Origin of the sequence: Paenibacillus cellulosilyticus (assembly GCF_003182255.1) — a bacterium.
GTDB classification, from domain to species: domain Bacteria; phylum Bacillota; class Bacilli; order Paenibacillales; family Paenibacillaceae; genus Paenibacillus_T; species Paenibacillus_T cellulosilyticus.
Map to the genome: position 1 here is coordinate 115,343 of NZ_QGTQ01000005.1, position 56,143 is coordinate 171,485.

60 protein-coding genes (2 of these 60 cut by a window edge) are annotated in these 56,143 nt (G+C 51.6%); 44 read left to right on the plus strand and 16 right to left on the minus strand.

The annotated features are described in order from the left end of the window. Window positions 1–847: the 3' portion of a sigma-70 family RNA polymerase sigma factor gene (locus DFQ01_RS09565; protein WP_174812923.1), read on the plus strand. It extends 149 nt beyond the left edge of the window; 847 of the gene's 996 nt are visible here — the last part of the coding sequence; its start codon lies beyond the left edge, outside the window; it ends in the stop codon at window positions 845–847. Window positions 848–859: 12 nt separating this feature from the next. Here the strand turns inward: DFQ01_RS09565 and DFQ01_RS09570 are convergent, their stop codons facing one another. The 3 genes from DFQ01_RS09570 to DFQ01_RS09580 form a co-directional block, all read right to left on the minus strand. Further along, window positions 860–1,588, minus strand: a complete 729-nt coding sequence (locus DFQ01_RS09570; protein ID WP_245946597.1) for a DUF4386 domain-containing protein — start codon at window positions 1,586–1,588, stop codon at window positions 860–862. A gap of 65 nt (window positions 1,589–1,653) precedes the next feature. Beyond that, window positions 1,654–1,878, minus strand: coding sequence for a helix-turn-helix transcriptional regulator (locus DFQ01_RS09575; RefSeq protein WP_110043669.1), 225 nt, complete (start codon window positions 1,876–1,878; stop codon window positions 1,654–1,656). A 1-nt stretch (window position 1,879) separates the two neighbouring features. Beyond that, window positions 1,880–2,326 carry a hypothetical protein gene (locus DFQ01_RS09580; RefSeq protein ID WP_110043670.1) on the minus strand — a complete coding sequence of 149 codons (447 nt, stop codon included), beginning with the start codon at window positions 2,324–2,326 and terminating at the stop codon, window positions 1,880–1,882. A 315-nt stretch (window positions 2,327–2,641) separates the two neighbouring features. Between DFQ01_RS09580 and DFQ01_RS09585 the strand changes: the two genes are divergently transcribed. Continuing rightward, entirely contained in the window at window positions 2,642–3,826 is a 1,185-nt protein-coding gene (locus tag DFQ01_RS09585; RefSeq protein WP_174812924.1) for a GGDEF domain-containing protein, read from the plus strand. Between the two features lie 107 nt (window positions 3,827–3,933). On the opposite strand, the gene DFQ01_RS31040 is transcribed toward DFQ01_RS09585, so the two are convergent. The 3 genes from DFQ01_RS31040 to DFQ01_RS09610 all read right to left on the minus strand — a co-directional run bounded on the left by DFQ01_RS31040 (window position 3,934) and on the right by DFQ01_RS09610 (window position 7,646). Then, complete coding sequence (locus DFQ01_RS31040; protein ID WP_174812761.1) at window positions 3,934–4,290, minus strand: hypothetical protein; 357 nt, start codon at window positions 4,288–4,290, stop codon at window positions 3,934–3,936. Then, entirely contained in the window at window positions 4,274–6,508 is a 2,235-nt protein-coding gene (locus DFQ01_RS31875) for a DUF7948 domain-containing protein (protein ID WP_281271998.1), read from the minus strand. The genes DFQ01_RS31040 and DFQ01_RS31875 overlap by 17 nt, the downstream gene beginning before the upstream one ends. 124 nt (window positions 6,509–6,632) lie before the next feature. Next, on the minus strand, window positions 6,633–7,646 hold the full coding sequence (locus tag DFQ01_RS09610) for a zinc-dependent alcohol dehydrogenase family protein (RefSeq protein WP_110043672.1): 1,014 nt from the start codon (window positions 7,644–7,646) through the stop codon (window positions 6,633–6,635). A gap of 118 nt (window positions 7,647–7,764) precedes the next feature. Between DFQ01_RS09610 and DFQ01_RS09615 the strand changes: the two genes are divergently transcribed. Beyond that, a complete protein-coding gene (locus DFQ01_RS09615; protein ID WP_110043673.1) occupies window positions 7,765–8,130 on the plus strand; it encodes a winged helix-turn-helix transcriptional regulator in 366 nt (121 codons plus the stop codon). A gap of 185 nt (window positions 8,131–8,315) precedes the next feature. Then, window positions 8,316–8,960, plus strand: coding sequence for a prolyl hydroxylase family protein (locus tag DFQ01_RS09620; RefSeq protein WP_110043674.1), 645 nt, complete (start codon window positions 8,316–8,318; stop codon window positions 8,958–8,960). A gap of 20 nt (window positions 8,961–8,980) precedes the next feature. On the opposite strand, the gene DFQ01_RS09625 is transcribed toward DFQ01_RS09620, so the two are convergent. Then, the gene (locus DFQ01_RS09625; protein WP_174812925.1) at window positions 8,981–10,519 is read right to left on the minus strand and encodes an MFS transporter; all 1,539 of its coding nucleotides are present in this window, start codon (window positions 10,517–10,519) and stop codon (window positions 8,981–8,983) included. 112 nt (window positions 10,520–10,631) lie between these two features. Between DFQ01_RS09625 and DFQ01_RS09630 the strand changes: the two genes are divergently transcribed. Further along, window positions 10,632–11,591 carry a helix-turn-helix transcriptional regulator gene (locus DFQ01_RS09630; RefSeq protein ID WP_110043676.1) on the plus strand — a complete coding sequence of 320 codons (960 nt, stop codon included), beginning with the start codon at window positions 10,632–10,634 and terminating at the stop codon, window positions 11,589–11,591. 41 nt (window positions 11,592–11,632) lie between these two features. Here DFQ01_RS09630 and DFQ01_RS09635 read toward each other — a convergent pair whose 3' ends face one another. Continuing rightward, window positions 11,633–12,151, minus strand: coding sequence for an HPP family protein (locus DFQ01_RS09635; protein ID WP_219993695.1), 519 nt, complete (start codon window positions 12,149–12,151; stop codon window positions 11,633–11,635). A 118-nt stretch (window positions 12,152–12,269) separates the two neighbouring features. On the opposite strand from DFQ01_RS09635, the gene DFQ01_RS09640 reads away from it, so the two are divergent. From DFQ01_RS09640 to DFQ01_RS09690, 11 genes are all read left to right on the plus strand, one after another. Beyond that, the gene (locus DFQ01_RS09640) at window positions 12,270–13,139 is read left to right on the plus strand and encodes a LysR family transcriptional regulator (protein WP_174812926.1); all 870 of its coding nucleotides are present in this window, start codon (window positions 12,270–12,272) and stop codon (window positions 13,137–13,139) included. 56 nt (window positions 13,140–13,195) lie between these two features. After that, window positions 13,196–13,660: a DinB family protein gene (locus DFQ01_RS09645; RefSeq protein WP_110043678.1), complete on the plus strand. Its 465-nt coding sequence runs from the start codon at window positions 13,196–13,198 to the stop codon at window positions 13,658–13,660. A 179-nt stretch (window positions 13,661–13,839) separates the two neighbouring features. Beyond that, complete coding sequence (locus DFQ01_RS09650) at window positions 13,840–14,274, plus strand: MarR family winged helix-turn-helix transcriptional regulator (RefSeq protein WP_110043679.1); 435 nt, start codon at window positions 13,840–13,842, stop codon at window positions 14,272–14,274. A 63-nt stretch (window positions 14,275–14,337) separates the two neighbouring features. Further along, window positions 14,338–15,618 carry an MFS transporter gene (locus DFQ01_RS09655; RefSeq protein ID WP_110043680.1) on the plus strand — a complete coding sequence of 427 codons (1,281 nt, stop codon included), beginning with the start codon at window positions 14,338–14,340 and terminating at the stop codon, window positions 15,616–15,618. Between the two features lie 188 nt (window positions 15,619–15,806). Continuing rightward, the gene (locus DFQ01_RS09660) at window positions 15,807–16,331 is read left to right on the plus strand and encodes a hypothetical protein (protein WP_110043681.1); all 525 of its coding nucleotides are present in this window, start codon (window positions 15,807–15,809) and stop codon (window positions 16,329–16,331) included. Then, window positions 16,328–16,975: a phosphate starvation-inducible protein PhoH gene (locus tag DFQ01_RS09665; protein ID WP_245946598.1), complete on the plus strand. Its 648-nt coding sequence runs from the start codon at window positions 16,328–16,330 to the stop codon at window positions 16,973–16,975. The genes DFQ01_RS09660 and DFQ01_RS09665 overlap by 4 nt, the downstream gene beginning before the upstream one ends. Next, window positions 16,972–17,577 (plus strand): hypothetical protein, encoded by a 606-nt coding sequence (locus DFQ01_RS09670; protein WP_110043682.1) that lies wholly within the window; start codon window positions 16,972–16,974, stop codon window positions 17,575–17,577. The genes DFQ01_RS09665 and DFQ01_RS09670 overlap by 4 nt, the downstream gene beginning before the upstream one ends. 53 nt (window positions 17,578–17,630) lie before the next feature. After that, window positions 17,631–19,265: an ABC transporter substrate-binding protein gene (locus DFQ01_RS09675; RefSeq protein WP_110043683.1), complete on the plus strand. Its 1,635-nt coding sequence runs from the start codon at window positions 17,631–17,633 to the stop codon at window positions 19,263–19,265. Then, on the plus strand, window positions 19,252–20,247 hold the full coding sequence (locus tag DFQ01_RS09680; RefSeq protein WP_110043684.1) for an ABC transporter permease: 996 nt from the start codon (window positions 19,252–19,254) through the stop codon (window positions 20,245–20,247). The genes DFQ01_RS09675 and DFQ01_RS09680 overlap by 14 nt, the downstream gene beginning before the upstream one ends. Next, on the plus strand, window positions 20,244–21,842 hold the full coding sequence (locus tag DFQ01_RS09685) for an ATP-binding cassette domain-containing protein (RefSeq protein WP_245946599.1): 1,599 nt from the start codon (window positions 20,244–20,246) through the stop codon (window positions 21,840–21,842). Before DFQ01_RS09680 ends, DFQ01_RS09685 begins: the two co-directional genes overlap by 4 nt. 15 nt (window positions 21,843–21,857) lie before the next feature. Next, a complete protein-coding gene (locus DFQ01_RS09690; protein ID WP_245946600.1) occupies window positions 21,858–22,613 on the plus strand; it encodes an ABC transporter ATP-binding protein in 756 nt (251 codons plus the stop codon). Between the two features lie 59 nt (window positions 22,614–22,672). Here the strand turns inward: DFQ01_RS09690 and DFQ01_RS09695 are convergent, their stop codons facing one another. The 3 genes from DFQ01_RS09695 to DFQ01_RS09705 all read right to left on the minus strand — a co-directional run bounded on the left by DFQ01_RS09695 (window position 22,673) and on the right by DFQ01_RS09705 (window position 26,801). Next, window positions 22,673–23,554, minus strand: coding sequence for a pirin family protein (locus DFQ01_RS09695; RefSeq protein ID WP_110043686.1), 882 nt, complete (start codon window positions 23,552–23,554; stop codon window positions 22,673–22,675). A 185-nt stretch (window positions 23,555–23,739) separates the two neighbouring features. Beyond that, complete coding sequence (locus tag DFQ01_RS09700; protein WP_110043687.1) at window positions 23,740–26,121, minus strand: MMPL family transporter; 2,382 nt, start codon at window positions 26,119–26,121, stop codon at window positions 23,740–23,742. Window positions 26,122–26,177: 56 nt separating this feature from the next. After that, window positions 26,178–26,801 carry a TetR family transcriptional regulator gene (locus tag DFQ01_RS09705; RefSeq protein ID WP_342769985.1) on the minus strand — a complete coding sequence of 208 codons (624 nt, stop codon included), beginning with the start codon at window positions 26,799–26,801 and terminating at the stop codon, window positions 26,178–26,180. Between the two features lie 239 nt (window positions 26,802–27,040). Here DFQ01_RS09705 and DFQ01_RS09710 point away from each other — a divergent pair, with 239 nt between their 5' ends. After that, window positions 27,041–27,454 (plus strand): GNAT family N-acetyltransferase, encoded by a 414-nt coding sequence (locus tag DFQ01_RS09710; protein WP_110043689.1) that lies wholly within the window; start codon window positions 27,041–27,043, stop codon window positions 27,452–27,454. A gap of 18 nt (window positions 27,455–27,472) precedes the next feature. Here the strand turns inward: DFQ01_RS09710 and DFQ01_RS09715 are convergent, their stop codons facing one another. Beyond that, the gene (locus DFQ01_RS09715; protein ID WP_245946602.1) at window positions 27,473–27,901 is read right to left on the minus strand and encodes an Lrp/AsnC family transcriptional regulator; all 429 of its coding nucleotides are present in this window, start codon (window positions 27,899–27,901) and stop codon (window positions 27,473–27,475) included. Between the two features lie 133 nt (window positions 27,902–28,034). Here DFQ01_RS09715 and DFQ01_RS09720 point away from each other — a divergent pair, with 133 nt between their 5' ends. The 7 genes from DFQ01_RS09720 to DFQ01_RS09750 all read left to right on the plus strand — a co-directional run bounded on the left by DFQ01_RS09720 (window position 28,035) and on the right by DFQ01_RS09750 (window position 31,438). Next, a complete protein-coding gene (locus tag DFQ01_RS09720) occupies window positions 28,035–28,790 on the plus strand; it encodes an MBL fold metallo-hydrolase (protein ID WP_110043691.1) in 756 nt (251 codons plus the stop codon). 146 nt (window positions 28,791–28,936) lie between these two features. Beyond that, window positions 28,937–29,896, plus strand: a complete 960-nt coding sequence (locus tag DFQ01_RS09725) for a hypothetical protein (RefSeq protein WP_110043692.1) — start codon at window positions 28,937–28,939, stop codon at window positions 29,894–29,896. Window positions 29,897–29,967: 71 nt separating this feature from the next. Then, window positions 29,968–30,198: an NHLP leader peptide family RiPP precursor gene (locus DFQ01_RS09730; RefSeq protein ID WP_110043693.1), complete on the plus strand. Its 231-nt coding sequence runs from the start codon at window positions 29,968–29,970 to the stop codon at window positions 30,196–30,198. A 39-nt stretch (window positions 30,199–30,237) separates the two neighbouring features. Next, complete coding sequence (locus DFQ01_RS09735) at window positions 30,238–30,468, plus strand: NHLP leader peptide family RiPP precursor (protein WP_110043694.1); 231 nt, start codon at window positions 30,238–30,240, stop codon at window positions 30,466–30,468. Window positions 30,469–30,508: 40 nt separating this feature from the next. Then, window positions 30,509–30,739, plus strand: a complete 231-nt coding sequence (locus tag DFQ01_RS09740) for an NHLP leader peptide family RiPP precursor (protein ID WP_110043695.1) — start codon at window positions 30,509–30,511, stop codon at window positions 30,737–30,739. Between the two features lie 33 nt (window positions 30,740–30,772). Beyond that, window positions 30,773–31,003, plus strand: a complete 231-nt coding sequence (locus DFQ01_RS09745; protein ID WP_110043696.1) for an NHLP leader peptide family RiPP precursor — start codon at window positions 30,773–30,775, stop codon at window positions 31,001–31,003. A 183-nt stretch (window positions 31,004–31,186) separates the two neighbouring features. After that, window positions 31,187–31,438, plus strand: coding sequence for an NHLP leader peptide family RiPP precursor (locus tag DFQ01_RS09750; protein ID WP_110043697.1), 252 nt, complete (start codon window positions 31,187–31,189; stop codon window positions 31,436–31,438). Here the strand turns inward: DFQ01_RS09750 and DFQ01_RS09755 are convergent. Continuing rightward, window positions 31,435–33,339 carry a sensor histidine kinase gene (locus DFQ01_RS09755; RefSeq protein ID WP_146216852.1) on the minus strand — a complete coding sequence of 635 codons (1,905 nt, stop codon included), beginning with the start codon at window positions 33,337–33,339 and terminating at the stop codon, window positions 31,435–31,437. The genes DFQ01_RS09750 and DFQ01_RS09755 overlap by 4 nt on opposite strands. A 270-nt stretch (window positions 33,340–33,609) precedes the next feature. Between DFQ01_RS09755 and DFQ01_RS09760 the strand changes: the two genes are divergently transcribed. From DFQ01_RS09760 to DFQ01_RS09815, 13 genes are all read left to right on the plus strand, one after another. Further along, entirely contained in the window at window positions 33,610–36,324 is a 2,715-nt protein-coding gene (locus DFQ01_RS09760) for a response regulator (RefSeq protein ID WP_110043699.1), read from the plus strand. 11 nt (window positions 36,325–36,335) lie between these two features. Next, the gene (locus tag DFQ01_RS09765) at window positions 36,336–37,175 is read left to right on the plus strand and encodes a CheR family methyltransferase (RefSeq protein ID WP_245946603.1); all 840 of its coding nucleotides are present in this window, start codon (window positions 36,336–36,338) and stop codon (window positions 37,173–37,175) included. Then, the gene (locus tag DFQ01_RS09770; protein ID WP_110043700.1) at window positions 37,147–38,934 is read left to right on the plus strand and encodes a response regulator; all 1,788 of its coding nucleotides are present in this window, start codon (window positions 37,147–37,149) and stop codon (window positions 38,932–38,934) included. The genes DFQ01_RS09765 and DFQ01_RS09770 overlap by 29 nt, the downstream gene beginning before the upstream one ends. A 210-nt stretch (window positions 38,935–39,144) precedes the next feature. Further along, complete coding sequence (locus DFQ01_RS09775; RefSeq protein WP_110043701.1) at window positions 39,145–39,648, plus strand: HugZ family pyridoxamine 5'-phosphate oxidase; 504 nt, start codon at window positions 39,145–39,147, stop codon at window positions 39,646–39,648. Between the two features lie 30 nt (window positions 39,649–39,678). Beyond that, window positions 39,679–40,176 carry a DinB family protein gene (locus DFQ01_RS09780; protein WP_110043702.1) on the plus strand — a complete coding sequence of 166 codons (498 nt, stop codon included), beginning with the start codon at window positions 39,679–39,681 and terminating at the stop codon, window positions 40,174–40,176. Window positions 40,177–40,305: 129 nt separating this feature from the next. Then, window positions 40,306–40,761, plus strand: coding sequence for a GNAT family N-acetyltransferase (locus DFQ01_RS09785; protein WP_110043703.1), 456 nt, complete (start codon window positions 40,306–40,308; stop codon window positions 40,759–40,761). Between the two features lie 10 nt (window positions 40,762–40,771). After that, window positions 40,772–41,455, plus strand: coding sequence for a response regulator transcription factor (locus tag DFQ01_RS09790; RefSeq protein ID WP_110043704.1), 684 nt, complete (start codon window positions 40,772–40,774; stop codon window positions 41,453–41,455). After that, window positions 41,421–42,419 carry a sensor histidine kinase gene (locus DFQ01_RS09795; RefSeq protein ID WP_110043705.1) on the plus strand — a complete coding sequence of 333 codons (999 nt, stop codon included), beginning with the start codon at window positions 41,421–41,423 and terminating at the stop codon, window positions 42,417–42,419. Before DFQ01_RS09790 ends, DFQ01_RS09795 begins: the two co-directional genes overlap by 35 nt. A 65-nt stretch (window positions 42,420–42,484) precedes the next feature. Further along, window positions 42,485–43,246 carry an ABC transporter ATP-binding protein gene (locus tag DFQ01_RS09800; RefSeq protein ID WP_110043706.1) on the plus strand — a complete coding sequence of 254 codons (762 nt, stop codon included), beginning with the start codon at window positions 42,485–42,487 and terminating at the stop codon, window positions 43,244–43,246. Continuing rightward, entirely contained in the window at window positions 43,243–45,345 is a 2,103-nt protein-coding gene (locus DFQ01_RS09805) for an FtsX-like permease family protein (protein WP_217490339.1), read from the plus strand. Before DFQ01_RS09800 ends, DFQ01_RS09805 begins: the two co-directional genes overlap by 4 nt. Window positions 45,346–45,623: 278 nt before the next feature. After that, the gene (locus DFQ01_RS09810) at window positions 45,624–46,460 is read left to right on the plus strand and encodes an RMD1 family protein (protein ID WP_110043707.1); all 837 of its coding nucleotides are present in this window, start codon (window positions 45,624–45,626) and stop codon (window positions 46,458–46,460) included. 31 nt (window positions 46,461–46,491) lie between these two features. Next, window positions 46,492–46,650 (plus strand): hypothetical protein, encoded by a 159-nt coding sequence (locus DFQ01_RS31045; protein WP_174812468.1) that lies wholly within the window; start codon window positions 46,492–46,494, stop codon window positions 46,648–46,650. 27 nt (window positions 46,651–46,677) lie between these two features. Next, window positions 46,678–46,977: a DUF2277 domain-containing protein gene (locus DFQ01_RS09815; RefSeq protein WP_110043708.1), complete on the plus strand. Its 300-nt coding sequence runs from the start codon at window positions 46,678–46,680 to the stop codon at window positions 46,975–46,977. Window positions 46,978–47,052: 75 nt separating this feature from the next. Here DFQ01_RS09815 and DFQ01_RS09820 read toward each other — a convergent pair whose 3' ends face one another. Next, the gene (locus tag DFQ01_RS09820; RefSeq protein WP_110043709.1) at window positions 47,053–48,417 is read right to left on the minus strand and encodes a TrkH family potassium uptake protein; all 1,365 of its coding nucleotides are present in this window, start codon (window positions 48,415–48,417) and stop codon (window positions 47,053–47,055) included. A gap of 184 nt (window positions 48,418–48,601) precedes the next feature. Here DFQ01_RS09820 and DFQ01_RS09825 point away from each other — a divergent pair, with 184 nt between their 5' ends. The 5 genes from DFQ01_RS09825 to DFQ01_RS09840 all read left to right on the plus strand — a co-directional run bounded on the left by DFQ01_RS09825 (window position 48,602) and on the right by DFQ01_RS09840 (window position 52,139). Continuing rightward, window positions 48,602–49,429: an alpha/beta fold hydrolase gene (locus tag DFQ01_RS09825; protein ID WP_110043710.1), complete on the plus strand. Its 828-nt coding sequence runs from the start codon at window positions 48,602–48,604 to the stop codon at window positions 49,427–49,429. A gap of 5 nt (window positions 49,430–49,434) precedes the next feature. Further along, complete coding sequence (locus tag DFQ01_RS31550; protein ID WP_245946615.1) at window positions 49,435–49,608, plus strand: hypothetical protein; 174 nt, start codon at window positions 49,435–49,437, stop codon at window positions 49,606–49,608. Next, the gene (locus DFQ01_RS09830) at window positions 49,565–50,266 is read left to right on the plus strand and encodes a YheC/YheD family protein (protein ID WP_245946612.1); all 702 of its coding nucleotides are present in this window, start codon (window positions 49,565–49,567) and stop codon (window positions 50,264–50,266) included. Before DFQ01_RS31550 ends, DFQ01_RS09830 begins: the two co-directional genes overlap by 44 nt. Before the next feature lie 190 nt (window positions 50,267–50,456). Then, the gene (locus DFQ01_RS09835) at window positions 50,457–51,242 is read left to right on the plus strand and encodes a sporulation protein (RefSeq protein WP_110043712.1); all 786 of its coding nucleotides are present in this window, start codon (window positions 50,457–50,459) and stop codon (window positions 51,240–51,242) included. A 129-nt stretch (window positions 51,243–51,371) separates the two neighbouring features. Next, window positions 51,372–52,139 carry an AAA family ATPase gene (locus DFQ01_RS09840; protein WP_110043713.1) on the plus strand — a complete coding sequence of 256 codons (768 nt, stop codon included), beginning with the start codon at window positions 51,372–51,374 and terminating at the stop codon, window positions 52,137–52,139. Between the two features lie 500 nt (window positions 52,140–52,639). On the opposite strand, the gene DFQ01_RS09845 is transcribed toward DFQ01_RS09840, so the two are convergent. After that, window positions 52,640–53,695 carry an NAD(P)/FAD-dependent oxidoreductase gene (locus DFQ01_RS09845; RefSeq protein ID WP_110043714.1) on the minus strand — a complete coding sequence of 352 codons (1,056 nt, stop codon included), beginning with the start codon at window positions 53,693–53,695 and terminating at the stop codon, window positions 52,640–52,642. 284 nt (window positions 53,696–53,979) lie between these two features. On the opposite strand from DFQ01_RS09845, the gene DFQ01_RS09850 reads away from it, so the two are divergent. Together DFQ01_RS09850 and DFQ01_RS09855 are read left to right on the plus strand one after the other, a co-directional pair. Continuing rightward, the gene (locus tag DFQ01_RS09850; protein ID WP_245946604.1) at window positions 53,980–54,849 is read left to right on the plus strand and encodes an AraC family transcriptional regulator; all 870 of its coding nucleotides are present in this window, start codon (window positions 53,980–53,982) and stop codon (window positions 54,847–54,849) included. A 101-nt stretch (window positions 54,850–54,950) separates the two neighbouring features. Beyond that, on the plus strand, window positions 54,951–55,961 hold the full coding sequence (locus tag DFQ01_RS09855) for an ABC transporter substrate-binding protein (RefSeq protein ID WP_245946605.1): 1,011 nt from the start codon (window positions 54,951–54,953) through the stop codon (window positions 55,959–55,961). A gap of 175 nt (window positions 55,962–56,136) precedes the next feature. On the opposite strand, the gene DFQ01_RS09860 is transcribed toward DFQ01_RS09855, so the two are convergent. Next, a protein-coding gene (locus DFQ01_RS09860; RefSeq protein ID WP_174812469.1) for a 5' nucleotidase, NT5C type crosses the window boundary here: on the minus strand, window positions 56,137–56,143 show its 3' portion. The gene runs 551 nt beyond the window's last position; only the last 7 of its 558 coding nucleotides appear in the window; its start codon lies off the right edge, out of view — the gene reads right to left on this strand; the stop codon is at window positions 56,137–56,139.

Below are 56,143 nucleotides of genomic sequence, written 5' to 3' on the forward strand. Positions count from 1 at the left end.
ACAAGAAACATTCGTCAAAGCATGGTTCAAGCTCGACCAGCTGCAGGAGCACGACAAGTTCGGGAGCTGGATCATCAGTATCGCAAGGCGGCTCTGTCAGGATCAGCTTCGCGGCCGCAAGGTTGTAGAGATGCCGATTATAGAAGCAGATACAATCGCGGACCGATCAACCTTGGACGACATGGTTAATCGAAGATCCGATGCCGAGGCGGTACGCAAGGCGCTTGCGAGCTTAGATGACAAATACCGAACGACAACATGGCTGTATTATATAAGTGGATTAAATACAAGAGAAATTAGCAGACTGCTCGACATACCGGTTGGCACAATCGACAGCCGACTGAGGCGGGCGAAACAAATATTAAGAACGGAGCTGATTGAATTGGTTGAACATACGGCGCAGAGCAATAAGCTTGGTGAACCATTCGTCAATAAAGTACGGGCTAGAATTAAAAACGCGCTGCAGGTTCGCCTCGTGTCCGATCTGGATAAAGCGAAGGAATACTATACGAATGTGTTAGGTTTTACGATTGACGATTGGGGACATACCGAGCGTGAGGGGGTTGGCTTCATCCTTCAGCAGGCAGAGAAACCGGAGCATGTCCGGCCGAACGCGAAGCCATCACCTATGACTTATCCCGCCGATTGGTCGGGCCCGCCTACCGCTTGGGATACGTACGCCTATTCCGACTTTAATGGTGTTCAATCGCTGTACGAGGAATTCCGAGACAAAGGGGCCATTATCGCATATGACCCCATTGTCGAGGACATGGGCAGCATGCAGTGGAGAGAGTTTGCTGTCCGAGATTTGGACGGCTACGTCATTGTGTTTGGTGGCGGGAGCTAGACCGCTTCGCTATTACAGAGCGCTAGTCGTACCGTTATTAGGCGTAAATAGACGATTGAGCCGAGACTCGTTGAATCCGCGAGCGAGAAGGATAACGGCCAGCGCCATTTCATTCGCCGCAACAGGCAGTGACAGCAGTCCGCCCCAGACGGATACCTGCTCGAACACGCCGAACATTTCGAACAAGGCTGCAGCAAGGACGAGTGCTCCGCCGGTCATCCCGAGGATCGACAGGAAGCGGGGCACCAGCCCGCTGCGGTAGAAAATGTAGCTGTACATCATTGTGTTAATACCGAGCATGAAGTTAGGGCCGAGCAGGAAGGTCCAGTCGTGGATGGCGATTAACAGGGTACCAGAAGCGTGATAGAAGCTGAGATCGGGAGAGGCTGCCGCCGTGAAATCACGACTTAACGTTAAGAGGGAGAGGATACTGACGATTCCGACCGTAATGATGACCGCCTCGAGAAAACGAAAGCATAGATGCCCGAGTGCGATTCTTTCGCTGTACCTGCGTAGTACCGGATACATCGTTACAGCCGTCCCGACGGCCGAAACGACGAGAATAAGCTCCATAATCGCGCCCCAAATGATCTGGTTATCATGCTTGGCACCCTCGCTCAAATAGTCTGTACCGTTCAAGATTGGATCATATAACAAGAGACCAAAAATGGACGATATAGCCGCAACAATGAACAAAACCCCCGTAAGCTTAGCTGATCTACGTGTAGCTTGCAGATTCATTCTTCTTCTCCCCCTTCATATGTTCCGAAACGATTCATTCCGTCGAATGTGTGTGATTCTACGTTCTACTTCTTCGCGTTTTCCTCATAGTAGAAAATGCTCTCGATCGGTAAGCTGAACGCCCGGGCGATTCGGAAAGCCAGCTCCAGAGACGGCGAGTAATTGCCTTTCTCCAGCGCGACAATCGTTTGTCTAGTTACGCCTACCTTGTCAGCCAGCTGCTGCTGGGTCATTTCGTCGTGGTCGAATCGTAGTCTGCGGATATGGTTGCCGACAAGATTATTACGCATATCAGATGCCTCTCCTATAGTGATAAAGTTTCGTGATGGAGCCGCTGACGTCAGCAAGGAAGCCTGCAGCGATCAGAATGTCGAACATGATGTACAGAGGCTGCTCTAGAACGAGCGAACCCATCGCGCACAGGAAGCCGAGGATGAACAGCAGGAAGGACGTCCGATGTGCTCGCAGCTCAATGATGCGGTCCAGCTCATCCGTGAACCCTGGCTCCTTCTCTCCGGTCGTCATGCGGTAGATGATGTTGAACACGATGCTAATGACGATGTGAGCAATGATGGAGATAAGCATCAAAACGAGGACAAAAGCGCCCCAGTAGTGCAGCAATTCCGACAGCTCAGCCCCTTGTTCAGGGTAGCGCGGATACATGTACAGGCAGTAGGCTGCAAATATAAGGATCGTGCTTATGAGTGTGACGATGCTTCTCTTCTCTTGATAGGTCAAATGAAACACCTCCTTTGGTTTTCTTCAATGTTAATTCCTGCATACAAAATGTATAGTAAAGCAATCCTTGTGTCAAGTCAACTTTACACAAATGGGTTCAATACCGCAAATAGAGGTGGACACATCCAAGTCTTCAGCCATTGGGGGAGGACCGTTCATTCTACATTCGGCTAAGAACAAGGCTGCGACTTGAACGGTTAACGGATTGCTTTTAGCAAATATTATCGAATAAAAAAAAGTCATGTCATGTCGAATTGGTAGGCCATTTATACTATAATCAGATTAATTACTATTTTCTACAAGATGGTGCTGGTTATGTCCATAGTTATGGATGCTAGAACGGTATTTGCAACGTTGTTAGTCGGCTATTTGATAGCCTTGGTGCTTACGTTAGCTTTCTGGAATGGCAGCATGAAGCTTGTGACGCTCAGAGTCTACCTTGGGGCCAAAGGCATGCAGGCGGCCGCCTTGTTCCTGCTGGCGCTGCGCGGCTCGATTCCGGGCATCTTGTCCATATTGCTCGCCAACAGTGTACTCTTCATTGTGTATACGCTGGAGATTTGTGTACTGCTTCATTTGCAGAAGATATTGACGATGAGAATGAGACGGCAGTATGTGTTTCTTGCGCTTGGCAGCATTGTCGGATTTCTCTTCATCTACCTGTTCAACAACCATGAAGAGTCTCGAATTGCGTATGCCTCTTTGCTGCTCGCTATTATATTTCTGCCGGCCTACCGGCTCGTAGTCGCTCGTAAAGCAAGCGTTCTTGCCCGCATAATGGGAGCGCTCTATCTTTCTGTCGGGGTATGGATGCTTGTTCGGGCAAGTGCTGCTGCGCTTAACTACGACTGGGCAAGCTATTATCGACCTAATGAATATCAGCTTCCGGGCCTGCTTATGTCATTCCTTGTCATAGTAGTTGGTCATACTGGCGTCGTTCTCCTCGTAAAGGAGCAATCGACGAAGGAGCTGATTCGCCTTGCGAATCAGGATGATCTTACAGGTGCGCTGAACCGTCGAACGTTTTCGATCCGGGCGGAGCGTCAACTGGCGCGTTGCGCCAAAATGCGTAAGCCGTTGTCTTACCTGCTTTTCGATGTGGATCGCTTTAAGACGATCAACGATACCTACGGTCATTATGTAGGCGATCAGGTGCTTCAGCATCTCGCTTCGAGGGTGCGTCAGCACTTAGGTACAGAGGATATGCTCGTTCGCTACGGAGGCGACGAGTTCGGTATTCTATTGCCGGGTTTGGATGAACAGGCTTCTGAATTGTTCGCGGAGCAAATCATTGGAGAGTTCAAAATCGTAGAAGATCGCCTTCCGCCTGCTCCTTACTCGATTAGTGTAGGCGTGTTAACGATTGTTCCTGATTCAACAACGAAGCTGGAGAGCCTGTACATTACATGCGATGAAGCGCTATACGCCGCTAAGCGGGATGGAAGGAATCGCGTCATTCGAGTCCGGCAGGAGCGGATGGCAGCTGTACCGGTAGAATAAGGCCAGAACAGGTCTATCGTTTTTGTGCAAAATAGTACGGGATACTTCCTGCGATCTTAACGATCTGCGACGAAGTATCCCGTATTTTTTAATCCAATGGCCGTTAACTACTCCTCGCCTTCCTCGATCGTTATGATCGTATGGTTCGTAATGTCGCCAAGCGAAGAGGTGAGCGTCGTGCTCAGAATCGTACGTTCTACGAGCGGAATGAGAGGGGCGCGAAGCCGGAAGAGAATGGTATCGATCTGACCCGGTTGGTTGGTACCTAGATCCAGCACATCATGCAGATGTGTCAAATGAGGTCGGTCACTGACATGCAGCGAGCCCACCACAAATTCAAACCCAGTTGGGAGCACGTGCCTGAACTGCTTGACGATCGGAATAGCAGCGACGTTCTGGACCTTGACGGTAACGAGAACCTCGCCCCCCGGCTGAACAATAGTTGGATTAACCGTAATGTTCACGACTGGCGGGCTTGGCGGAGGCGATCCCGTTGGTCCCGTTACACCTGTCGGACCTGTAGAACCCGTTGGTCCCGTCTCCCCCCGTTGATCCAGTCGGTCCAGTCGGGCCTGTTGGCCCCGGCGTTCCGAATTTCAGAATAAAACCTTTTTGCGGCCGTATGCCGTTCTTTAGATTAGACGGGAAATTCGTAGACGAACTGTAACCCCCGATGAGTGCCTGACCAAGCGCATTCACGCTAATGCTCTCGCCTGTATCGGAGGAGGAACCGCCATAATAGGTGGAGTAGATCAGGTCCGTTCCCGTAAGACTCACGATAGTGAAGAAGACATTTTGCGATCCGACCCGCTTACTCTGCACGGCACCAGGCGTTGTCGGGAAATCCGTTGAGGAGGTCGCACCCGTGATATAAGCGGCGTGGGACTTGTCAACGGCAATTCCGTACCCAGCATCGAACGAGGCGCCACCCAGATAGGTGGAGTAGACAAGCTCAGAACCGGTCTTATTTAGTTTGGTTACGAAGCTGTTTGTGCTAGCAGGGCTCGTCGTCAAGAAAGCAGATGAGGTAGTAGGAAAGTTAGTCGAAGTCGTATATCCAGTAACGTAAGCATTGCCCAAGTCATCGATTGCTATATCCGATATCGTATCACTCTGATTGCCGCCTAAGTAAGTGGCATAGAGGAGTGCAGATCCTTCCGGGTTAAGCTGGGCGATGAAACCATCGTAATTGCCTGAATAAGTCGTAGAGAAGGCGCCCGCCGTAACCGGAAAATTATTCGAGGCTGTCTCTCCGCCTACATAGGCATGACCCAGCGAGTTGACGGCAATGCCGTTGGCAGAATTGTAGGAGCTTCCGCCAAGGTAGGTAGAGTAGAGGAAATCGCTGCCGCTTGCATTGATTTTGGACACATAGCTGTCTGCGCCGGCTGCATTAATAACCGTTCGAAGCGCTCCGGTTGTTGTAGGAAAGTCAGCCGAGCTCGTGTCTCCGGTCAGATAGGCATTGCCTTCGGAATCGACCGCGATGTCGGATACACCGTTGGAGCCTGAACCGCCGAACACAGCCGAATAGATTAATTCGCTGCCGCTGGCGTTTAGTTTGGACAGATAGATTCGGACGCCACCTGTCGACGGATTGCTGATGGCGCCGGGTGTAATTGGGAAATCCAGACTGTACGTCGATCCTGTCACATAGGCGTTGCCGTCCTGATCAATCGCAATGCTGGAGTTGTAGTCGTCCCGCGTGCCACCAAGATACGTGGCATAGACGAGGTTGTCTCCTTTAGGTGTCATCTTGAAGACGAAAGCATCGTACACACCGCCGAATGTTGTCTGATAAGCACCCGGCGTCACTGGAAAGTCCGAGCCACTCGTATATCCTGAACCATAGGCATAGCCTTCCGAGTCGATGGCAACGGATCGAACATAGTTAAAATAGCCGTTCATTGCACCAATTACCTTGGAATACAGCAGCATCGGATCGATGGTTAGTGGCAGGCTTGGATTATAGCTATCCATGAGTGCATATCCGAATCGCTTGGCAGCAGCATCGATAATCCGATAGCAGCATGATATTTCCTGCTGCTTGCCATCTACCCTCTGGTAGCTGAGCGGAATGCTCTCCCGTATGGTCTGAAGCGAAGTATGAATCTCAAGCCCACCCTGCTGGTCAATGAACAGCCCGTCAGCACCCTCGTATTCGAACTGGACCTGCTGAATATCAGCGCCCGGATGGAGGAGAACATCGTATTTGAACCCATGCTCCCCTTCATAGAAAATAAGATCGACACCTGGCCACAAACCGCGATAAGCGAGCTTATAGTATGGCTTCAGATTGGAAAACCACTGATCACGTGTGCCGCCCTTCAAGTAGTTGCGGCTGCCGTCAGCCTCTTCAAGCAGCTCCAGCTTCGCGGCAGGATTGGCATTAACATAACGCAAATTGAGGCGGATCTGGTACATGAGCTTGTTATTGGAAGCAGTCGGCCGATTCGTATTCGGCTGACCGTAGAACATAAGCTCAGCGCGATCACTTGCGAAGTTCGCCTTCATCCGCTTGCCGTCTGCCGAATAAACAATGCCTCGTGCGAGGTCTGCGGTATCGAAAGCGTTCATGAATACGAGCGGCATCCCATTTAGCTTCTGGCGCATGGCCTCGCGCTGTTGTATTTCAACAGGGGGATTCACTTCACGACCATCCTCCTTTTCCCTCATAGACATAGAATCAGCACTTAGAAGTGCAATAATATTGTCTATGTGGAATCGGCTTGTACTTATGAGTAGGAGAAGAGCTTGCATGCCAAGACGAAAGGCCATTTCGGATGAAATGTCCCTTCACTCACGTTTAGAATACGATGGTCACCTTCCCGAAGGCGGAGCCCTGCGCCATATAGCGTAAGGCATTATGTGCTTGAGCGAGAGGGAACGTACGATCAATGACCGGACGTAGTAGGTGCTGCTCGATAACGAGATTCATACGCTCGAACATTTCTCTACTGCCAACATTGATCGCCTGCAGTTTTGCTTTCCGAATGATAGCAGGGACCACGTTGAAGCCCTCTACTACCGCTCCGGACAGCAGGCCAACGATGCTAATCTGGCCGCCGACCTTCAGTGCTGCCAATGAGTGATTGAGCGTAGCACGGCCGCCAAGATCGACGATATGATCGGCACCTCGGCCATCTGTGCAGGCAAGTACAGCTTGTTCCCAATCTGGATTCGTTCGATAGTTGATGCCATAGTCGGCACCTAATGCCTTCGCGCGCTCCAGCTTCTCATCGCTGCTTGATGTGACGATGACACGAGCGCCATACAGCTTGGCGAATTGCAGCGCGAATAAGGAGACGCCGCCTGTTCCTTGTACAACGGCTGTATCGCCTGCCTTAATCTTTCCTTCCTCGATCAACGCTTGCCAAGCTGTGACGGCAGCGCAAGGCAGTGTCGACGCTTCTTCATCGGTCAAATGTTCAGGTACTCGGACAAGCCCTTGCTCCGGCAGGACGACATACTCGGCGAGCAGCCCATCCAGCGGACTGCCTAGCGTCGACACCCAGTTCTCCTGTGTGGGCTCTCCTGTAGTCCAGCTCTGGGTAAAAATAGCGCTCACCCGTTCTCCAACGTTGAACTTGGAAGCGTGCTCCCCTCGTGCAATGATCTCGCCAACGCCATCCGAGATTGGAATAAGCGGCTCGGTACGATTAGGTTCATAGAAGCCTTCGATGACGCCAATATCTCGTGCATTCAACGAGACAGCTTTCATTCGAATGAGCACCTCACCGGGGCCGGGGGATGGAATGGGGCGGTCCTCCTCCTGTACATGATCAAGTCCAAATCCGCCGCGCAGGACATAGGCTTTCATACGTGACACGCTCCTTCACTTGAGATAGACACATTGTAGTACCGGTGCTAAAATTTAGTAAGTCGGCACTTTAAAGTGGGTTGCGAACGTTAAGGTTCGTACGAAAGGAGACGCAGCCATGAGAAGCAAGCCGGATATCTCCCTCGAAGCATGCACCTACAGCCATGTGCTGGAGATCATATCGAACAAATGGACGGCGCTAGCCATCTATGCGATGGAGGATGGGGAAATTCGTTACGGTGAAATGATGCGGCGCATTGAAGGCATTTCACAGAAAATGCTGACACAGACGCTGAAGCGGCTGGAGCGTGATGGCATCGTCAACCGTAAGCTTACCCCGGCGGTACCTCCTACTACCGAATACTCGCTTACTCCGCTCGGCGAGTCGCTTCTTCCCCTTATGACCGCGCTCAAGGTGTGGGCTGATCAGCATCTAGACACCGTAAAGCAGGCAAGATCCAGCTATGATAGCCTCAAGTCTTAACCCGACGCAGCACGACACCCTCGAACGTCTTACCTAATATCTACCTACAACAGCAGTACCGTCTAGTTTCCATCACGACAACTTCATAGGACAACACGTTCTTGCGTAAGTCGGTAACCGCAGCATCAACTGACAGCATAGCGATTCTATACCATTCATCATATTACCTCGTGGAGGATGAAACGATGGTCGTTAAAGAGCAGTCGATTGTTCATGTGACAGGGAACACCATGACGATGACAGACAGGCCGATCCGAGTTGTCGGCAAGCTCGAGGAACCGCTTATTCTGATACTCGAGAACGTGTTAAGCAGTGAGGAATGTGATGCTTTAATCGCACTGGCCAGTGATCGGATGCAGCGTTCCCGAATTGGAAGCACGCCTACCGTCAGCGATATTCGGACGAGCAGCAGCATGTTTTTCGAGGAAGGGGAGAACGAGTGGATTCAGACGATTGAGGCTAGGCTGTCAGCGCTTATGCAGGTACCGTTAAGGAATGCTGAGCCGCTGCAGGTGCTGCATTATCGGCCTGGTGAGCAGTATCAGCCGCACTATGACTATTTCACCTCGGGAGCTGTCGCCAACAATCGGATCAGCACACTGGTCATGTATTTGAACGATGTGGAGGAAGGCGGGGAGACCTACTTTCCTTCGCTTCAGCTGTCGGTTGCGCCGAAGAAGGGGAGCGCCGTTTACTTTGAATATTTCTACAGTGATAACCGTCTAAATGAACGGACCCTGCATGCAGGCACTCCCGTAGTGATCGGGGAGAAATGGGTTGCGACGCAGTGGATGCGCAGGCAGCCGTTTCGTGAACGGAACGGAGCTTAATCTAGACGAGAAACCACAACCTACGCGGTTGTGGTTTCTTTGTGTTTGGCCTCGGCATGGACTAGCTTCTGCTCGGTTGCTCGGTACACCCGCCGGAAGAGCAAAGCGGAGACGAGCTGCATCGCTGCGGCAAAATAAAACGGCGGCACATAATAACCTTCGTCGACGAAATGGACGAATGCCCCCGGCCATAAGACGGCCGTCAGTCGTACCGCGATGATGTTCACGCGGGAGAGGAAGTCGCGCTTGCGGCGGCCGCGCTCCTCCATCATTAGCGCCGTACGGTTGCCGCGTGTTCCGAGATTACAGGCAGTGCAGCCGATCTCGATTAGTGCGGCTAGCCAGAAGGCGCTCACCCATGGCAGGACGAGCAGCAGCAAGATGGCGACAATCTGCAGGCTGATGATCGTTCGCAGTGTCGCTTCGCGGCCTGTGCCGCCGCTCGTTATCCGTGCCAGCAATGCAGCAGTCAAATAAGAGACACCCATGACGAGGCCGATAACGCCGGAGGATGCACCGAACCGCTCCGCAAACCAATAGGCGGTCACCGTACTGGTGAGCGTAGCAGTCACACTGCTCAAACTGCTGGCAAGCATGCGAAGCTGATCACTTCGATAGGCGGCCTGCTGGTCGGTTGTCGGTCGGCGAAGAACCTGGTAGTTAGCTGCTGCGATCAGCAGGACGAACAGAGCCGCTGGAGTGATCAGTTGGGCTTCGGTTGAACCTGTATGCCGGAGCCAGCTGAGGAGGAAGAAGATTGCAGTAAGGCCAGTCAGGCCGATTAATGACCGCCGCCATATGTAGTTGCGACGAGCAGTGACGGGTGCGTCTGATGAGATGGCTGAATCAGGCTTGCTTACTGCTGTATCTGCAGACAAATCGGATTGCGGCGCAGACGTATTTGGCTTTGAATATGCAGTACTTGATGGCTTCCGCGCACCGCCCTGTATACGCCAAATGCAGACGATGCAGCCAGCTGTTATGATCGCAACGATTGCGTACAACAACCGAAAGCTGGCCGTGCCCTCGAATGCCCCGTGCAGCCGATCGGGGATGCAGGCGAGCAGCGCGCCAGCGCCAAGCCCAGCATAGCTGTAGAGCGCGTTTCGGCCGTAGAGAGCCTTCGCTTTGGCTGCGTCTTTGACATAGGCGCCGAGCCAGGCGCGCTCAATGGGAGCGGCCGGCCCACCGGAGCCGGAGTGACCGCTGCCTAGTCCGGCTGCTGTAACTGCCGCGGCAACCAGCCATGGCACTGAGGTGATGACCATGACAATAGATGCTGCTAGTGTAATTACCTCGAAGAGCAGCAGGCTGTGTTTAGCCCCCAGACGCGCGCTCAGCGCGCCGCCGAACAGAGCGAAGACGATGCGGAGGAGGCTGGAGGCGGCAATAACGGCCCCAATTGAAGCGCCGCTCCAGCCAAGCTCGCGCAGGTAGAGGCTGGTAATCGTTAACGCCGCGCCTTGTCCGATGCTGCGAAGCAGTGTCACAGCCTGCAGCAGCCGAATGACGCGCCGCGGATCTTTCGTTTGGCGTGTGCCAGCGTCAGCAGCTTTCAAGATGATCCCTCTTTCAAACGGTGCAATGGAATTGTAAGCTATAGTAGCACGGACTCCCTGACATCTATTGTCAGGGAGTCGCGAAGAGCGGATAAGAGAGGAAGCGATCGTGATGCGCGCGGATCGGCTTATATCGATCATTATGCGTCTGCAGCAAGCGGGTCGGATGACCGCGAAGGAGCTGGCGGAGCTTCTGGAGGTGTCAGAGCGGACGATCTACCGTGACATGGATGTATTAAGCGGTATGGGCGTACCCGTCCAATCCGAGGGCGGTCTCGGCGGTGGCTTTACGCTGCCTGCTACTTACCGGACGAAGGTGGACGGATTGCATACACCGGAGATTCATGCATTGTTCCTGCAAATGAACGAGCAACCGTTCAAGCAGCTCGGTATTGATCACGTGCTGCGCTCGGCGCTGCTCAAGCTGCTTGGAAGCCTATCGAATCAGCATCGGGAGGATGTCGACTGGATTCGCAATCGGGTGTTCATCGATATGGGAAGCTGGCGTAAGCAGACTAAGCATGGACAAGAGGATGGTAAGCTTCAGCTCATTCGGCAAGCGGTGTGGGAGCAGCGGCGGGTTCATTTGACCTATACGAATCGATTGAATACGACAGTCACCCTCTCATTGGACAGCTATGGCCTTGTACTGAAGGCTGGGATTTGGTTCGTAGTGGGCAGCTCAGAGGATATCATCCGAGCGCTGCGGGTGTCGAACATTCAGGCGATTGAACCGACGAATATAACATTCGAGCGGCCAGAGTCGTTCCGGTTAGAGTCGTATTGGGAGCAGTGGCTGACAGCGTATCAGCGGAGGCAGTTTCCTTATGTTGTGGAGGCTGAACTGCTCGAGGAGGATGCGTCGGCACGTATATCCCGATATGGCGGAGTTTTGTTTCGAGTGTCGGAGGAGGCGGGGGTTAGGCGCGCGGAGATTGGGTTTGAGAGTGAGGAGACGGCTGTCCGTGCGACGCTAGCACTGGCGGGTCTTATACAGGTGAGAGCGCCCTTGGCGATAGGGGCCCGAATTCGAGAAGCGATTGAGCAGTTGCAAGCGAGTTACAATCATTAGAAGGCTGCGACATGTGTCGCAGCCTTCTTTTTGCACGCATCTTACACACTTGAACTTGTCTTCACCACAGCTGGCTTAGCCGCGACTGTTGCTGTCGAGGCTGCTTGCTGCTGCTGAGCGCGAAGCTTGAGAAGCTGACGGTATACAGCGGCTAATCCGACTAGAATAACAGCTCCGGCGAGAACGGGTGTGAACAGGAACGACCAGCCGGCGCCTGCCAGAATGACGACGATCGGGTCGGCACCTGCTGGTGGATGGAGAGTGCCCGTTAGCTGCATCAAGTAGACCGATAGGGCGACCGCGATAGCCAACGTCCACATATGATTGCCGAAAGCATGATACACAATGAGACCGGTCAAGGCGCTGATCGCATGGCCGCCAATGACGTTGCGAGGTCTAGCGAGCGGGCTGTCTGGAAGAGCAAACACAATGACGCAAGAGGCGCCAAATGGTGCCATCAGCATCATTAGGTCAGTCGTGTGCTCGAAAGCGAGTAGAACAAGTACAGCTATAAGTGCCCCGACAGCGGGGAAGAGGGGACGAAGAAAACGGACGAACATCGATAAGTCTCTCCTTTACGTTGAACTGTTCTCAATGTTAGCATGTGAATAACGATTTGAAAAATGAATAAATCCGATGTCTGGTATTTCAGAATCGAATGCCAAGGAGGAGTACGCCATGTTGAGCGAATGGGATGGACGCTCGATTCGTACGTTTCAGGCGGTGATGGAAGAGCGGAGCTTCAGTCGAGCGGCGGACAAATTGGGCTATGTGCAGTCAACCGTCACGACCCATATCGCCCAGCTGGAGAAGGCAAGCGGCAGGAGGTTGTTCGATCGGCTCCCGCGCGGCGTGGAGCCGACGGACGCAGGGATGGCCCTTGCGCGATTCGCGGAGCAGTTCGCCGCGCTTAGTCAGGCACTTGCAGACGAACTTCAGCGAACCGAGCATCCAAGTGGCGTGCTCCGAATTCGTGCGCTCGAATCGTATTGCGTCGCCAGACTGCCTCGCATACTCGCGCAGTATGCAGAGCGTTATGAAGCGGTAGAGCTGCAGCTCTCAACCGGCTTCATGAACGATATTTGTGAACGGGTGCTGGATGGACGGGATGAGCTCGGGATCGTACCACGCGACCCGATGCACGAGGGTTTGATTTTTACACCGATCGTGCAGGAGCAAATGGTGTGGGTGTCGGCAACAACTGATAGAGCGAATCGTTCGCGGAAGCGGGCGTACATCAGCTACGGCAATCAATGTTACTACCATGGCGTCGGCGAGCAGCTGCTGCGGGAGGCGGGGTATACGGAGATGGCGCATTTGCGTTATCCAAGCGTTGAGCTGATCAAGCGAATGGTGCAGTCCGGGTACGGTATCTCGCTTCTGCCTCTTGTGAATGTAACGGATGAGATAAGAGCGGGACAGCTCATTAAACTCGCGCTGCCGGTGCCTGAACCGATCGAGCACGGCTTCATTCAGCTGCGCGGCAAACAGCTCCGACCCGCTGCAATAGCTTTCATAGAGATGGTCTGTTCGGGGCTTGTCGCTTAGCGTTATTCCGTTATAATAACCAGTAATTGGGTTATTCAGAACTGGGAGGGATACTGTTGAAAACGATCAAGCGAATGTTCGAGCATCAGATGTGGGCCGACCGTCGGCTGGTGGACGCGGTACGACAAAGTGGAGGCGGCAGTCAGGAGCTGCTGCGGCTATTCCGCCATGTGGAGATCGCAGAGCAGGTATGGATTACCCGGCTGAACGGCAGGTCGACGGCTCATCTTCAGCTGTGGGCGGATGATGCAGACTTGGATTCGATCGAAGCGCTCCTTGCAAGCAATGAGCAGCAGTATCGCACATACTTAGCGGAGCTGACCGAAGAACAGCTGGATGCCGATCTGACGTATGCGAACCAGAGCGGAGTGGAGTTCCGGACGCCGATCCGTGATATTTTGACCCATGTTGCCCTGCACGGCCAGTATCATCGCGGTCAAATTAACCGGATGCTGAGGGAGGCTGGAGGAGAACCTCGCCCGCTCGACTATATTGTATTTGCACGGGAATGGGACTTATAATCGTCGCCTGTGCTTGGTGAACGGAGCGAACCCTCTTTGCGCTGTTGCAGCGTAAGGGGGGCTTTTGATTTGGGGGCGAGAGGAATGGCTATAATAAGTTTGCCTATTGACAGCTGGAAACGACGCCCTTATATTTGTTGTACATACAAAATACGATTGTTCGAAAAGAGGCCACGACAATGAGCGGACCGGATGAAAGCTTCCTTACCAACTGTTTGTTCTTTACTGCGAATCGGCTGAGCCGCACGATTACGAAGCTCGCAGAGGATGCGTTCGCCCCGACGGGACTGACGCCGATGTACGGCTATTTGATTCGGCTGGTCGTTGGCACGCCGGGCATCTCGCAGAAAGAGCTGGCAGAGAAGCTGGCGGTGACGCCGTCCACGCTGACTCGATTTGTCGATAAGCTGGAGCTGAAGAAGTTAGTCGAGCGGAAGGTGCAGGGCAAGACGGTACTCGTATACCCGACTGCTAAAGGCGAGGGAATGGTAGAGACGATTAAAGCAGCTTCCCGAGATTTGCGCAATCGTTACGAAGAGGTACTTGGGAAGGAGTTTGCGGATGAAATTTCGAGACAGTTGGTGTTCTCGAGCGGGCAGTTGGAGAAGCAGTGAGCTTTTCCTTGCGAGATAATCATTGTATGTACAAACAAAATATGATAGAGGGTGAGTGAGCTTATGAATCAGGTGCCGCAAACGGAAACAGCGCGGAAGCTGCCTCGGATGCATTATGGGTGGGTTGTCGTTGCCGTTACGTTCCTTACGCTGCTGGTTTCTGCTGGTGTTCGTTCGATGCCAAGCATCTTCATGCTGTCGTTCGAGAAGGATTTTGGCTGGAGCCGCGGCGGAATTTCGAGCGTTGTATCGATCGGTATTTTCCTCTATGGACTCGTTGGTCCTTTCTCGGCCTCGTTCTTGGAACGTTTCGGCGTACGGCGGGTCATGCTGTTCTCCATCGCGTTATTGGCTGCTGGGCTGGCGGTGACGCCGCTGATGAATGCGCTGTGGCAGTTTGAAATTCTATGGGGGGTCATCACAGGTATCGCGACGGGCTTCATGGCGAATGTGCTTGGCGTGACGGTGTCGAACAAATGGTTTGCACAAAGAAGGGGGCTAGTCGTTGGCATCCTGACAGCTAGTGCGGCAACGGGCCAGCTGTTGTTCCTGCCGCTGCTCGCCCGCATTACGGTAGAATCCGGATGGAAGTCGGCTGTGTATACGGCTGTCGCGGTGCTCGTTGGCTTGCTGCTGATCGTCGCCGTCTTCATGCGCAACCATCCTTCGGATGTGGGCGTCGCTCCGTATGGTTCGACGGAAGTCGTCCAGCCGACGCCATTCCGGGGTAATCTGTTCCTCGCTCCGCTGCTGGCTCTCCGCTCGGCACTGCGCAGCAAGTCGTTCTGGCTGCTGGCCGGCACGTTCTTCTTCTGCGGCTATTCGACCAATGGCTTGATCGGCACTCATCTCATCCCGGCTTGTGGCGATTTCGGCATCACAGAGGTAACGGCGGCGAGCCTGCTCGCGCTGATGGGACTGTTCGACCTGTTCGGCACGACGCTGTCGGGCTGGTTGTCCGATCGGTTTGACAGCCGTTGGCTGCTTGCTTGGTACTATGGGCTGCGCGGCCTATCGCTGCTGTTCCTGCCATACGCGCTGAGCGCTGGCCCAACGGAGCTGCTGCTCTTCAGCGTCTTCTACGGCTTGGACTGGATTGCAACAGTTCCGCCGACCGTGAAGCTGGCAACGCAGGAGTTCGGCAAGGAGCGCTCGGGTATGATTTTCGGATGGGTCGTTGTCGCGCACCAGCTTGGTGCATCCACCGCCGCATACGGCGCAGGTGCGCTCCGCGACTGGCTCGGCACGTACTCCACCGCTTTCGTCTCCGCTGGCTTCGTTTGTTTGTTCGCAGCCGTGATCTCGACACGCATTGGTCGGAAGAAAGCTGCTTCATTGTCATAGGGAGAGGAGAAAAGGTAAGCCATTGGCTTACCTTTTCTTGTGCTGTCTACCACCAAATGAACCAGTAAATGCCTTCATGAAATCGACACATGAGCCGATCATTATCCCAATTTCTGATATTGATAATCATTATCATTATTGATATTATCACTAATAATGATTCTCAATATCAAAGGAAGTGTTCAACTGTGTCCGTCATTCGAATTAAAGATCGTGGTGAATTATTAACGCTGCAGTTCTCCGAGTTACGTAGTTATCATGGCAATCTCGCATTGATGGCCATCGGCGTAGGGTTTCGAGTCGTTCAGGCTGCATTAACCGAGCTATACGGGGAGGAGGCGCCTGAGCGAAGCAGTCTATTCGTACGGTCCGGCCATGCAGGGCCGGGTTTCCGCGATGCATTCGAATATACGACACGAGCGGTTACGCGAGGAGCGTATTCAGTCGATGTGAATTATCCGGTTGCCCAGTATGATCCTTTCCGACCGCAATCCTACGCTTACGTTATTTCCGATTCGGCAGGGGGTTCGGTTGAAGTGGCATTGAAGCCTAATTTTCTGCCTGCTGTTTTCTATGCTTATTTGCTCAAATCGAGAGAAGGCACCCTCACCGCCGAAGATAAGGCAGCGAACGAACAACTCAAAGCGTCCCTGTGCGAGAAAGCATTATCGCTTCCGCAGGCGGAGTTGCTGGAGGTGAAGCGGCTATCATGAGTGTGCATACAGCAGCGGATTTCCTTCTGTTGGATTCGGGAGCGAGCTTCAGTGAGCAGATCGTTCGCGACGGGGCGAGCGATCCGAGCACCTTGGTACTCGATCAGTACGAATTCGCTACCTACGACCTATTAGGAGCAGCACATCGATTCTTGATCATTGATGAGTTTATTGATCAAGAGCTGATGCTGGAGCAAAAAGAGAAGATTGAGGCATTCCTGAATCAAGGTAACATTCTTGTCTTCTCGGGCCATCTATTCCGGCCCTGGATTCCAGGCGCAGCGCCTTTTGTTCCGAAAACGATTTACAATCATCTCGATTACACGATCCAAGTACTTGATCATTCGATATTTGCGGGCGTGCAGTCCGAAGATATTACGTACAACAAGGGAGTTGCAGGCTTCTTCGCCAGAGGCCATCATCCGATTCCGGAAGGTGCTGAGGTCATTCTGCGCTTGGCGGGAGACGAGCCGATTACATATATCGATCGACTCAGTACCCAAGGAACGATTCTGGTGCACGCTGGTCGTAATTTGCTTCGGTATCGTCACGAGAACAACAGTGCAGGCCGAATTGGTGAGCAGCTTCGCCGTTTCCTCTATGAGGAGTATGATGCCATGCCAATAAGGAGTGTGCGCATATGAGAAAGATCGCCGTACTTTATGCAGGCAGCTCGCATCAGTACCGCTCTTTTACCGAGCCGAAGTATCAGCCTTATATTGCACAATTGCTGTATCTGCCGAAGCTGGCGTCCATCGATCTGAACGCCTTCGACGTGCTCATTGTTCCTTCGCAGATTCATCAAGAGATGGTGACCATGCACATGGAGCAGATCCATGCTTTTCTTAACAGCGGTAGGATCGTGGTCGCCCTTGGGGCACAGCATCAGAGTTGGTTCGAAGGCCATCACTGGGAATTCCGTCCAACCAACTTCTGGTGGTGGCGGGAGCCAGAGGCGAAGAGCGGGCTCGTATTATCGAAGCCGGAGCATGATTTGTTCCGTTATATCACGCTCGAGGATGCGACCTGGCATTATCACGGTGTGTTCTTCCCTCGGCATGAGGTGGAATCACTTATCGAGATCGAGAACGACGGGTCTATTATGTACATCGATAAGACGAGCACTTCGGGGACGCTCGTACTGACGACGCTTGATCCGGAATATCACTTTGGTTCCTACTTTATGCCAGCGACGGAACGCTTCTTGGATGGCTTCCTGCCTTGGCTGGCGAATGGCCAGATCTAACGGAATCAATAGACCTATCATTACAGATATATATAAAGGGAAGGGACTTTATTATGAGAAAGATAATGTTCGGAATTGTTCTAAGTATGATCTTGATCCTCACAGCATGCGGCGAGGGAAGCGGAACAAGCAGCACGGATACGAAAGAAACAGAGCAAGCCAGCGCGGCAGGCACCGGTCAGGCCGCAGCAGAGGACGGCACAACCATCGATCTGCTCCGAATTGCAGGCAGTGACGTTGGTTATCCTTCGCCATTCACGTTCAGCTCCTCAGGTCCATTTGGCTATTTGAGAAACTCCTTTATTTTCGACACGTTAACTTGGAAAGATGATACGGGCGTCATTCCATGGCTGGCCAAGTCGTGGGATGTCTCGGAGGATGGCTTGACTTATACGTTTACGCTGGAGGAAAACGTGAAATGGCATGATGGGGAGGCGTTCACGGCTGACGACGTTGTATTCAGCTTCGATTATTACAAGACGCATCCGTTCAACTGGAACGGGGACGTCAGCCAGATCAAGAGCGTTGAGAAAATCGACGATCTGACGGTAGCTTTCCACCTCAATAACAAGTTTGCGCCGTTCTTGAGCGATCTGGTTGGCATCGTACCGATTATTCCGAAACATATCTGGGAGAACGTTACGAATCCGGTCGAATTCCGTGAGGACGCTGCACTGGTTGGTACGGGTCCGTACAAGCTGAAGCAGTATGATTCGGCATCCGGACAATATTTGTACGAGGCGAACGAGAACTTCTTCAAGGGTAAGGTGAAAGTGAAGGAAATCGCCTACGTATCGGTATCGAATAAACTGCTGGCCTTGCAGAATGGCGAAATCGATCAGACGTACACGTTCAACTACGCGGACGTTGAAACGGCCCAGCAAGCAGGCTTCTCCATGATCAAGAGCGAGCCAGCCGGCAGCGTCGTGCGGATTACGTTCAATATGGAGCATTCCCAGCTTGGCGACAAGCGGCTCCGTCAGGCTATTGCTTATGCTTTGAACCGTGAAGAAATCTCGAGCAAGCTGACGGGCGCTGAGCCTATGGTAGGCAATGCAGGTGTCGTACCGACCGATTCTCCTTGGTACAACAAGGACGTGAAGCAATATCCGTATGACACGACGAAGGCAGAGCAGTTGTTGGATGAGCTTGGTTATAAGAAAAATGCCAACGGTGTTCGCGACGGCCTGAAGCTGAGTCTAATGACTTCGTCTTCCATGCAGGAAGCTGAGATGATGAAGGAAATGCTGAAGAAGGTTGGTATTGAGCTCAACCTGGTCCAAGTGGATGGCGCAGCATTTGCTGATGCTATGGGCGAGAATAAATACGATATGGCGCTGACCGGCCATATCGGCGCGAGCGGTGACCCGGACTTCCTGCGTTTATGGTTCTCCGGTCAAGCTGCGAATACGCTTGCAGCGCGCGGCAAGGAACTGGCGTTGGGTGACTTCCACAAGCTGGCTGAACAGCAGATGCAGGAAGACAACGAAAACAAGCGTCATGAAATCATCAACCAGATGCAGGATATTCTTGCTGATGAGCTGCCTACCCTCGTGCTGTACCATCGTCCATTCTACGATCTTCACAATGCGAAAGTATTCGACGGATGGAAGAACACTTCCGGTGGTATTGCTGACGGCATGCCATTGTGGGAGAACAAGGCGTTCTTAGTTGATGTTGAGAAGTAAAAAATACGGCTCTTACCTGTTAGTGCTCGTATTCGTTGTATTGCTTAATTTTTGGCTTCCTCGGCTCTTGCCGGGGGGGCCAGTTGAGTATATTACGGGTGGCGGCGAAGAGGGCGCCGTATTTCTGACAGAGGCACAGAAGGCGGCAATGCTGGAATACTACCATTTGAATGACTCGTTAGGATCGCAGTTTGTGCAGTATTTGAAGGGCATTGTCACATTCGAATTCGGGTTATCGATCAGTCATAAGGCGCCGGTATCTGAGGTCATTATGGACCGTGTGCCTTGGACGCTGCTCATTGTAGGTACAGCGAGTGTGCTGTCGATCTTGATCGGCTTGCTTGCGGGGCTCTATTCGGCGTGGCGCCATCCGGGCAGAACGGACCGGAGTTTGTTCATAACGATGCTTGGCATAAGCGCCATTCCTGAATTTCTTATCGGGATGACGTTATTGATTTTCTTCGCCGTGAAGCTGCATTGGCTTCCGCTTAGTGGAGCGAAAACAGCGTTCTTGCGGTCGGATGATTGGTTGGATCACTTAATTGATATTGTCCGTCATGCGGTGCTGCCTGCACTGACGCTAACGATCGAGAGTGTCGCAAGCATGTATCTTCTGATGCGCAATGAGGCGGTTCGCGTACGCAATGAGCCCTATGTGGAGTTTGCAGCTGCCAAAGGAATTGGTTCGTTCCGTATTGTATCGGAGCATATAACCCGCAATGCGGCACTGCCGCTTGTCACGCTTATCATTCTTAGAATCGGATTTCTCATGGCCGGTTCAGTGCTCGTTGAGACTGTATTCGCCTATCCTGGCATTGGCAAGCTGCTGCAGGAGGCGATTCTGGGCCGCGATTATCCGCTCTTGCACGGCTTATTCCTTATAATGACGCTGTTTGTGCTTCTTCTCAATCTGATCGCGGATCTGATCTATCCTTATCTGGATCCGAGGATTCGAACGGCAGGAAGAGGTGATCGAGCATGATGAGGCTATCATGGTCACAGCGAATCGGCGTCATCTTGGTCGGATTGCTCGTATGCCTTGCGATAGTTGGGCCGATGCTTAGCAGCCAATCGCCATCCAGTATTGAGGCGGATCGGCTGCTCCCGCCTTCCGCTTCGCACTGGCTGGGAACAAATGTGATTGGTCAGGATATTTTCAGCAGGTTGGTCCATGGCGCTCGGACGACGCTGTTCATTGGTGTAATGGCAGCAGGCATCAGTACGGTGCTAAGCGTAGCATTAGGCCTGCTGGCGGGATACTCGAAGAGACTGGATCCGATATTGAACAGCTTGGCAAATATGCTGCTAGTGCTTCCTTCTCTGCTGCTCATTTTGATCGTGGCTTCGTTCACAGGAGGCGGCAATTGGCAGCTAATATTGACACTCGGTTTACTGACGTGGCCGGGGTTCATGAAGCTGATCCGCGCTTCGATCTTGTCGCTGAAGGAACGGGAGTTCATTAAGGCGGCGCAGCTGTATCAAGGGAAGACAGGTTACATTCTCTCCCGTCATCTGCTGCCGTTCATAGGGCCGCTTGTGCGGACGAAGTTCATTCTCTCGTTCCGAGATGCAATCGCGATGGAAGCGAGCCTGTCGTTCATCGGCATTGGCGACCCTAACACGGTGTCGTGGGGCCGGATGCTGCAGGATGCTTTTTCGCGCACACAGACTTTCATGACGAACGCGTGGCTGTGGATGATTGTACCTCCTGCGGCGGCAATCCTCTTAATCACAGTAGCGCTTGCGCTGCTTGGTGAAAGCAAATCGACGGGCAACCGATTTACTGCCAAGCTTCGCCGTAAAGCAAGTCATGCAGCTGCAGTGAATGTGGTGGGTACGGAGGACGCTTCTGCGGTTATCGTGCAAGATGTCCAAGTCATGTACGGCGCGAAGACGATTGTTCAGCCGATTTCTTTCACGGTGAAGCAGGGAGGCATTACCTCATTGGTTGGTGAATCCGGATCGGGTAAGACCACGATGGCCCGGGCCATCTATGGACTTGTGCCGCAGCAATCGGTAGAGGGCACGATCAAGATTAACGGTCATGATGTGTACATGCAGGATGAGCCGTCGACGATGCAGCGCTGGGTGGACGCGGCTTATATATTTCAAGATCCGAGAAACAGCTTTAACCCGATTATGACGATTGGAAGGCAGTTCTATGAAGCAATGAAGCTGCAGACGACCATGGAGGATAAGCGAGCAGCGGCTGTGGCTGCTCTGGTGGAAGTACAGCTTGGCGAGCATGTGCTGACTCAGTATCCGCACCAATTAAGCGGCGGGATGCTGAGTCGGGCATTAATTGCGCTTGCGCTAGTGAACAAGCCGAAGGTACTTATTGCGGATGAGCCAACGGGCGCGTTAGACCCGATCGTGAAAAGGGAAGTGTTCGACCTGCTTGTTCGTAAGGTGAAGGAGCATCGGATGGCGCTGCTGCTTATCACACATGATCTCCCGGCGGCGCTGCATATTTCGGATGAGATCATCGTCCTACAGGAAGGCAGGCGGCTGAGCAACGAGCAGCAGGAGCAGTATTTGAGGCAAAGCAAGCAGCTGTACCCGCATACAGCAGAATAGAGGAGGATGGACGATGTGAGTGTGCTGCTGCAAGTTGAGAATGTGACCAAACATTATGCTGGAAGCGTCAAAGGGCAGACGATCCGCGCTGTCGATGGCGTTACGTTTGAGCTGGAACACAATGAAATATTTGCGTGTATCGGGGAGAGCGGTTCGGGCAAATCGACGTTGGCTGAGTTGATCGTAGGGCTTCAGCAGCCGACAAGCGGTACCCTCACATGGCTGGATGATGCGCGGGCGCCCCATATGAGTAAGCCAACTTCGCAGCCTCAGCTTGTCTTCCAGAATCCGGATCGTTCGATGAATCCATACTGGAGAATCCGTGACATTGTAACGGAACCGATGCGCTTAGGTGGCTGCCCGAAGCGGCAGGCTTATGCAGAAGCGGAGCAGCTGCTTGCGAAGGTCAAGCTGTCTGCAGATCTGCTCGGCCGATATCCGCATGAGTGCTCGGGTGGACAGAAGCAGAGAATCGCGATCGCGAGGGCATTGTCCGTGTCGCCGAAGCTGCTGATCGCGGATGAAATAACGTCTGCCTTGGACCCGTCTACCGAGGCAGAGATTTTACAGCTTCTATTGTCGTTGAAGCAGTCGGAAGGAATGTCGATTCTGTATATTACCCATCGGCTGGAGACCATTTCGGGTTTTGCAGACCGAGTTGCGGTAATGAAGAATGGGGCGATTCTTGAGATGGGAGAGACGGATTCGGTACTTGCGGATCCTCAGTCGGCATATACGATTGAGCTGCTGAGGGCTGTTCAATATAGCTAGCAGCAAAATGAACAAGGGAAGGGCATCTCATCGATGCGCTTCCCTTGTTTTGTTGTTAGTCAGAAATTCGGATCGCCCATTTTGCCATCCTGGAAGTCGTTGTAGGCTTGGATCAGCTCTTCGCGGCTGTTCACGACGAACGGTCCGTGTTGGACGATCGGCTCATCGATTGGCTCGCCGCTTAAGATGATGACGAGCGTGTCATCCGTGTGGCCTTCGATCGTGATCTCGCCAGCTACGTTATCGAAGAGGACGAAGTCGCCCGCGATCGCTTGCTTCGAGTCGTTGATTTTGACGGCACCTTTCAGGACGAGTGCAGCAGTGTTGTAAGTCGCCGGAAGCTCGAACTGGGCCCGGCCGCCCGTCTGGAAGGCGATGTCGAACAGATTGATTGGGGTGAACGTCAGCGCAGGACCTTTCACACCGTTATATTCGCCTGCAATGATGCGCACCTGTCCGCCATCGTCTGGGAGCGATACGTAGCCCATTTGGTTTTTGAGCAGCTCTTGGTAGCGTGGTGCGTGCATTTTGTGCTCGCGAGGGAGGTTGACCCATAGCTGAATCATATGGAACAGTCCGCCGCGTTTCGAGAATTCGCGCTCATGATATTCTTTGTGCAGCAGTCCGGAGGCTGCGGTCATCCACTGCACGTCGCCAGGGCCAACGATGCCGTGGTTGCCGAAGCTGTCGTGATGCTCAACGGAACCGTCATAGGCGATCGTCACCGTCTCGAAGCCGCGATGCGGATGCGCACCGACGCCTCTTACATGTGGGCTTGGCGGGAATTCGAATGGTGCGTTATAGTCGAGCAGGATGAACGGGCTGATGCGATAGTCGAAGTTATTGCCGCCGGGAAAATAGTTCGAGACCCGAAACCCGTCCCCCACCATATGAAACGGAGCGCCATGGTAAATGCCTTCTACTGTACGATAAGTTGTCATCTTCAATCGTCTCCTTTATGAGTAATTGGATGTTATCAACGGCCATTATCTTAAATTTAAGATAATTATCTTGAATTAAAGATAATCCAATTCGTCGATTCTGTCAAGCGGGTTCGTGCGAGTAACGTCCACCACAATGCAAAACACCGGAGCCTCCCATATGGGAGACTCCGGTGTTTGTTTCATTAATGAGCGCGGCTTACTTTCGGTTTCACATGACCGTGCTGCTCTTCTTGTGCATTCAGTTCTGCGATGAGCTTATCGCCCTCGACGTCGAGGTTAGGCAGCAGGCGATCCAGCCAGCGAGGCAGGCTCCATGCGCGGTCGCTGAATACAGCCATAATGGCTGGAACAAGCGTCATGCGAACGATGAACGCATCGATCAGAATACCAGCTGCGAGTGCAAAGCCGATTTGTTTGATCATAATGTCTTCCGTCAGGACGAAGCCTGCGAATACGGACACCATGATAACCGCTGCGGCCAATACGACGCGGCTCGCTTGCTCATAGCCGGACACGACGCTGGCCGTTCCTTTGTGACCATGAACATACGATTCACGCATCGAGCTGACGAGGAACACCTGATAGTCCATCGCCAGACCGTACAGAATACCTGTAACCATGATCGGCATGAAGCTCAACAGCGGACCGCCGGTGTCGAAGCCGAAGAGCGAGTGGAGCCAGCCCCATTGGAATACGGCTGTCGTAATACCGAATGTCGCGAGAATGCTAAGCAGGAAGCCAATCGTCGCCTTGATCGGTACGATGACCGAACGGAAGACGAGCAGTAGAATAATGATCGACAAGATTACGATAATGCCAACGTAGAGCGGGAACACTTCCGCCAGCTTCGCCGACATGTCGATGTTGATTGCGGTAAAGCCGGTTACACCGATGCTGACGTCGCTTGCTTGCGCAATCGCCGAGTTAGGATCGCGCAGGTCATTCACGAGGTCCTTGGTAATTGCATCCGTTGGGCCGGAATTCGGAATGAGGCTAATAATAGCAAGGTCGCCCGTCTCGTTGATACCCATTGGATTAACGATCATCACATCATCATGCTGCTGAAGCCCTTGAACAAGAGCGCCGAGTACTTCAGGTGTGACTTTGTTAGAAGCATCATTTGGTCTAGCTACGAGCAGCAGGGAACCGTTGAAGCCTTCACCAAAACCTTTGGTAATCGCATCATAGCTCTGTCTTGTTGCCGTATCGAAATTAGCTGTTGCACCCGAAGGGATGCCCATATCCATCTTCGCTACTGGGATAGCAGCTACGCCAAGGATAACAACGCTAGCGATGATGATCGGCCAACGATATTTGACCGTGCCATTGGCCCAGCGGTATGCGAAGCCGTGGCGCGCAGCTGATTTGCCCTTGCTTGCTGCATTCTTGCGTGCCTTCTCCGAGCAGATGCGCTCACCCACGAGACCGAGCAGTGCTGGCAGCAGTGTGAGTGCAATCAGGACGTTGATGAATACACTCGCCGCAGCGACCAGCGCCATCGTCGAGAGGAAGGCGATGCCGATAACGAGCATGCCGCACAGGGCAATAATAACCGTTAATCCTGCGAAAAATACCGCGCTGCCCGCCGTACCAATCGCCCGGCTCGCCGCTTCGCGAGCGCTCAGGCCGTTATCGAGCATCATGCGGCGCTGACGATTGACGATGAACAAGCAGTAGTCGATGCCGACGGCTAGGCCGACCATCAGTGCAAGTGCAGGCGTTACATCTGTCATACCGATGAACTTGGAGAATGCATACGCACCGCCGACGCTAATGCCGACGCCAAGCAGTGCCGTGAGCAGCGGCAGGCCGGCTGCAACGATCGAACCAAGCGTAATGAAGAGGACGATTGCTGCGACAACGATACCGATGCCTTCGGTTGCTCCGACGGCTGGCTTCGAAGACAACGTATCGCTAGGCAATGCCTTAATGCCAAGTCCGCCTTGTTCAACCGCTGTTACGGTATTGATGACGCTGTCGAGAACTTCTTGCGGCAGATCCATTTGTTGAACGGTGAATTGGAACTGGAACAACGCTACACTGCCGTCTGCCGAAAGCGTAACGCCCGTTACCGGAACGCCATTATCCATCAGCGGGCCGAACGTCGCTGCGCTTGCCGCATCAGAGGAAGCTGCTTGCTGCTGTGTGCTGTCTGCAGTCGCCGCTTGCTGCGTACTGTCTGCAGCCGCACCTTGTGCTTGCTCCGTATTCGCTGCGGCAGCATCCGCTGCTAATTTGGCTGCATTAATGACATACTCGAGATTGTAGACGTCATTGACGGCTTTGCTGAGTAAAGCTACCCGCTCAGGGGTATCAAGCCTTTCGCCTTCGGGTGCTTCGAACACGACGCTTGCTTGACCGCCAGAAGCTTCAGGAAGCTCTTCTGCGAGCTGGTCGAGCACTTTCTGGGACTCGGTGCCCTCAATCTTCATCTCAGAGCCGACGTGGATACCGTTAATGCCGATAAGGGCAAGCACGACACCAAGAATAGCGATCCAGCTAACGATGAAGTACCAAGGCTTGCTGTAGGCAGACTTACCGATTTTGTACAGGAATGTAGACATGCGGTGGTGGTCCTCTCCTTTTTCTTATCTATAGGTGCCCGTGTACGGGCGTGTTTCTAGAAGCCTTTGCTTAAATACCTGAACATGTCTTTCAAATACTGGTCAAACGTAATGACGCCCGGAGCTCCCTCGTCCGGATCGCCAGGGAATTGGACATTCAGCTCGCTGTCGAGCAGCGGTAATGCAGCCCCGTACATAGCACCAGCAAGCAAGTGCGTGTACATCTCGGAATGGCGGCCGCGTGAGCAGCGATTGAGGATATACTGCGCCTTCTTCTGAAACTGGTGGAAGATCGTCAGAATGTACGGTTCGAGCGTTGGGGACTGCTTCGAAAGCCTCACGAGCTTGCGCATCGTCTTGATTTGTTCGATGGTGAACTGCATGCGCATCAATTGGTGCAGTATATCGACCATAGAGGCTGTCCCCGACAGCTCAGCTACAAGCTCCTCTTCTTCAGGCGCGCCTTTGAAAATAACGGCCGCGGCCGCAACGGCTTCCTCCTTGCAGGAGAAATGGTTCGCAAATGTCCGTCTCGAGTAGCCGGCACGCTGCACGATGTCCTCGACGACGAAGCCGTCCAGCCCTCGATCGAGCGCAAGCTCGAATGCTGCTTCGGCCAGCGCAAGAGCGGTTGCCTCTTTCTTGATGTCGCGCAGGCTTTGTTTATGGATCGTAATGATTCATTCACCCCTCGCTTAATGCTGTAATGGTCGTTCAACACGGTTATTCAACCGACGGGATAGTTATATTATTGCCCAATGGGCAACGTTGCACAATGGGAAATGATTGACGGTTTTGTGACATTGATCACAGTGCATAGAACAATAACAGGCAGGGAAGCCCTATTCAAAGGGTTACCCTACCTTTTAGGATTTGCATGATCTGCATGGTTTAGCCAAATGACGGACGGAGGATAAGAATGGACGATCAGATCGAGCTGTGCCATGAGGCGCCTGACGCCGAGGAATATACTGCGCTGCGGCTTGCTGCGGGGTTAAGCCCGAAAGATATTGCCGGAGCGAGGATCGCGCTGAAGCAATCTATCTATGTAGTCACTTTGCGCGGGGATGATGGGCAGCTCGTTGGGATGGGGCGAATTATCGGCGACGGCGGATGCTTTTATCACATTGTCGATATCGCGGTTCACCCATCCCAGCAGGGAAGAGGCTTCGGTAAGCTGATTATGAAGGCTTTAACGGATTATTTGGACGCGAATGCGCATCCAGGCTCCTACGCAAGTCTGATTGCGGATGTTCCGGCAGATCAGCTATACCTTAAGTTCGGGTTTGAATACACGCAACCGAAGTCGGTTGGCATGTACAGAAGATATTAGTGGGCTCTGGAGAGGTTTCTACTTAATTTGTTCGATCGACATGCTGAGCTTGTAGTTGCCGAACGTTAAGATTGCTTCGAGGAGCTTGTTAAGCTCGGTCATGTCACTTACGCGGACACGCAGCCAGTAGCAGCCTTCCCCGCTGACGCGGTGCATCTCTTGAATGGCCTCGCTGGATTGAACCAATTCCCGAAGTGCCTGATGCGCTTGGTTGGAGTTTAGGAATAGGATAAGGAAGGCATGAACGCTCAGGCCGATTCGCTCAGGGTTCCATCGCAGCGTATAGCCTTCGATGACGCCAAGATCCTGCAGTTTGCGCACGCGTGCGCCGACCGCCTGTCCGGTCAGGTGGACGAGCTCGCCGATTTCCTTGTGAGTGAGCAGAGCATCATTCAACAACGCTTGTAGAATGCGAATATCGGTATCATCTATGGTTTGGTTAGCCACTTGGCGTCCACTCCTTTCACGGTGAAAGTGAACCCTCCTGAATACGTTCATCAGGTTATGGTTCGGTTTTGGCGATAAATGCTATCATCGATATCGTAACAGAACCTTACTCCGTCCGAAAAGAGGGATTCCAATGCGCATGCAACTCATTCGCCATGCTACGCTATGGCTGGACTATGCGGGGACGACATTTTTAGTTGATCCGATGTTTAGTGACCAAGGTGCTAACCCGCCAATTATGAATTCTGATAATGAACGACGAAATCCGCTGGTGCCGTTGCCCGATGAATTGGACGCTTGGCTCGCGCCGGATGCCGTCATCGTGACGCATCTACACCCGGATCACTGGGATACTGCGGCTATACAAGCTCTGTCGAAGTCATCGACGATTGTGTGCCAGCCGGGTAATTCGGAAGCGATCCGCACTGCCGGTTTCGCCGATGTGACAGAGGTTGCGGAGTCATTCACCTTCCAAGGCATAACGATTCATCGTACGGATGGACAGCATGGTACAGGCGAAATCGGACAGCTCATGGGGCAGGTGTCCGGCTTTGTGTTCCAAGTGGATGGAGAGCCTACGCTGTATATCGCAGGTGATACAATTTGGTGCGATGACGTGCAGAACACACTCGATGCGTATAAGCCGGATCATACGGTTGTAAATGCAGGCGGGGCAAGATTCGTTGTCGGCGATGCGATCACGATGGATGCAGAGGACGTTATACAAGTAGTCCAATACGCGCCTTATACGCGAGTTATTGCCGTTCATATGGATTCGATTAATCACTGTCATGCTACGCGGGATGTGCTGCGAGCTGAGCTTGCGGAGCATGATCTGCTTGAGAAGGTTGCGATTCCTGGGGATGGCGAGTGGGTGTTAGGAAGTTAGAAGAATGGGATAATTAAATTGATCATATGGACCAGAAGAGCGCCGGTATATGGTGCTCTTCTTTTGTCTTTAGATAGTCTTCTTTTCCTATAATGTCATGATATAATGTCGAATAACAAATATAACCAATATGCGAGGGTGGCCCCATGAGAGAAGTCGATGATTTCAAGGATGAAATAGCGTACATATTTGAAGAAGCTTCACGAGAGCTAGAGGAGCTGCCTGTCGAGCTGCGTGAGATGGGCTTGGCTTTTCTCAAGCGCTGCAATCCATTGAACAGCGGAGGGCAGGCGAAATCAATCAGTTTTCTGCTGCCCTACTGGCTGAAGGAGGAGACAGGTGCACCGATAGCGCTTTGCCGGGATCTGTCGATTGGAAGCGTGTACGTGATGCTCCAATATTTCATACTGGACGACGTCATGGACGGAGGCGATGGGCGCCTGCAGTCGGCAGGTATCCGCAGGTCGTTGGCGCTTGCTCAGATGCTGAGCGTGTTGGTTCGGAAGCGGTATTCACGTTATTTTGCACAGGATTCATTGATATGGTCGTATGAGCGTCGTTATGTGGAGCAGTGGTCGTCTGCTGTTACGAGTGAAGCGCTTGAATCGGTCGATCCTCGGGATTGCAGGCAGCTGGCGGGCAAAGCAGCGCCGATTAAACTGGGTGCAGCAGGCGTGCTGTTATGGTCCGGACAAACAGAACAGCGGATTGCAGAAGTAGAAGAGGCCATCGACCTTGCACTTGCTGTGCTGCAATTATCGGATGACTACGCGGATTGGCTGGAGGATATGCAAGAGGAAAGCCGCAACTCTTTCCTAACAATCGTAAAGGAAGAGCTGGCTGGAGAGGCTGATGGCCCATTGGACGAGCAGGCTGTAAAGCGGGCGATATATCGCCGAGGTGCGGTCATTCAACTGGCTGAGATCGCTGAAGCTTATGGAGAGCGTATGGAGCAAGTCAATCAGGCGCCACAGAGGTTGAAGACTTATCAGCGAGCTATCGTAGTGAATCTTCGAGAGAGTGCAACGAACGTTGTGCAAGCTGTTGAGGGACTTGCCACTCAAGGTGGGTTCTCACAATTATTGTCGAATTTTAGGAAAATATGAGGATTAACAAATAGTTCTATGGTAATATAATACATATACAAATCTACTAGATATGAAAGGTAGTGAGACAAATGTCTGTTGCAGCAATCGTTAACAAAGCATGGGCAGAACCCGAGTTTAAACAGCAGTTGTTGGACAACCCCTTACAAGCACTTAAGCAAGCATTTGGAATTACGATGCCTGAGGGGTCCAATCTGAAGGTTGTTGAGGAAACGACGACAAGTCACTACCTAGTTATCCCACCACGTCCGGAGAACTCGCTACCAGTAGAGGGAAATGTGAGGAAGTACACCTGGGTTTAATAATAATCTAATACAAAAAGAAAAGAGGTAATGGACTAAATGTCTACCACGGCTATTATCAGTAAAGCATGGGAAGAGCCCGACTTTAAGAAGCAACTGTTGGACAATCCAATTCAAGCGCTTAAACAAGCATTTGGCATTACAATGCCTGAGGGATCCAACTTGAAGGTTGTTGAGGAAACGAAAAAGAGCCACTACCTGGTTATTCCACCGCGTCCAGAGAATGCACTGACAGCAGAAGAAAACGTAAGAAAGTTCGTCTGGATTTAATAATCAACTCATTCATTCGGGAAGAAAGGCAGTGAACTAAATGTCTACTACAGCCATTATCAAGAAGGCATGGGAAGAACCTGACTTTAAGCAGCAATTGTTGGACAATCCAATTCAGGCCATTAAACAAGCATTCGGTATCGCAATGCCTGCCGGATCCAACCTTAAGGTTGTTGAGGAAACGGCAACGAGTCACTATCTCGTTATCCCTCCTCGTCCAGAGAACGCATTGACAGCTGAAGAAAACGTAAGGAAATATAACTGGCTTTAATGATCACCTACGAACAGAGGGGCAGTGAGCTAAATGTCTACTACAGCTATTATCAAGAAGGCATGGGACGAACCTGACTTTAAGCAGCAATTGTTGGACAATCCAATCCAGGCCATTAAACAAGCATTCGGTATCGCGATGCCTGCCGGATCTAACCTTAAGGTTGTTGAGGAAACTGCAACAAAACATTATCTCATTATTCCGCCACGTCCAGAGAGTTCGCTTGTTGCAGAGGAAAACGTAAGGAAGTATGTCTGGTTCTAATAGCATAACGATATACGGATATTAAAAACATAAAAATAGAGGGAGCCCAAAATAATGGGACCCTCTATTTTTTGTTGGATTTTCAAAAAAAATGTCGATTATAGTAAATAAGTAGCGAAAAAATAGTTAATTATATGGTAATATAGACCTGTATCCTACTAACTAGAAAAGGTTGTGCAGCAAATGTCCCTATCAGCAGATGATTTGAAAGTTCAGATTATTAAGAAAGCATGGGAAGACCCTCAGTTCAAAGAGCAATTGCTAAAAGATCCTAAGGGTGCAATTCAGGAAGCATTTGGGATTGAGCTGCCAGCCGATATCGAGCTGAAAGTTGTCGAAGAGGCACCAGAAAGCTACTATATGGTCCTTCCAGCAAAACCGGAGGAAACGCTCGCTGCAGAAAAAGTTGAAGCCGAGCCATTCATCTGGACCTAGAATTCAGAGGCAATTGGGAACCGAATCAACGCTTCGGTTCCTTTTCCTTTTTCACTTCGGAACTGCAGTGTCCCCTCCATAACTTCAATGATTCGGAATGTAACCATTAGCCCGAGGCCGGTTCCTTTCGTCTTGGTTGAGTAGTAAGGCTCTCCAAGCTTGGCAATTTGTTCTGCTTCCATACCTTCCCCGTTATCTGAGATACGAATGACTGCCATGCCGTTCTCTTCATGAACATTAATCCCAACAATTCCATTCTCATGCGATTGTATTGCTTCTATACTGTTTTTGACCATATTCATTATGGCCTGTTTAAACTTTGAAGGGTTACCTATTACATAGATCTTATTTGGAATATCTACTTGCAAAGCAGCACCGCTTAAGGCGGCCATGGGGCTAATAATCGTCTCAATGGTCTGCAACTCATGTTGGATATCCATTGTAATTACGTTGTTATCAAGTTCTGGTTTTGCAAATGTAAGGAAGTCGGTAATGATGGTCGAAGCCCGGTCCAGCTCACTAATGGCCATGGAAAAGTGCATTTTAGATTGCTCGTCCGACTTACCGGAAATCAGTTGTAGAAATCCTCTTGTGACTTGGAGGGGGTTACGCACCTCGTGAGCAATCGAAGCTGCGAGTTCACTTATAAATTTCAGCTTTTCTTCACGTTGAAGCCGACCGTTGAATAACTCCAGTTCTTTTGAATAGGACACAAGTTTCTTATAGTCCGCCGAGATGCGACGGGCCAATACGATGATTAGCGAAATAATCAGCAATACGATTCCGAATTTCCAAAGATAGTTTAATTTCATTCTGTCACTTATAAATACCATGAATAGATCCACCACGAATGTCATAGTAAAGACGAGAAATCCCATGGCAAGAATGAGGCTGTTCTTATTGCCTCGCACTGATTGAATGACCGATTGGCTAAGCACCAGGAACAGATGGATCAGCAGCATAGGAGCCAAAAGGTAAAAAGTAAAGAGTTTGTAAATAAAGTAAAATGAGTCACCGATACATTCATTTAGAATTAATATAAGGAAGCAAAATGCAGAGTAGCCTGCAAACCATCGTCCAAACGTACGGTAAAAGAGCAGTTTCCCCTCGAAAATGGATGCTGTGTATAAGTGAAGCGCTGGGAATACAACTAGCATTGATACATCAAACAGGAATTGCAGCAGCTTTCCATACTGCTCGAAATACGTGTATGGGAGCGTGGAGTACGTTGAAATCATAATACTAGTAGCCAGTGCCATTAAACTGAGAGCTACCCAAGCTTTACGTTGCTGAGAGTTGAGATAGCCAGATATAAGGAGCATGATAAGCCCCACGAAAGCAACTGAGGAGCCGAGCATTAAGCTGGGTAGCTCTTGAGTGATAAAAGATTGTGTCAGCGCGTTGTAATCACCAATTCGAATGGGACTTATTACTCCAGCTCGATCCAGTGAGGTAATGCGTATATAGAAATTAGACGGTCTAGGGTTAGGTGTGAGGGTTGTCAACACCATATTCCGATCAAAACTGAAATCACGTGTCGAGTGGTACAGCAGGTTTTTATTTTCGTAAATTGAGATGTCGAGTCCACTCATTTGGCTGATTAGCAATCCAGGTGCCTTCCAACTTGTAGTAGCTGGTATGACAATATGCACCCATGCTCCATTATAGCCTTTCGGAATCTCGGTTATTGGAGAACGGACTCCCGCTTTAACCCATGGCTCAATAGTAGACGGAGAATCCGCTGACTGCGTCTTATCATTAAACCACTGAATCTCCCAGTCCTTTATGACCACGTCAGAAGTCCTGTTTTCTTCCGCAAATCCAGTCTGAGGGCACACGAAAAGAATAGCCATTATGGCTACGACGAGCATCATTATTGTTTTTACACGGTTCTTATTCACGTTACTCCACCTCAGAAGCAATATGATACGTACTTCCTAACTTTCGACAAAATTCTTCTTATTCCTGTACATAAAAAAACTATATTTTCACTAAATATCCTAATTGAATGGCAACTCTTGTTTCATACCAAATTCTCTGCCAAACTGCCAACTCACATTTCGACGATTTATAGCTCTTGAAATTACTGTGTTGTATGTTAACCTTTCAATTAGAGTCCAATAATTAGAAGTATTCCGAATGGACTACGGTGACGGGCAGGGGGACATTCGATGCGATTTACGATCCGCAGCAAGCTGCTAGTAGGCTTTTTATCTGTTTCACTCTTCGTTACAGCCGTTAATATAAATGCCTACTACTATAATGATAGACTCAATCAATCCTTCGACAACCTGATCGATAAGCGAGTCGATGTGCTGAACAAGGCGACGGAGATTCAACACTTGTCGATGCAGCAGACGAACAACCTTAGAGGCTATCTGCTCACGCAGGAGCAGGTATTCCTTGACGATCTTCAGGCTGCTAATCAGCTGTTGCAGGATCTTGTTGATCAAGTGGAGGCAATGGACATAGAGCCAGAGCTAAAGCAGCCATTCGAGGAACTGGTGGAAGCTGATCAGGCGTTTATGGACGAAACGAACTTGCTGCTTACGAATCTGGAGAAAAACCATGACCAGGCAGCGGCACTCGCTTCTTTCAAATCCGACGTACTGCCGATTGGGCAGAAGATAGGTCCGCTCGCCACCGAGTTCGCGGGCATTCAACGTAAAGTATTGGATCGGGACCGCTCGGACAACACGCACATGGTCGACTTCGTCAATCAGATGACGGCCCTTCTTACGGGCGTTACTTTCTTATTAACCCTTCTTATCGGACTATTCTTGTCCCAACGGATTACAAGTAATTTATTGAGAATTACGAGAGTGATTACCGGCATCACGAATGACTCTAGAAATACGACCAAGCTGCCTAGCATCGAAGTTCGATCACAGGACGAGATAGGCGATATCGCTCGGTCCTTCAACGAAATGGTCAGAACACTCGAGAAATATTCGGTACTGGAGCAGGAGCAGCGATGGCTGGAGAACAACGTTGGCGAGATGGCGGTGAAGTTCCAAGGGGTACATAACCTGGAGATGCTCGCGCAGCTGTTCATCACGACGGTAACGCCGCTCGTGGATGCTACGTATGGCGTGTTCTACTTGAAGCAGGGCAGCAGCCACCGACCTGAGCTAAGAAAGATTGCTTCGTATGCGGCACAGCAGGATGGTATCGGTGTAGACAGCTTCCTCTTTGGTGAGGGGCTCGTTGGACAAGCCGCCTTAGAGAACCGAACGATTCTGCTGAACGACGTGCCAGATAACTATATTCAAATCTCTTCGGGCTTAGGTCAAGCAGAGCCATCCAGCTTGCTCATTATGCCCGTACAATTCGAAGGCCAGGTGATTGCTGTCTTCGAGCTGGCGTCGTTCGGAGCCTTTAACTTGGTTCAACAGACGCTGCTGCAGCAGGTAGCTAACCAGCTGGGCAGCGTACTCAGCAGCATCGGAGGACGGATGCAAATCGAGCGCCTGCTCGTTGAATCGCAGACGTTAACCGAGGAGCTGCAAACGCAGTCCGAAGAGCTTCAGATGCAGCAGGAGGAGCTGCGCGGCATTAACGAGAAGCTTGAGGAGCAGTACAAGAACTCCGAGCACAAGACGAGGGAATTGGAGAAGACGAAGAGTCAGCTCGAGGAGAAGGCGAGACAGCTCGCCCTTAGCTCGCAGTACAAATCGGAGTTTCTCGCCAATATGTCGCATGAGCTGCGGACACCGCTGAACAGCCTGCTTATTCTATCTAACATTCTTGCGGAGAATGCGGCTGGCAATCTGAATGACAATCAGATCAAATACGCGAATACGATTCATCAGTCCGGCAATGACCTGCTTCATCTAATCAACGATATTCTCGATCTATCCAAGATTGAATCAGGCAAAATCGATCTCATTACGAAGTCGGTTGGCCTGCATTATATTAGTGAATTTGCCGAGCAACAGTTTTTCCCTGTCGCCCGTCAGAAGGGTATCAAATTCACGACGATTATGGATCCTGACCTGCCTGCTGCGATCGTCACAGACGAGCAGCGCGTTATGCAGATCATTAAGAACCTGCTGTCCAATGCTTTCAAGTTCACCGAGCGCGGCGAGGTGAAGCTTCACATTCATCGGGCGCTGCATAATCTGCCGATAGACGGTGGAGCAACGTTCTCGTTGCAGGATGGCATCGCATTTTCGATTCACGATACAGGCATTGGCATTCCGAAGGACAAGCAGGGCCTTATTTTCCAAGCGTTCCAGCAAGCGGACGGCACAACGAATCGCAAGTATGGCGGGACAGGCCTGGGTTTGTCGATTAGCTTGAACATTGCCCACTTGTTGGGCGGGGATATTTTCGTACGAAGCAATGTTGGTCAAGGCAGTATCTTCTCACTCGTACTTCCATGCGGGGAAAAGGCAGGATCAGAGAGCCCGGCATCAGTAGTCGTTGTTCAGCAAGAGGTTGCTGCAGCAGCACCTGTACCTGCTGTTGAGGTGTCGCATGAGGCAGAGGTTGAGCTGGATGACACGCTGTGGGCGGGTAAGAAGGTGCTCATCGTCGACGACGACATGCGCAACGTCTATGCAACAACCATAGCACTCGAGAGTCGAAGAATGAACGTGCTGTTCGCGGAGAATGGGATCTCCTGTCTGAAGGTGTTGAAGGAACACCCGGATGTGGATTTAATTCTGATGGACATCATGCTGCCAGAGATGGATGGATACGAAACGATGCGTACCTTGCGCCAAACGCCAGGGTTTGAGTTGCTGCCGATCATTGCGCTGACGGCCAAAGCGATGAAGGACGATCGGGAGAAGTGCATTAAAGCCGGTGCCTCCGATTACCTTAGCAAGCCTGTGAAGCTGGAACAGCTATTCGCCCGCATGCAGATCTGGCTTACGAGGTAGGTGACACATTCATGATAGAAAGAATGGATCAGATCGATGATTTGGAGAGACTCGAGATCGAACTGCTGCTTGAAGCGCTGTATCGGCATTACGGGGTAGACTTTCGTAAATATGCCTTTCCAGTCATCCGGCGCCGCATCTGGCATCGCATCCGATCCGAGCGATTGATGTCCGTATCGGGGCTGCAAGAACAGGTACTGCATGACCCGGCAGTGTTCAAACGGCTGACCAGCGATTTCTCGATCAACGTGACCGAGATGTTCCGCGACCCGAGCTTCTTCCGCGCATTCCGGAGTAAAGTCGTTCCACTGCTGAGGGGTTATCCGAGTATTCGTATTTGGCACGCAGGCTGCTCGACAGGGGAAGAGGCTTACTCCATGGCGATTCTCCTGCACGAGGAAGGGCTGCTGGAACGGTCGAGAATCTATGCCACTGACATGAATGAGGAAGTGATTGAACGAGCTAAGCTCGAGTCGTTCGACACGGAGCATATGCATAAGTACAGCAGCAATTATTTGCTGGGCGGTGGGAGAAAGTCGATGAGCGACTACCTGACCGTTACGAACAATCGGGTGAAATATCAACCCTTTCTAGCGTCCCGAATTACGTTTGCCCAGCATAATCTTGCCGTTGATGAATCGTTTAACGAGTTCCACGTCATTATTTGCCGCAATGTGTTGATCTACTTCAACGCTGAGCTTCAACATCGCGCTCATACGTTGTTTTACCAAAGCTTGTCTCCTTCTGGATTTCTCGGTCTAGGTCACAAAGAGAGCATTACCTTTACGAGGTTCACAGACTGTTATAAGGAGATTGAACATAATGAAAAGCTTTATCGAAAAGTTAAATAGCACGATGTCAACGATAAACATCCTTATAGTCGACGACCGGCCTGAAAATCTCATTGCATTGGAGGCGATTCTGGACTCCCCGAAATATCGGTTATTCCGTGCATACTCTGGAGAGGAGGCATTGCGTTACGTATTAACGACGGACTTCGCAGTTATTCTGCTGGATGTACAAATGCCAGGCATGAGCGGCTTCGAAACGGCTGAGTTGATCAAAATGAGAGAGCGTTCGCGGTACGTGCCCATCATTTTCATTACAGCGATCAGCCAAGCGGCCGAGCACGTGAAACACGGCTACTCCGTAGGTGCCGTGGATTACATATTCAAACCGTTCCATCCCGAAACACTGAAGATGAAGATTGAAGCGTTCGTCCAAATGTATATGTATCAGGAACAGATTAAGCTGCAGAGTGAGGTCATGCGCGTAATCGGTGAGGCATCGAATGATACGATCGTTACGGTCAATGAACAAGGACTCATTCTGACCGCCAATTCGAATGCGGTCTCCATGTTTGGCTTTCCACAGGACAAGCTCATTGGGTCATCAATTGACCAGCTCGTGCCTTCACTTTCCTCCAAGCTTGAGCATACAGCGAACAGCCGATCAGGTGTGATTGAAACTTCAGCTCTGCGTTATGGTTCAATTCCGTTCCCGGTAGATATTCAAACGGGGAGAGCAATCATTATGGGGCAGCCGATCTATGTCTGCTCTGTACGGGATGTAACGGAGCGCGAGCAGCAGCGCGATGAGCGTTTTCGGCAAATGTTCGATGCGACGCCGTGCATTATTTTCCTTCGATCCTTACAGGACAGACGGTATGTCAACGTTAATGAAGGCTTCTTAACGGTTATCGGACGGCCGCTCGAAGAGGTCATTAACCAGACCTCGGATTTGCTGCATTATTATGTGGATACAGATGACATTGGGGGACATTCTTCTACGTTTGATCGTTGGAGCCTGTTTCGGAATGTACGGATTCGGTACATGACCCATTCCGGTGAGCTGCGGGATGGGATTATGTCTAGTACCATGACCCAAATTCAAGGAGAATCGTGTCTGCTTACGGTTGTGACTGACATTTCGGAACGCATTCATCTGGAGCGGGAGATGGTGCGGCTTGATCGGCTCAATCTGACGGGAGAGATGGCGGCGGGCATTGTGCATGAGCTGCGTAACCCGATGACGACCATTCGCGGATTCCTGCAGTTGTCGAAGAATAGGCCGTCGAACGAATACAACGACATTATGATTGAAGAGCTCGACCGGGTGCACGATATTGTAACCGAATTTCTTTCTGTTGGTTCGTCTACGCCGGCGAGCCACCAGCAGAAGCAGATCAATACCGTGATTGAGACGTTGTTCCCGCTCATTCAGTCGAAGGCGATAACCGGCAATCATGAAATCGCACTGGAGCTGGGGGAGTGCCCGGCATTTGATATGAACGAGAAGGAGCTGCGGCAGCTCATTCTTAATCTTGTACTGAATGGCCTTGATGCGATGCGATCCGCCGGGACGATCATCATCCAGACGTATAGCGATGAGAAGGAAGTCGTATTGGCCGTGAAGGATCAAGGTACAGGTATTCCGGCAGAGTTTCTAGATAAGCTGGGCACGCCTTTCTTTAGTACAAAGTCGAACGGAACAGGCCTAGGCCTGTCCGTCTGCTATGGCATTGCTGCCCGTCACAATGCGATCATCAAGGTGCACACGAGCGAGCAGGGTACAACGTTCTTTGTGCATTTTAATCTTGAACAGCAGTAAGAATGAATATAGATAGTGAAGCCAACGGAGGAAGATGTGCCGTTGGCTTTTATTGAACCAGCCGGGCGAGCCCTAACAGCAATAGGATGGGGCGCTGGACTTTACTAACAACATTATTGACAATGATATTCATTATCAATTAAAGTATATTACTGAAATCATGATGATGTATGCCCTATCTTCATTATTCGGAAGGCGGAGGGATGCCAATTGAAGCCGTTGGATATCGCGACGATCAAACAGCAGTATGTCGATTTTGCCAGTGAAGTGAAGACGCTGCTGCTCAGTACAATCGACGACGAGGGAAAGCCGTTCATCTCTTATGCGCCGTTCGTGCAGGTCGGCGGCAAGCTGTATATCTATATCAGCCGCATCGCCAATCATTATCGCTATATGGAGAACAATCCGGCTGTCGACGTTATGCTCATCGCGGACGAATCGAAGACCTCGAACCTGTTCGCTCGCCAGCGTGCGCGGTTTGTCTGTACGGCTGTGAATGTCGGCAATGAGGGGCATGAAGAGGTCTTCGAACGGATGGGAGAGCGGTTCGGCAAGGCGACGGTGGGGATGCTGCGTGGACTCGACTTCTCCTTGTTTGAGCTGACAGCGAGTGAAGGGCGTTATGTAGCTGGCTTTGGTCAGGCGTTCGACATCGACTTCACAGGCGAGCGATTCGAGCATGCAGCACGTGACGGGCATAAGCCGTCCAATTAAGGCATAGGCCAATACAAGGGAGAGTTAACGATGACGACGTTTGATACAATACTGCCGATATGGCAGGCGATCCAGTCCAGATTCCATAAGACAGTGAAGGCATTGCCAGAGGCTGAGCTGCCGCTGCACTTGAACGGCTCTTCAATCGGCTATATGCTTCGCCATAATGCCGAGGTGGAGTATATGTTCGCGGAGTGGTTCTTCGGCGCACCGATGCCAGAGGGTCTGGTCATTACGACAAACCGTGGCGCTGCGGGGGCGAAGGTAGAGTTCACGAACTTAGAGGAGCTTATCGCGCTGCTGGAAGCATCCAATGCGCACCTGATCGAGGCGATGCGTGCACTGCCGGAGGAAAGCTGGAACGTTTCGATCGAGCATCCGATGGGAGCTTCGACGCCGCTGGAGGCGGTCAGCCGCCTAATGTATCATACCGGTATTCATGCCGGACAGATCTCTCTGATTCGCAAATGCGCAACAGCGGCTGCTGACTCGGATAAGCAAGCGGCTGCAGGAGCAAGCGGCCACTAAGATAGATATAGCAGCCTCCGCCTTCCGTTACAGGAAGCGCGGGGGCTTTCTTTTATGCAAATTTAGATGGGTTGGAAATGATACTTACTTCCGTCATAATAGGATTCATCAAAGCAAGGAGTGAGGACAATGGAGATTCGAGTAGACGATTTGACAGGTAAGCAAGTGCAAGCATTGATTGCTGTACATCTGCAGGGAATGTCGGCGGATTCGCCGCCTGAAAGTGTACATGCGCTTAATCTTGATGGGCTGAGAAGCCCGGACGTCACGTTCTGGAGTCTCTGGGAGGACGACGAGCTGCTTGGAATCGGTGCGATGAAGGAGCTCGATAACGAGCATGGCGAGATCAAGTCGATGCGCACGTCGGCTGTTCATCTGCGTAAAGGTGTTGCAAAACGAATTCTAGTGCACATTCTGGACGTCGCGAAGGAGCGGGGCTATAAGCGGCTCAGCCTGGAGACGGGAACGCCGGAATCGTTCTGGCCAGCCCGGAAGCTCTACGAGAACCTTGGCTTCGCATATACGGGACCGTTCGCGGATTACACCGAGGATCCGTACAGCGTGTTCATGACGAAGGAGCTGTAGGCTAAGGTACATGACGAACATTGTACTGATCGAAGATAACGAGCAGCTGCAGAAGTATATAACGGAATATTTAAGTGCGTATGGCTTCGAGACGCATGTGCTGCAGGATTATGAAAAGGTGTTGGATACGATCGGCGCCGTAGCACCCAAGCTCATTCTGCTGGACATTACACTGCCGAAGTTCGACGGTTTCTATTACTTGAAGCTGATTCGCAAGCACTTCACGACGCCAATCATCGTCATCTCTGCGCGCAGCGAGGAGAGTGAGCAGATTCGTGGCATCGATATGGGGGCGGACGACTATGTAACGAAGCCGTTCTCGATCGGCGTGCTGCTGGCGAAGATCAATGCGGTGCTGCGGAGAACGGATCAGACAGCGAATGAGATCAACGTTGGTCCTCTAACGCTGTATAGCGATACGATGCGCGTGAAGCATAAGGATATATCGGCCGAGCTGACTAAGAATGAATTCCGAGTGCTGCGCGTGCTCATGAAGAACGTCTCGCAAATTGTAACCCGTGAGCAGCTGCTGGAAGAGCTATGGGACGATACGAGCTTCGTAGATGACAATACACTGACCGTCAACATGACCCGTGTCAAAAAGAAGCTGGCAGAGCTTGGTCTTGGCAGCGCGATTCAAACGAAAAGAGGCGTAGGCTATGTCCTGGATGGGACTTCTTCGCCGGACGCTTAGCAGCGAACGTCGGGCGATTATCGTCTATCTCATCAATACCGCGATGCTGCTTCTGATATTCAACTTGATGATGGATGAGGTCAGCGTCGTGTACCCGCTCTCCGTCAGCCTGACGATCCTGATTATCTATCTTGGCGTGAAAACTTATGCCCTGTTTCGTTTCGAAGACGGGCTGGCAGAAGCGAAGGAAGTTGCGGACTTCCAAGAGGATGCGGACCATGAGAAGGACAAGCTCGTGTTCCATGCAATACGAGCGATACATACCGACTATCTCGATAAGCTGGTCGCGATGAACGAGAAGCTGGATGGGCGCAATTCGCTATTCTCTCATTTCATTCATAATATGAAGTCGTCGCTGGCTGTCATCGAACTGGCAAGCCATAAGCGCTCAGATGAGGTGCTGGCGGATATTGCCTCGGAGAATGAGAAGCTGAAGACGAATATGGAGCAGCTGTTGAATCTGCTCCGGCTGGATGAATTCACGAATGACTATGTGCCGGAACGCGCGGATCTGCTGGAGATTGTCCAAGCGGTTATTAACGATAAGCGTCGGTCGTTTATCTATTCCAGCGTGTATCCGAAGGTGAAGGGGCAGTCTGCCTACGTTTACACGGATCGCAAGTGGTGCAGCTTTATTCTGGACCAAATTGTAACGAACGCGATCAAATACAGCCCGCAGGGGCGAAGTGTTTATTTCGAGATTGTACAGGAGGAAGACGTTGGTCTCACCTCAGTACGTGTGCGAGATGAAGGCGAGGGCATTGATCCAGAGGATCTGCCGCGCGTATTCGAGCTGTTCTACACGGGCAAGAACGGTAGGAGCCATAAGCAGGCGACAGGCATTGGGCTGGCAATGGTTCGGCATACGGCCAAGCGGCTCGGTCATGAGGTGAGCCTAACGTCCAAGCTTGGTGAGGGCACGTGCGTGACGATCTCTTTTCTTTCAAAATTGAAAGCTTACTGAAAGCCGAATCCATGTCTGGGATTCGGCTTTCCGTCTATGATAGAGGCAGGAACGGAGGTCGAATAATGGACGACATGATTCAAATCGATAATCTGACGAAGGTGTATAGGGCCTTCAAGGGCGCGAAGGAAGTGAGGGCGCTCGATCAGATCAGCTTCGCGGCCTCAAGAGGTGAATTTATTGGCATTATGGGGCCAAGTGGCAGCGGCAAAACAACGCTGCTCAACATCCTATCCGGTGTTGATACCTCAACCTCGGGCGAGGTCATCATCGAGGGGCAGTCGATTGCCCGTCTGAAGAAGGATAAGCTTGCGTTGTTTAGGCGTCAGCGCATCGGCTACATTTTTCAAGATTTCAACCTGCTCGACAGTTTGACGCTCAAGGAGAACATTGCGCTGCCGCTCATTCTCGACCATGTGGCGCCGCAGCAGATTAACAGCCGCGTCGATGAATTGATGCAGTTCTTCGGCATTGCGGACATTGCTGGCAAATACCCGTACCATGTGTCGGGCGGGCAGAAGCAGCGCACCGCAGCGGCGAGGGCGCTCGTGACGGAACCAGCCGTCGTATTCGCGGATGAGCCGACGGGCAACCTCGATTCCAAGTCGGCATCGGATATTATGGACATGCTGACGGAGATGAACGAACGGAAGAACAGCACGATTCTGATGGTGACGCATGATGCGTTCGCTGCCTCGTACTGCAAACGGATTATTTTCATCAAGGACGGTCAGATTAGTGTTCAGATTCAGCGGGCGGGAGACCGGAAAGCGTTCTTCGATAAAATACTCGAGATTCTGAGCGTGATGCGAGGCGATGCGCAATGAGTGTCATGACATTCCGGCATATCGTGAACAAAAACTTGCGATACAATTTTCGACGGTTCATTTCGTATGTTTTCGTCAATAGTTTCGTCGTGGCAGTGCTGTTCATGTACGGCAGCCTGCTGTTCAATGAGATACTCGCCCAAGATGATGCGATGAAGATCGCGTCCGATTATATCGCTATTGCGGCTTACGCCATCATCCTATTCAGCATCGTCTTCGTGTCGTATACGGGGGTTTATTTTGTAAAGTCGAGGGGTAAGGAGTTCGGGGTTTATCTCACACTAGGGATGACGACGCGTGACCTCATTCGGATGATCGTCTTCGAAAGTCTCGTAATCGTGACCGGCTCGGTCCTATGCGGCATCGCGGCGGGACTGCTGCTATCCAAGCTGTTCTATCTCCTATTGGGCAGAGTGCTTAACTTATCGACGGACATCTATTTCATCAGCTACAAAACGTTCGTCCTCAGTCTTGGCGTCTTCCTGTTCGTCTTCCTGTGCAATCTGCTCTTCACGAGCGTGTTCATTCGCAGGCTGTCGATTGTGCAGATTACGAAGGCGGCCACCACCAAAGGTCAGTCCAAGTCGCGGCCCGTCCTTGGCGGTATCTCGACGGTCGTCTTTATCGTATCGATGTGGCTGTTCTATGCGGGTATTACGGGCGATAAGTTCGTGAATAACCTGCTCGGGCAGAACAAATCCGCCTTGCTGCCGCTTGTTGTTATTGTCATTCTCGTATCGCTTTATTTTGCGATTGCGTCGTGTATTGATGCCGTTAGAGCGGTATGCTCCCGTTTCCCGGCATTCTATAATCGGCATATTCTGATTCTGTCCAGTCTGTCGCATCGCTTCTTCACGTACAAGGTATCGCTCTACATGGTGTCGATGCTCATTGCGCTGTCGCTGTTCTTCATGGGCTTCGGTCTGTCGCTCTATAGCTACACGAAGAAGACGATCAGTGAATTCGAGCCCTATGATTACATGATCGAGACGACGGGCAGCATCAATGCGATCTCGCCGGACGAGGTGAAGCAGGTTATTGAGGCGAATGGCGGCACAGTGGGGGCGTTCAGCGAGCTTGAATATATTTGGAGCGAGAGCTATAGAGACATTGCCGGCGGTTCGTTCACGCATGATTATAAAGGCAGCCTCATTGTGAGCGAGTCGAATTATAACAAGCATATGGGGACGTCCATCGATGTTGCGCCGGATGAGCTGCTGATCGTCCAGAACATGAAAGGCGACGAGGCTGCGGCGATCGATTACGACACCACGATCACGGTTGAGCCATGGCGCGAAGGGGATGCTCGTGCGCAAGCATTCAGCAGACACCCGATGAATAAGGATCGGTTCGTGCAATCGGTAGGCGGCGGTACTCCGATACTCCAATATGAGCAGGCGAAGACGAGCAGCATGTATGCTGCGTTCATCAACTCATATGGCGATGTCGAGTTTGCGAGCGTAATAGCCAATGTGATCGACGACTCGGTATACAGCAAGCTGGAGGACCAGATACACAACACGGCGTACCTATTCAATCTGGCAAGCGGGGATGGCGACCAGATTTATGCGGCCTTGCTGGATACGCTGCGCAAGGTGAATCATGCGGATAACAGCCTATGGGCGAGTGCGGAATCCAAGTTCGGCACGCCGAAGGATACGGCGGAGTTCCTGCGGCCGATCTACAAGGCGGAGCGCTATGAGATTGCAATGCGAATCAGCGGCTTCATGCTTTTCTCCTTTGCCTTCCTAGGCGTATTATTCCTGCTGGCTTCACTTGTTGTGCTGTACTACAAGCTGATGACAGACATGGATGAAGAGAAGGAACGCATGATACTACTCAAGAAAATCGGCTTGACGATGGCGGAATGCAAGTCTTATCTGCAATCGCATCTGGCGATTCTCTTCTTCGCTCCGATGCTCATCGGCGGCATTCCAGCACTCATTCTGCTGCATGCATCCGTAGGGTTTACGGTGTATGCCGGTTACTTGATGCTTCAAGTGCTCGGATTGTATGTCTTGTTCGTTGTGATGAATGGACTGCTCTATGTGTCGCTAAGGAAAAAGTTTTTCAGAGGCGTCGGCCTACTGAGCGAATAATGGTGACAAATAACAAGGACCTGCATGTACCGTCGGTTAGCGGTATAGGCAGGTCCTTCGTTGTGCTGCCGGTTGATCGGCTGTGCATGACCTAGGACTTGCAATATACGAACGGCTGCCCATAAGAAACGGTATATAAGAAGATCGCGTTATTCAGGTATCTTTGGGTCCGATCTTACATATGCTTGTACATGGAAAAAGTTAACGAATTGAAAACGAATCCCGGCATTGGTCTTTACAGTTCGGATATATAATGGGCTTCGAAAGGGGCGGCAATCATGAAGGAGCTTACGTTTAAAGCTTTTGCTGTAGCCAACGAAATTGATCTGAACAAAATCGCCACACACTGCGGCATTCCAAAGAAATTCACCTGGGAAGAGCCGCTTATTCTGAAGGGCGATACGCTTAAGTCAATCCTGCACAAGGAAATGGACAAGTCGCAGCAGGTCCTGGTATTCTCGTTCGGCAGCGTTGTGTTCATTAATCATAGCCATGCGGACGAAATATCGAGCTTCATGCGCTTCGTTCATGCGTTTGAACCCGGAATTGATCTGATGAACATTCACCAATATACCGACGATTACAGTCTTCATACGGATAAGAAAGCAGAGTTTCAAGTGACGGACGAATATGTGGTGGTGTCTGACTATGAGTCGTTCTACCCCGAGCTGATTTCGACTGTACTGGCGAAGTCGGTGGCGCTGGAGAAGATTGAGGAGCAATCGGGCAAAATCCACGACCGTCTCGAGCTGATGATTGACCGCCTCGAATCAGGCCGGCTGCGGATCGGTAACAAGGAGCTGGCGCGGCAGACAGCGAACATTATGCGCCACGAATATAACACGATATCGTATGTCATGATTCTCGATAAACCGGACATTACGTGGACAAGCAGCAGTGCGGGAGAGTTCTATGATCGAATGACGGAGTTCTTCGAGATGAATGACCGGTTTACGATTCTGAAAAGCAAGACGGAGGTACTGTACCGCATCATGGAGGGCTTCTCGACGATTAGTCACTCGATACGTGGATTGTTCGTGGAATGGATCGTTGTTATCCTCATCGTGATTGAGGTACTCTTGACGGTATTCCAGATCGCAGGCTGGCTGCCATAATAATCGGATAGATTGCGGTTCGCCTCCATTAATGATACAAATCTTCGTGCTGCTGAAGCGCATTGACAGCCGATCGGTTATTTATAAGCTTCTCTATGTCGTGACGATTCTGTATGGCGCTCTAGCCGTCTACCACCTCGTGTGGATCAGTATGAAGACGTATGCTATAGTAACCAATATTGGATCGTAAAGTCGCGACAAGGAGAGGAAGCGCAGCATGTGCCGAAATATCCGAACGTTATTTAATTTTGAACCAGCAGCTACCGAATACGAGGTTACCGCGGCGGCTGTGCAGTTCGTCCGTAAGCTTTCGGGCTTTAACGCACCGTCCAAAGCGAATGAAGAGGTGTTTCAGCGGGCTGTGGAGGAGGTTGCCGCAGCGGCGCAGAAGCTGCTCGATAACTTGGTCACGAATGCCCAGCCGCGCAACCGCGAGGTGGAGCAGGAGCGTGCCCGTGCTAGATCGCTCAAGCGGTTCGGCAACCCTTTAGCTGTTATCGATGAAGACGAGGAATAGCTCTTAATGGAGCGGGAATATAAGAAAGCACCGTGCGACCGATGCGTCGTACGGTGCTTTTTGGCTGTGTGGGGATTACCCGTTAATAACCCGCTCGATCGGATAACGGATCTTGGGCTCTCTCTTGTTGCCGCCCATAATGAGCAGGACGGAGGTCAATCCGATTCTGCCGACGAACATGAGCACCATGAGATCGCATTTGGCGAATGCATTCAGGTCTGGTGTAATGCCGGTTGACATGCCGACCGTTCCGAAGGCCGAACTGACCTCGAATATAATCGACATCAACGGGATGGACCGATCGGTCGCACTGATCGCGATGACGGATGCGGTGCACATTAGAATGGCTAACACGGTAATCGCAAGCGACTTCATGATATCGTCCTGGTGCAATTGGCGTTTGAATACCTTGATCTCCCGAATCCCTTTGGCAAAGTTGAAAATGAACAGCATGTTGAGCGCAAACGTTGTTGTCCGAATGCCTCCGCCTACCGAGTTCGGCGAGCCGCCAATGAACATGTACACACTCATTAGCAGCAGAGTTGGCAGTGTGAAATCGTTAATATCCATCGTCGTCAGCCCTGCGCTTCGCGTCGTGGTCGATTGAAACAGCGCGTAGAAGAAGCTCTCATGCCACGACATGTTTTTCATAAAATGATTCCTCTCCAGCAGCCAGATCAGAATCGTCCCGATAACAAGCAGGATGAAGTAAGTGGCGGAAGTGATCTTCGCGAAGAGCGAGAAGCGGAAGCTGCGCTCCAGATGAAGCTCCCTCCTCGATAGGAATGCCTTCACTTCGATAAGGACCGGAAACCCGATTGCACCAAAAACAATTAAGATAACCGTAATGATCTGCACGAAGTAGTCATTGGCGTAAGGAGCTAATGATGTTCCCGTGATGTCCATCCCGGCATTGGTTGTTGCGCTGACAGATGCGAACAATCCTTGCAGGAAGGCTTCCTCCCATGTTGGGTAGTAGCGCAGGAAGCGGAAGCCGAAGATGACCGCGCCGGTCAGCTCGGTCAACAGTACGATCTTAAGCGTCTCCCGCATCAACTTCACAATGCCTGATAAGGCCAGTTGGTTGTTATCGACCATAATGAGGCGGCGTTCACGCAATCCGATTCGCCGTCTGAACAAAATCCAGAAGAAGGTGCTCATCGCCATAATGCCGATACCCGCGAACTGCAGCATGAGCATGATCATGAAGTAGCCGAATACGCTGTACGTTTCCGCCATATTGAATACGCCGAGGCCTGTGTCGCTGACGACGCTGACGGCCATGAAGACCGTATCGAAGAATGACACTTCGTGCCCGGGACGTTGAACCGCTGGAATGCTGAATACCAATATCCCGATCAGCACAGCCAACAAATAGTAGCCGGCAATCACCTGAGCGGGCGACCGCTGCTCAATCCATACTCGAATGTTCCGCCACATGGAGAACCCGCCCTTTCTTATGGTTGCGTCAACTGCTGACAGGAACGAATCCACCACCATTTTTTGCCCATAAAATGGCGGGAATATGCGCGGGTCGATCAGATGACCGGTGACCTGGCATGATCGTTCATTGAACTCATAGACTATGCGTAGAGACTACGACTGTGGGAGTGGATCATGGAGCATGTATACCATTTACAGCGGATCGTCCGGTATTCATCATCAGCCGAAATATAAGCAGCAACAGAGTCAGCAACAACATCAGGCCAGTCCCGTTCAACCTCTGACGTTTGTGCTCGTGCATGGCTCGTGGGCGGATGCGAGCTTCTGGAATCCGGTCGCCGCAGAGCTTCGTGCAAAGGGGCATGTTGTGTACATTCCGGAATATCCGGGGCATGGGGGTGATCTGAATACGAATGTCACGCACGGGATGATCTCAAAGGCAGTTGCCGATTATATGACAGCGAATAATCTCCAAGATATTATTTTGGTCGGACACAGCTTTGGCGGGTCTGTTATACAAAAGGCGGCAGAGCAGGTGCCCGATCGCATTAAGCGGCTGGTGTTCATGAATGCGTTCGTGCTGGCGGACGGGCAATCGGTGGCGGACCAATTCCCTCCGCCAATGCTGCAGGCGTTCGAGCAACTGCGGAAGGCATCGAAGGACGATACGATCATGCTGCCATTCCCGGTGTTCCGCGAAACGTTCGTCAATGTGGCCGACCTAGCGCTGGCGAAGCAGCTGTACAGCGAAGCGCGGCCAGAACCAGCCAAGCCTGCCTTCGAGAGACTCGATCTCAAGCAGTTCTATAAGCTGTCCACGCCCAGAAGCTACTTGTACCTGACAGAAGATAATGTACTACCCCAAGGGGAGGGATACGGCTGGCATCCCCACATGTCGAGCAGGCTTGGCCTGTTCAGACTGATCAAATCGCCGGGTGACCACATGACCTATTTTCGCTCGAAACCAGCACTTCTTGCACAGCGGTTGTATGAGGCAGCTAGAGATTAGCAAATATGGACGGAAGCGCTAGACAAGAGCACGACCCAGTCCTATCGATTGCTCATACGATTACAGTGAAGGGGTGGAATCGTTATGGGCTATCGGAGTACATCGGTCAAGAGCAAGTGGGTCAAAACCAAATGGCTGCTCGCCAGCAGCACCACGCGCCGGTACGTTCCAAGAACTAGGTTGTTTAACAGAAGCAATTTAAGCTCAATGGTTTCGCAATACTCGACGGTTTATTTCAAGCCGACTGATGGTACAGGCGGTAAGAACATCATTCGTATTCAAAAGAAGGGCAAAGGCTATAAAGCGCAATATAACTATTCAAAAAGCCGTCTGTCGTCGCTCAGCGCGTTACACAAACATCTAAGCAAGCACGCGCACGGCCGTTCCTATCTGCTTCAAAGAGGGGTTAATTTGGCCAAATCGAAGGGCCGCAGGTTCGATATTCGCGTAGTCGTTCAGAAGTCGAAGGGCGGCAGCTGGAAAAGCACGGCTCTGTTCACTAAGATCGGCAAGCCGGGTAAGGTAACGACGAACTATCATCAAGGTGGACGTCTTGGGTACTTCCGCTCCACGCTGAAGGGCGCCGGCTACGGCAATGCGGCGATTGAACGTAAAGAGGCGCAGCTGGAACGGCTGGGCCGCTCGGTCGGCCGAGTTTTCAGCAGGCACAGCAAGGGCTTCCGTGAGCTGGGGCTGGACATAGCGCTCGACAGCAAGCGCAGGACGTGGATTCTCGAGGTGAATACACGGCCGTATTTCTCTGCGATGAAGCATTCGAACCGCAGCATGCACCGCCGAGTGATGTCCTATGCACAGAAGTATGGCAGGAAGAAGTGAATAAGGTTCTGGAGCCGCCTTGCGAGAGGCGGCTTTTGTGTTGGATGTGCTCCATTCCCAAGCAATTTGTGGAACTTATTCAATAAAGATGAATCCATTCTTCATTCCGGCCGTAAATGCTTGGTAGGCACGGAAGCGAGGTGAAAGCCTTGCATCGTATCTTCATGGACGAGATGCAGGAGGGAAATCGATGTCATTATTTAATCGGATTATGGCGAGCGTAGGAATCGGTTCTGCGAAGGTCGATACGCTGCTCGAGAAATCGTCGTATTACCCAGGAGAAGAGATTCGCGGCGTCATTCGTATTTATGGTGGAGCAGTCGAACAGCGAATCGAAGGAATTGATCTGGCTGTGATGACGTACTACACGAGAGAAGTCAACGATACGAAAGTACAGGAGAAGGCGCAGCTCGGCGTAGTTCGTGCAACGGGAGCGATTCAATTGCGAGCGAATGAGCAGAAGGATGTGGAGTTCTCGTTCCGACTGCCGGTCAGCACACCGCTTACGGTCGGCAGAACGCCAGTCTTCATTCAGACGACAGCGGATATTCGTTCTGCGGTAGACCCGACTGACCAGGACCGGATCGATGTCGTGGCAACGCCAGCGATGCGGGCTGTCATGCAAGCGGTGGAGTCGCTTGGCTTCCGGCTTCGCGAGGTAGAGACCATCTACGCACCACGACTTGGAGGCTCTCATTCGCCGTTCGTACAGGAGTGGGAATATAAACCGCAGTCTGGTGCATACAGAGGTCGTCTGGATGAGCTTGAAGTGGTTTTCTTGCGTCAGCAAGGCGGTGGCGCAGAGCTTCTGCTTCAGATCGACCGCAAGGCAGTTGGCCTATTCGGCCACTTCGCAGAGGCGATGGAGATGGACGAAAGCTTCGTCCGCGTAACCGTGTCCGAGCAGGATGTCCTAGGTGGACCGCAGCGCGTCGCTTCGCTGCTCGACCAAGTGATTTCGAGATACGCGCATTAACAGAAAACCGGACATCCTGCGGACTTGTGGGATGGCCGGTTTTTGTATGTAAATCGGACTTATTGGCATAGAGGTGGTCTCAAATAATGGAGAGGCATCGTTTATAATGGAATGAATGAGGAGGTGTTCATGATGTATGGTCTAATGCCATTCCTGCGCCAGGTGGAGCTCGATCGACAGCGCATTCCATCTTTTGATGGTTATCCGTTCAACTTAGAGGTCGTAAAGCAGCTGCGCACGTTGTCTTTTCACCCGAAGGTAACGTATTTGGTTGGTGACAATGGGATGGGGAAGTCGACGCTTATGGAAGCGATCGCAGTTGCGTGGGGCTTCAATCCGGAAGGGGGTTCGATGAATTTCACTTTCTCGACGAAGGCGTCACACTCTGAGCTGTATGACTACATAAGGCTTGTGCGCGGGACGCGAAAACCGAAGGACGGGTTCTTCTTCCGGGCAGAGAGCTACTACAACCTGGCGACGGAGATTGATGCGTTAGATCGGGAGATGTCTTTTGGTCCGCCATTGACGGCTTCCTACGGCGGCAAGTCGCTGCATGAGCAATCGCATGGCGAATCGTTCTTCGCAACATTCCTTTATCGGTTCGGAGGACGCGGCCTGTATATATTGGACGAGCCAGAGGCAGCATTGTCGCCGCTTCGTCAGTTGTCGATGCTGGCTCGCATTCACGAGCTGGTAGAGAAGGGCTCCCAGTTCATTATCGCGACGCACTCTCCCATTCTGATGGCGTACCCCGAAGCAACGATCTACAATTTATCGCCAGACGGCATCGAAGAGAAGGACCTGGAGGAAACAGAGCACTTCATCATTATGAAGCAGTTCATGAACAATCGAGAAAAAATGATCGCAGAGCTAATGAGCGGAGACGATGAGGAGTGAAAACCCGCCTCTATATGGCACGCGCGGCTGGCCGAGTGGACATAGGAGCGATAAATCGCCTCTAACCAGCACGGACGATGCGGCCGGTGTAGATAGAGGCGGAAAACCACCTCTAACGACCACGCGTGGCTGGCTGAGTGGATATAGAGGCGAAAAATCGCCCCTAGCTGGCGCTCTGGCTGCGATGGATGCGGATAGAGGCGAAAAACCACCTCTAACGATCACATGTGGCTGACCGAGAGCAAATAGGAGCTAAAAATCGCCTCTATCTAACGAATGCGGATACCTGCTGAGAGTATATAGAAAAAAATAGTCGCCGCCCAATGGGCGGCGACTTTCACACACAACAGTAAGCTTTGCCCCACAGGGGCACGCGATTCCCACCATGCAGCATCTAGTCCGCGCCTCTCCCCATCCCACGTTTCTCCTTCCGGGGTCCCGGGGTTGGGAAACCCCGGGGGGTCCTCCCTAGCAGGGAGGAATTAGGTGGGTAGAGTCCTTTAGTTCGCAAACAGCTGCTTCTTCAGCTCCCTATTGCGCTCCTCGAACAGCTCGTTATGCGAGGAGACCATGCCCCAAGCTTCAGCTGTTGGCGTTACATATTGCTTCGCCTTGTTGACGGCGTTCGCCGCGTCTTGGAAGGCACCTGCGATCAGGTGCAGCTTGCCATCGTGCGCAAGAATATCGCCTGCTGCAAAGATGCCCGGCACAGACGTCTCGCTGCTGGACGTGCCGTCGATGCACCACTCGTTCTTCATCTCGATGGACACCTTGCTGTTCGCGAGCAGATCTTTATCGCGCTCATAGCCATGGCTGACGATGACATCGTCCACGGACAGTTCGACGACTGCGTGATCATCCAAGTTACGCAGCACGACGCGATCGATGGCTGTATGGTCATCCGTTGCAACGAGCCGCTCAATGTCCGTATTCAGCAGGCAGGACACTGAACTTTTGAACAGTCGAGTAACTTCGGCTTCATGCCCCTTCAGCGCTTCCTTGCGGTACGTCAGATAAACTTTCTTAGCAAAAGGCTCCAGCTCGTTCGCCCAATCGATCGCAGAGTTGCCGCCGCCGGAGATGAGCACCGTTCTGCCCTTGAAGCGGGACAGCGACTTGACCGTGTAATGCAGATTGGACACCTCGTACTTCTCGGCGCCTTCCAGCTGCAGCTTCTGCGGCTTCAGAATGCCGCCGCCAACCGCAAGAATGACCGTGCGGGAGTAATGCTCCGCGCCAGAAGAGGTGAACAGGGTGAAGATGCCTGTATCTTCATTCTTGGAGATGGAGGTTACTTTCTCACCTAGCACAACGGTCGGATCGAACGTGCGTCCTTGTGCAGTGAGCTGCTTGATCAGCTGCTCGCCGGTGACAGGCGTAAGACCGCCGATATCCCAGATCATTTTCTCCGGATAGACATTGACCTTGCCGCCAAGATAAGACTGGAACTCGATAATCTTCGTCTTTAATTCACGCAGGCCGCTGTAGAAAGCGGAGTACAGTCCCGCGGGACCTCCCCCAATAACCGTCACGTCAAAAATGTCCTGTTCGTGCATGCGCTCATCTCCCTTAATCGCTGAATTGGCATTGCAATCTATCGTTCGAACGCTTATTTCGCAGTCATGATCTTCACAATCTCATCAAGCAGACGTTCCCTTGTTACTGGATCATCAAAGTTCCAACGACTGTCCATCACATCATACAAAATTGATAATGATTCTCATTATCTGAAAGTATAGAGGCATCCAAACCGTCCGTCAAGGGGATCTTCGTCATATTGGTGGATTTTAGGTGGCGCTTTGCACATTGCACAACGGCTGGCTATACTAGGGACAAATGCATGACAATGCAGCGTTGGAGCGTGAAGACGTTGGCTTATTTGGTGGAAGAATTGGCGCATGCGCTTGTAACCATTCCGCTTGAGGTGCATGGCGTGTACCGAACGGAGTTGGAACCAGGCGTTGTATATGACGGGCATGTTGATCGTCCGACGACGAAGTGTGCCGTTATTATCAGCCTGCGGGGACAGGCGGATTTTATTTATGACGAGACCGAGCGGTACAGGCTGGAGCCTGGCAAAATCCTTATCGGCGGCGTACAGAAGCGGCTTGAAATTCATACAAGCAAGGAAGGGTTCGAGTACGCACTCGTTCACTATTTGCCACAGGCCATAGCGGGCAAAGAAGAGATGAAAAGGCTGACAGAGGTCAGCTTACTTCATGCTTCACCGGATCCCGGGCTTATGGGGCTGTTCGATCAGTTGCTACAATCGGCGTCCTCTCCGGATCGAATGATGGAGCTCGAGAAAAAGGCGCTGTTCTATCGGCTGATCCACAAGCTGCTGCAGGCCGAGCGCCATCAGCAGAACAGCGAGAGCTATACGCTTATCGATCAAGCGATTCAATATATTCAATCGCATTATGCAGAGCCGCTGACGCTGGATCAGCTGGCGGGAAGCTTTGGGCTGAAGCCCAAATATTTCTCGTCTCTATTCCATCGATATGTTGGCCTAGGGCCGATTGATTACTTAATTCAATTCCGGATTAACCGAGCGCATGAGCTGCTCATGACGGGACAATTCACAGTTGCCGCCGTTGCGCGGAGCGTCGGCTATGCGGACGCGTACTATTTCAGCAGGCTGTTCAAGAAGCATAAAGGACTGCCGCCAGGCCAGGTTGGGCTGCACCGAAAGCGAAATAGTCCATCATAAGCGGTGAAATTCTCTATTTGCTTTTGAGAAGCAGAGTGATAGAGTTCTAATTGATAATGAGAATTGTTATCTATTAGTTCTGCATAGAGAGGGAGCTTTTCATGGTTAAGGGTATGAAATGGTATGTCATGCTGGTTGTTCTATTGAGTTTCACGGTTGTAACGAGCGCTTGCTCAAGCAGTGACAAGTCGGACAAGGAAACCAGCAGCTCCGGCCAAGCGCAAACGACGGATAAAGCGGCGGATGAGAGCAAATTCCCGCGCACGATCCAAACGGCGAACGGTGACGTTACGATTAATGAGAAGCCGAAGAAGGTTGCCGTTGTTCACTGGGGTTACGGCGACTCGCTGCTGCTGTTCGACCTTGAGTCGGTAGGCATCGCGCTGCCTTTTACAGAGCAGCAATCCGTGCTTCATTCGGATCAATATAAGCCTTACGTAGACAAAGTAAAAGATCTGCAAATCGTCGGTGAGAACACGCAGGTGGACTTGGAGAAGCTGCTCGCATACGGCCCGGACCTGATCATTGCCGGCAACGCGATCAACAAGGACGTTCTGGGCGAGCTCTCGAAGATCGCTCAGACGGTCGTCATTGACGAAGCGCAAACGGATGTATGGTCCAACTGGCCAGCGCTCGTGACGAAGTTCGGCGAAATTCTCGGACAAGAGGACGTAGCAGCGGACTATATCGCGAAGTATCAAGCGGACCAGCATGCAGGCAAAGAGAAGCTGTCCAGCTTGAATGGCACGGTAGCCTTCGTTCAAGTACGTGAGCAGGAAGTGTATCTGCAAGGCACGAACTATACGAAGCAGTACTATGAAGGCCTTGGCCTGACGCCTCCACAATCGAATGATATGGCCGATGGTGCGAAGATCAGCTTAGAAGGTCTGGCCGCGCTTGATCCAGATTACCTGTTCCTCGGCTACTTCAACTACAGCGACAAATCGATGGCAGCAGCGACGGACGCTTGGGAAGACAGCGAAGTGTGGAAGAAGCTTAAGGCGGTTCAGAACGGCCATGTGTACAGCATTAACGGCGAGCTCGCGCTCGGTTACGGTCCGATCGGCAATTCCTACGGCGTGCAAGCCGTTATTGATGAGCTGAGCAAATAATCGTGTAATTAGGAAGGGCAACGCAGAGGGAATGATCCCTTTGTGTTGCCCTTTCCTTGTATAAAAGGATCTAAGAAAGTCTAGTGTTGATTCTGAAATCTTATACGTTAGAACTTTATTGAGTGATAATCGGATGATGCAAACGGCTGCCATCACTTCCTTTTTGCTGTATCCATTATCGC

Excerpts from the sequence above, each read along its gene's own strand:
- DFQ01_RS09770 (WP_110043700.1), top strand. The coding sequence starts at position 37,147 with ATGAAAAGCTTTATCGAAAAGTTAAATAGCACGATGTCAACGATAAAC.
- DFQ01_RS09620 (WP_110043674.1), top strand. The coding sequence starts at position 8,316 with ATGGTCGTTAAAGAGCAGTCGATTGTTCATGTGACAGGGAACACCATG.
- DFQ01_RS09700 (WP_110043687.1), bottom strand. The coding sequence starts at position 26,121 with ATGTCTACATTCCTGTACAAAATCGGTAAGTCTGCCTACAGCAAGCCT.
- DFQ01_RS09760 (WP_110043699.1), top strand. The coding sequence starts at position 33,610 with ATGCGATTTACGATCCGCAGCAAGCTGCTAGTAGGCTTTTTATCTGTT.
- DFQ01_RS09655 (WP_110043680.1), top strand. The coding sequence starts at position 14,338 with ATGAATCAGGTGCCGCAAACGGAAACAGCGCGGAAGCTGCCTCGGATG.
- DFQ01_RS09840 (WP_110043713.1), top strand. The coding sequence starts at position 51,372 with ATGATGTATGGTCTAATGCCATTCCTGCGCCAGGTGGAGCTCGATCGA.
- DFQ01_RS09810 (WP_110043707.1), top strand. The coding sequence starts at position 45,624 with ATGAAGGAGCTTACGTTTAAAGCTTTTGCTGTAGCCAACGAAATTGAT.
- DFQ01_RS09730 (WP_110043693.1), top strand. The coding sequence starts at position 29,968 with ATGTCTGTTGCAGCAATCGTTAACAAAGCATGGGCAGAACCCGAGTTT.
- DFQ01_RS31875 (WP_281271998.1), bottom strand. The coding sequence starts at position 6,508 with ATGTCTATGAGGGAAAAGGAGGATGGTCGTGAAGTGAATCCCCCTGTT.
- DFQ01_RS09805 (WP_217490339.1), top strand. The coding sequence starts at position 43,243 with ATGAGTGTCATGACATTCCGGCATATCGTGAACAAAAACTTGCGATAC.
- DFQ01_RS09750 (WP_110043697.1), top strand. The coding sequence starts at position 31,187 with ATGTCCCTATCAGCAGATGATTTGAAAGTTCAGATTATTAAGAAAGCA.
- DFQ01_RS09610 (WP_110043672.1), bottom strand. The coding sequence starts at position 7,646 with ATGAAAGCCTATGTCCTGCGCGGCGGATTTGGACTTGATCATGTACAG.
- DFQ01_RS09850 (WP_245946604.1), top strand. The coding sequence starts at position 53,980 with ATGACAATGCAGCGTTGGAGCGTGAAGACGTTGGCTTATTTGGTGGAA.
- DFQ01_RS09670 (WP_110043682.1), top strand. The coding sequence starts at position 16,972 with ATGAGAAAGATCGCCGTACTTTATGCAGGCAGCTCGCATCAGTACCGC.
- DFQ01_RS09685 (WP_245946599.1), top strand. The coding sequence starts at position 20,244 with ATGATGAGGCTATCATGGTCACAGCGAATCGGCGTCATCTTGGTCGGA.
- DFQ01_RS31045 (WP_174812468.1), top strand. The coding sequence starts at position 46,492 with ATGATACAAATCTTCGTGCTGCTGAAGCGCATTGACAGCCGATCGGTT.
- DFQ01_RS09675 (WP_110043683.1), top strand. The coding sequence starts at position 17,631 with ATGAGAAAGATAATGTTCGGAATTGTTCTAAGTATGATCTTGATCCTC.
- DFQ01_RS09835 (WP_110043712.1), top strand. The coding sequence starts at position 50,457 with ATGTCATTATTTAATCGGATTATGGCGAGCGTAGGAATCGGTTCTGCG.
- DFQ01_RS09765 (WP_245946603.1), top strand. The coding sequence starts at position 36,336 with ATGATAGAAAGAATGGATCAGATCGATGATTTGGAGAGACTCGAGATC.
- DFQ01_RS09785 (WP_110043703.1), top strand. The coding sequence starts at position 40,306 with ATGGAGATTCGAGTAGACGATTTGACAGGTAAGCAAGTGCAAGCATTG.
- DFQ01_RS09800 (WP_110043706.1), top strand. The coding sequence starts at position 42,485 with ATGGACGACATGATTCAAATCGATAATCTGACGAAGGTGTATAGGGCC.
- DFQ01_RS09665 (WP_245946598.1), top strand. The coding sequence starts at position 16,328 with ATGAGTGTGCATACAGCAGCGGATTTCCTTCTGTTGGATTCGGGAGCG.
- DFQ01_RS09640 (WP_174812926.1), top strand. The coding sequence starts at position 12,270 with ATGTTGAGCGAATGGGATGGACGCTCGATTCGTACGTTTCAGGCGGTG.
- DFQ01_RS09735 (WP_110043694.1), top strand. The coding sequence starts at position 30,238 with ATGTCTACCACGGCTATTATCAGTAAAGCATGGGAAGAGCCCGACTTT.
- DFQ01_RS09795 (WP_110043705.1), top strand. The coding sequence starts at position 41,421 with ATGTCCTGGATGGGACTTCTTCGCCGGACGCTTAGCAGCGAACGTCGG.
- DFQ01_RS09725 (WP_110043692.1), top strand. The coding sequence starts at position 28,937 with ATGAGAGAAGTCGATGATTTCAAGGATGAAATAGCGTACATATTTGAA.
- DFQ01_RS09585 (WP_174812924.1), top strand. The coding sequence starts at position 2,642 with ATGTCCATAGTTATGGATGCTAGAACGGTATTTGCAACGTTGTTAGTC.
- DFQ01_RS09615 (WP_110043673.1), top strand. The coding sequence starts at position 7,765 with ATGAGAAGCAAGCCGGATATCTCCCTCGAAGCATGCACCTACAGCCAT.
- DFQ01_RS09825 (WP_110043710.1), top strand. The coding sequence starts at position 48,602 with ATGTATACCATTTACAGCGGATCGTCCGGTATTCATCATCAGCCGAAA.
- DFQ01_RS09820 (WP_110043709.1), bottom strand. The coding sequence starts at position 48,417 with ATGTGGCGGAACATTCGAGTATGGATTGAGCAGCGGTCGCCCGCTCAG.
- DFQ01_RS09695 (WP_110043686.1), bottom strand. The coding sequence starts at position 23,554 with ATGACAACTTATCGTACAGTAGAAGGCATTTACCATGGCGCTCCGTTT.
- DFQ01_RS31550 (WP_245946615.1), top strand. The coding sequence starts at position 49,435 with ATGGACGGAAGCGCTAGACAAGAGCACGACCCAGTCCTATCGATTGCT.
- DFQ01_RS09630 (WP_110043676.1), top strand. The coding sequence starts at position 10,632 with ATGCGCGCGGATCGGCTTATATCGATCATTATGCGTCTGCAGCAAGCG.
- DFQ01_RS09575 (WP_110043669.1), bottom strand. The coding sequence starts at position 1,878 with ATGCGTAATAATCTTGTCGGCAACCATATCCGCAGACTACGATTCGAC.
- DFQ01_RS09635 (WP_219993695.1), bottom strand. The coding sequence starts at position 12,151 with ATGTTCGTCCGTTTTCTTCGTCCCCTCTTCCCCGCTGTCGGGGCACTT.
- DFQ01_RS09570 (WP_245946597.1), bottom strand. The coding sequence starts at position 1,588 with ATGAATCTGCAAGCTACACGTAGATCAGCTAAGCTTACGGGGGTTTTG.
- DFQ01_RS09845 (WP_110043714.1), bottom strand. The coding sequence starts at position 53,695 with ATGCACGAACAGGACATTTTTGACGTGACGGTTATTGGGGGAGGTCCC.
- DFQ01_RS09790 (WP_110043704.1), top strand. The coding sequence starts at position 40,772 with ATGACGAACATTGTACTGATCGAAGATAACGAGCAGCTGCAGAAGTAT.
- DFQ01_RS09745 (WP_110043696.1), top strand. The coding sequence starts at position 30,773 with ATGTCTACTACAGCTATTATCAAGAAGGCATGGGACGAACCTGACTTT.
- DFQ01_RS09680 (WP_110043684.1), top strand. The coding sequence starts at position 19,252 with ATGTTGAGAAGTAAAAAATACGGCTCTTACCTGTTAGTGCTCGTATTC.
- DFQ01_RS09815 (WP_110043708.1), top strand. The coding sequence starts at position 46,678 with ATGTGCCGAAATATCCGAACGTTATTTAATTTTGAACCAGCAGCTACC.
- DFQ01_RS09650 (WP_110043679.1), top strand. The coding sequence starts at position 13,840 with ATGAGCGGACCGGATGAAAGCTTCCTTACCAACTGTTTGTTCTTTACT.
- DFQ01_RS09710 (WP_110043689.1), top strand. The coding sequence starts at position 27,041 with ATGGACGATCAGATCGAGCTGTGCCATGAGGCGCCTGACGCCGAGGAA.
- DFQ01_RS09780 (WP_110043702.1), top strand. The coding sequence starts at position 39,679 with ATGACGACGTTTGATACAATACTGCCGATATGGCAGGCGATCCAGTCC.
- DFQ01_RS09720 (WP_110043691.1), top strand. The coding sequence starts at position 28,035 with ATGCGCATGCAACTCATTCGCCATGCTACGCTATGGCTGGACTATGCG.
- DFQ01_RS09740 (WP_110043695.1), top strand. The coding sequence starts at position 30,509 with ATGTCTACTACAGCCATTATCAAGAAGGCATGGGAAGAACCTGACTTT.
- DFQ01_RS09855 (WP_245946605.1), top strand. The coding sequence starts at position 54,951 with ATGGTTAAGGGTATGAAATGGTATGTCATGCTGGTTGTTCTATTGAGT.